Annotated in this window: 57 protein-coding genes and 4 tRNA genes (2 of these 61 cut by a window edge); 29 read left to right on the top strand and 32 right to left on the bottom strand. The window is 52.1% G+C overall.

The features are described 5' to 3' along the window. From GW591_RS09945 to rutA, 13 genes are all read right to left on the bottom strand, one after another. Positions 1–560 carry the 5' portion of an alkylhydroperoxidase domain protein gene (locus tag GW591_RS09945; protein WP_166860520.1) on the bottom strand. 550 nt of this gene lie to the left of the window's left edge, so 560 of the gene's 1,110 nt are visible here — the first part of the coding sequence; its start codon is at positions 558–560; the stop codon falls past the left edge of the window. Beyond that, entirely contained in the window at positions 557–1,618 is a 1,062-nt protein-coding gene (locus GW591_RS09940) for a putative FMN-dependent luciferase-like monooxygenase (RefSeq protein ID WP_112198066.1), read from the bottom strand. Before GW591_RS09940 ends, GW591_RS09945 begins: the two co-directional genes overlap by 4 nt. A 27-nt stretch (positions 1,619–1,645) precedes the next feature. After that, positions 1,646–3,265, bottom strand: coding sequence for a dipeptide ABC transporter ATP-binding protein (locus tag GW591_RS09935; RefSeq protein WP_166860518.1), 1,620 nt, complete (start codon positions 3,263–3,265; stop codon positions 1,646–1,648). Continuing rightward, positions 3,262–4,125, bottom strand: a complete 864-nt coding sequence (locus GW591_RS09930; protein WP_013576316.1) for an ABC transporter permease — start codon at positions 4,123–4,125, stop codon at positions 3,262–3,264. Before GW591_RS09930 ends, GW591_RS09935 begins: the two co-directional genes overlap by 4 nt. Beyond that, a complete protein-coding gene (locus GW591_RS09925) occupies positions 4,122–5,081 on the bottom strand; it encodes an ABC transporter permease (protein ID WP_131638074.1) in 960 nt (319 codons plus the stop codon). The genes GW591_RS09930 and GW591_RS09925 overlap by 4 nt, the downstream gene beginning before the upstream one ends. 17 nt (positions 5,082–5,098) lie before the next feature. After that, on the bottom strand, positions 5,099–6,739 hold the full coding sequence (locus GW591_RS09920; RefSeq protein WP_013576314.1) for a TIGR04028 family ABC transporter substrate-binding protein: 1,641 nt from the start codon (positions 6,737–6,739) through the stop codon (positions 5,099–5,101). Positions 6,740–6,993: 254 nt separating this feature from the next. Next, positions 6,994–8,340 (bottom strand): pyrimidine utilization transport protein G, encoded by a 1,347-nt coding sequence (rutG, locus tag GW591_RS09915; protein WP_166860516.1) that lies wholly within the window; start codon positions 8,338–8,340, stop codon positions 6,994–6,996. A gap of 32 nt (positions 8,341–8,372) precedes the next feature. Beyond that, positions 8,373–8,903: an NADH-dependent FMN reductase RutF gene (gene rutF / locus GW591_RS09910; protein ID WP_052300784.1), complete on the bottom strand. Its 531-nt coding sequence runs from the start codon at positions 8,901–8,903 to the stop codon at positions 8,373–8,375. A 69-nt stretch (positions 8,904–8,972) separates the two neighbouring features. Next, positions 8,973–9,563: a malonic semialdehyde reductase gene (locus GW591_RS09905; protein WP_166860514.1), complete on the bottom strand. Its 591-nt coding sequence runs from the start codon at positions 9,561–9,563 to the stop codon at positions 8,973–8,975. Then, positions 9,548–10,387 carry a pyrimidine utilization protein D gene (rutD, locus tag GW591_RS09900; RefSeq protein WP_013576310.1) on the bottom strand — a complete coding sequence of 280 codons (840 nt, stop codon included), beginning with the start codon at positions 10,385–10,387 and terminating at the stop codon, positions 9,548–9,550. Before rutD ends, GW591_RS09905 begins: the two co-directional genes overlap by 16 nt. A 42-nt stretch (positions 10,388–10,429) precedes the next feature. Then, on the bottom strand, positions 10,430–10,816 hold the full coding sequence (rutC, locus tag GW591_RS09895) for a pyrimidine utilization protein C (RefSeq protein WP_013576309.1): 387 nt from the start codon (positions 10,814–10,816) through the stop codon (positions 10,430–10,432). Between the two features lie 26 nt (positions 10,817–10,842). Further along, the gene (gene rutB / locus GW591_RS09890; RefSeq protein WP_015690206.1) at positions 10,843–11,595 is read right to left on the bottom strand and encodes a pyrimidine utilization protein B; all 753 of its coding nucleotides are present in this window, start codon (positions 11,593–11,595) and stop codon (positions 10,843–10,845) included. Continuing rightward, entirely contained in the window at positions 11,592–12,683 is a 1,092-nt protein-coding gene (rutA, locus tag GW591_RS09885) for a pyrimidine utilization protein A (RefSeq protein ID WP_015690205.1), read from the bottom strand. Before rutA ends, rutB begins: the two co-directional genes overlap by 4 nt. 411 nt (positions 12,684–13,094) lie before the next feature. On the opposite strand from rutA, the gene rutR reads away from it, so the two are divergent. Both rutR and GW591_RS09875 read left to right on the top strand, forming a co-directional pair. Next, positions 13,095–13,784, top strand: a complete 690-nt coding sequence (rutR, locus tag GW591_RS09880; RefSeq protein WP_013576306.1) for an HTH-type transcriptional regulator RutR — start codon at positions 13,095–13,097, stop codon at positions 13,782–13,784. Between the two features lie 9 nt (positions 13,785–13,793). Next, positions 13,794–14,783: a metal-dependent hydrolase gene (locus GW591_RS09875; protein WP_013576305.1), complete on the top strand. Its 990-nt coding sequence runs from the start codon at positions 13,794–13,796 to the stop codon at positions 14,781–14,783. Between the two features lie 131 nt (positions 14,784–14,914). On the opposite strand, the gene GW591_RS09870 is transcribed toward GW591_RS09875, so the two are convergent. Then, entirely contained in the window at positions 14,915–19,645 is a 4,731-nt protein-coding gene (locus GW591_RS09870) for a glucoamylase family protein (protein ID WP_225444893.1), read from the bottom strand. Positions 19,646–20,049: 404 nt separating this feature from the next. Further along, positions 20,050–21,450, bottom strand: coding sequence for a D-serine/D-alanine/glycine transporter (gene cycA, locus GW591_RS09865; RefSeq protein ID WP_013576303.1), 1,401 nt, complete (start codon positions 21,448–21,450; stop codon positions 20,050–20,052). Positions 21,451–21,821: 371 nt separating this feature from the next. Here cycA and GW591_RS09860 point away from each other — a divergent pair. Further along, positions 21,822–21,897 (top strand) — tRNA-Lys (locus GW591_RS09860). A gap of 255 nt (positions 21,898–22,152) precedes the next feature. Here GW591_RS09860 and GW591_RS09855 read toward each other — a convergent pair. Further along, positions 22,153–22,401, bottom strand: coding sequence for a hypothetical protein (locus tag GW591_RS09855; protein WP_166860509.1), 249 nt, complete (start codon positions 22,399–22,401; stop codon positions 22,153–22,155). Positions 22,402–22,628: 227 nt separating this feature from the next. Between GW591_RS09855 and GW591_RS09850 the strand changes: the two genes are divergently transcribed. Both GW591_RS09850 and leuA read left to right on the top strand, forming a co-directional pair. Then, complete coding sequence (locus tag GW591_RS09850) at positions 22,629–23,048, top strand: hypothetical protein (RefSeq protein ID WP_013576301.1); 420 nt, start codon at positions 22,629–22,631, stop codon at positions 23,046–23,048. Between the two features lie 161 nt (positions 23,049–23,209). After that, a complete protein-coding gene (gene leuA, locus GW591_RS09845; protein WP_013576300.1) occupies positions 23,210–24,880 on the top strand; it encodes a 2-isopropylmalate synthase in 1,671 nt (556 codons plus the stop codon). Here leuA and GW591_RS09840 read toward each other — a convergent pair. From GW591_RS09840 to GW591_RS09830, 3 genes are all read right to left on the bottom strand, one after another. Beyond that, a complete protein-coding gene (locus GW591_RS09840) occupies positions 24,867–25,625 on the bottom strand; it encodes an AraC family transcriptional regulator (protein ID WP_112151624.1) in 759 nt (252 codons plus the stop codon). The genes leuA and GW591_RS09840 overlap by 14 nt on opposite strands. Positions 25,626–25,628: 3 nt before the next feature. Further along, positions 25,629–25,802, bottom strand: coding sequence for a hypothetical protein (locus tag GW591_RS09835; RefSeq protein WP_162906065.1), 174 nt, complete (start codon positions 25,800–25,802; stop codon positions 25,629–25,631). A gap of 109 nt (positions 25,803–25,911) precedes the next feature. Continuing rightward, positions 25,912–26,136: a DUF2594 family protein gene (locus GW591_RS09830; protein WP_037037254.1), complete on the bottom strand. Its 225-nt coding sequence runs from the start codon at positions 26,134–26,136 to the stop codon at positions 25,912–25,914. 739 nt (positions 26,137–26,875) lie between these two features. Here GW591_RS09830 and uvrY point away from each other — a divergent pair. The 6 genes from uvrY (at position 26,876) to GW591_RS09800 (ending at position 30,418) form a co-directional block, all read left to right on the top strand. After that, complete coding sequence (gene uvrY, locus GW591_RS09825; RefSeq protein ID WP_013576296.1) at positions 26,876–27,532, top strand: UvrY/SirA/GacA family response regulator transcription factor; 657 nt, start codon at positions 26,876–26,878, stop codon at positions 27,530–27,532. After that, positions 27,525–29,360 carry an excinuclease ABC subunit UvrC gene (gene uvrC, locus GW591_RS09820; protein WP_013576295.1) on the top strand — a complete coding sequence of 612 codons (1,836 nt, stop codon included), beginning with the start codon at positions 27,525–27,527 and terminating at the stop codon, positions 29,358–29,360. The genes uvrY and uvrC overlap by 8 nt, the downstream gene beginning before the upstream one ends. Positions 29,361–29,416: 56 nt before the next feature. After that, entirely contained in the window at positions 29,417–29,965 is a 549-nt protein-coding gene (pgsA, locus tag GW591_RS09815) for a CDP-diacylglycerol--glycerol-3-phosphate 3-phosphatidyltransferase (protein WP_013576294.1), read from the top strand. A gap of 148 nt (positions 29,966–30,113) precedes the next feature. Then, positions 30,114–30,189 (top strand) — tRNA-Gly (locus GW591_RS09810). 58 nt (positions 30,190–30,247) lie between these two features. After that, positions 30,248–30,321: transfer RNA gene (locus tag GW591_RS09805), tRNA-Cys, on the top strand. Positions 30,322–30,332: 11 nt separating this feature from the next. After that, positions 30,333–30,418, top strand: a tRNA-Leu gene (locus GW591_RS09800). Positions 30,419–30,685: 267 nt separating this feature from the next. Here the strand turns inward: GW591_RS09800 and GW591_RS09795 are convergent. Further along, positions 30,686–30,952 (bottom strand): hypothetical protein, encoded by a 267-nt coding sequence (locus tag GW591_RS09795; protein WP_013576293.1) that lies wholly within the window; start codon positions 30,950–30,952, stop codon positions 30,686–30,688. 223 nt (positions 30,953–31,175) lie between these two features. On the opposite strand from GW591_RS09795, the gene GW591_RS09790 reads away from it, so the two are divergent. Further along, positions 31,176–31,835 carry a metallophosphoesterase gene (locus GW591_RS09790; RefSeq protein WP_119261821.1) on the top strand — a complete coding sequence of 220 codons (660 nt, stop codon included), beginning with the start codon at positions 31,176–31,178 and terminating at the stop codon, positions 31,833–31,835. A gap of 84 nt (positions 31,836–31,919) precedes the next feature. Then, positions 31,920–32,684 carry a DNA-binding transcriptional repressor DeoR gene (deoR, locus tag GW591_RS09785; protein ID WP_112198566.1) on the top strand — a complete coding sequence of 255 codons (765 nt, stop codon included), beginning with the start codon at positions 31,920–31,922 and terminating at the stop codon, positions 32,682–32,684. 4 nt (positions 32,685–32,688) lie between these two features. Here deoR and GW591_RS09780 read toward each other — a convergent pair whose 3' ends face one another. Further along, the gene (locus GW591_RS09780; RefSeq protein ID WP_112198567.1) at positions 32,689–33,165 is read right to left on the bottom strand and encodes a GyrI-like domain-containing protein; all 477 of its coding nucleotides are present in this window, start codon (positions 33,163–33,165) and stop codon (positions 32,689–32,691) included. Positions 33,166–33,342: 177 nt separating this feature from the next. Here GW591_RS09780 and GW591_RS09775 point away from each other — a divergent pair, with 177 nt between their 5' ends. The 3 genes from GW591_RS09775 to GW591_RS09765 all read left to right on the top strand — a co-directional run bounded on the left by GW591_RS09775 (position 33,343) and on the right by GW591_RS09765 (position 34,564). After that, positions 33,343–33,852 (top strand): YlaC family protein, encoded by a 510-nt coding sequence (locus tag GW591_RS09775; protein ID WP_013576289.1) that lies wholly within the window; start codon positions 33,343–33,345, stop codon positions 33,850–33,852. 124 nt (positions 33,853–33,976) lie between these two features. After that, the gene (locus GW591_RS09770) at positions 33,977–34,252 is read left to right on the top strand and encodes a hypothetical protein (RefSeq protein WP_119261819.1); all 276 of its coding nucleotides are present in this window, start codon (positions 33,977–33,979) and stop codon (positions 34,250–34,252) included. 48 nt (positions 34,253–34,300) lie between these two features. Then, on the top strand, positions 34,301–34,564 hold the full coding sequence (locus tag GW591_RS09765) for a hypothetical protein (RefSeq protein WP_015690199.1): 264 nt from the start codon (positions 34,301–34,303) through the stop codon (positions 34,562–34,564). 76 nt (positions 34,565–34,640) lie between these two features. On the opposite strand, the gene GW591_RS09760 is transcribed toward GW591_RS09765, so the two are convergent. Then, positions 34,641–34,853: a YccJ family protein gene (locus tag GW591_RS09760; RefSeq protein ID WP_013576286.1), complete on the bottom strand. Its 213-nt coding sequence runs from the start codon at positions 34,851–34,853 to the stop codon at positions 34,641–34,643. A 185-nt stretch (positions 34,854–35,038) separates the two neighbouring features. On the opposite strand from GW591_RS09760, the gene GW591_RS24195 reads away from it, so the two are divergent. From GW591_RS24195 to GW591_RS09750, 3 genes are all read left to right on the top strand, one after another. Then, on the top strand, positions 35,039–35,170 hold the full coding sequence (locus tag GW591_RS24195; RefSeq protein WP_013576285.1) for a hypothetical protein: 132 nt from the start codon (positions 35,039–35,041) through the stop codon (positions 35,168–35,170). A 252-nt stretch (positions 35,171–35,422) separates the two neighbouring features. After that, positions 35,423–35,785 (top strand): DUF2502 domain-containing protein, encoded by a 363-nt coding sequence (locus GW591_RS09755; RefSeq protein ID WP_013576284.1) that lies wholly within the window; start codon positions 35,423–35,425, stop codon positions 35,783–35,785. A gap of 375 nt (positions 35,786–36,160) precedes the next feature. Further along, the gene (locus GW591_RS09750) at positions 36,161–36,445 is read left to right on the top strand and encodes a hypothetical protein (RefSeq protein WP_015690197.1); all 285 of its coding nucleotides are present in this window, start codon (positions 36,161–36,163) and stop codon (positions 36,443–36,445) included. 77 nt (positions 36,446–36,522) lie between these two features. Here the strand turns inward: GW591_RS09750 and GW591_RS09745 are convergent, their stop codons facing one another. After that, the gene (locus GW591_RS09745) at positions 36,523–36,969 is read right to left on the bottom strand and encodes a universal stress protein (RefSeq protein ID WP_013576282.1); all 447 of its coding nucleotides are present in this window, start codon (positions 36,967–36,969) and stop codon (positions 36,523–36,525) included. A 17-nt stretch (positions 36,970–36,986) separates the two neighbouring features. Further along, complete coding sequence (locus tag GW591_RS09740) at positions 36,987–37,781, bottom strand: IclR family transcriptional regulator (protein WP_013576281.1); 795 nt, start codon at positions 37,779–37,781, stop codon at positions 36,987–36,989. A 248-nt stretch (positions 37,782–38,029) separates the two neighbouring features. Between GW591_RS09740 and GW591_RS09735 the strand changes: the two genes are divergently transcribed. Both GW591_RS09735 and GW591_RS09730 read left to right on the top strand, forming a co-directional pair. Continuing rightward, positions 38,030–39,631: an MFS transporter gene (locus GW591_RS09735; RefSeq protein WP_166860506.1), complete on the top strand. Its 1,602-nt coding sequence runs from the start codon at positions 38,030–38,032 to the stop codon at positions 39,629–39,631. A gap of 58 nt (positions 39,632–39,689) precedes the next feature. Then, positions 39,690–40,724, top strand: a complete 1,035-nt coding sequence (locus tag GW591_RS09730) for an HlyD family secretion protein (RefSeq protein ID WP_037037276.1) — start codon at positions 39,690–39,692, stop codon at positions 40,722–40,724. An 83-nt stretch (positions 40,725–40,807) separates the two neighbouring features. Here GW591_RS09730 and mdoC read toward each other — a convergent pair whose 3' ends face one another. Further along, entirely contained in the window at positions 40,808–41,992 is a 1,185-nt protein-coding gene (gene mdoC, locus GW591_RS09725) for a glucans biosynthesis protein MdoC (RefSeq protein ID WP_013576278.1), read from the bottom strand. A 332-nt stretch (positions 41,993–42,324) separates the two neighbouring features. On the opposite strand from mdoC, the gene GW591_RS09720 reads away from it, so the two are divergent. The 3 genes from GW591_RS09720 (at position 42,325) to GW591_RS09710 (ending at position 46,888) form a co-directional block, all read left to right on the top strand. Beyond that, complete coding sequence (locus tag GW591_RS09720; RefSeq protein ID WP_013576277.1) at positions 42,325–43,860, top strand: glucan biosynthesis protein G; 1,536 nt, start codon at positions 42,325–42,327, stop codon at positions 43,858–43,860. Beyond that, positions 43,853–46,435, top strand: coding sequence for a glucans biosynthesis glucosyltransferase MdoH (mdoH, locus tag GW591_RS09715; RefSeq protein ID WP_013576276.1), 2,583 nt, complete (start codon positions 43,853–43,855; stop codon positions 46,433–46,435). The genes GW591_RS09720 and mdoH overlap by 8 nt, the downstream gene beginning before the upstream one ends. A gap of 207 nt (positions 46,436–46,642) precedes the next feature. Beyond that, the gene (locus tag GW591_RS09710; RefSeq protein ID WP_013576275.1) at positions 46,643–46,888 is read left to right on the top strand and encodes a YceK/YidQ family lipoprotein; all 246 of its coding nucleotides are present in this window, start codon (positions 46,643–46,645) and stop codon (positions 46,886–46,888) included. A gap of 6 nt (positions 46,889–46,894) precedes the next feature. Here GW591_RS09710 and GW591_RS09705 read toward each other — a convergent pair whose 3' ends face one another. Further along, on the bottom strand, positions 46,895–47,302 hold the full coding sequence (locus tag GW591_RS09705) for a MysB family protein (protein WP_013576274.1): 408 nt from the start codon (positions 47,300–47,302) through the stop codon (positions 46,895–46,897). A gap of 214 nt (positions 47,303–47,516) precedes the next feature. Between GW591_RS09705 and GW591_RS09700 the strand changes: the two genes are divergently transcribed. Together GW591_RS09700 and GW591_RS09695 are read left to right on the top strand one after the other, a co-directional pair. Next, positions 47,517–47,915, top strand: coding sequence for a VOC family protein (locus GW591_RS09700; RefSeq protein WP_112151615.1), 399 nt, complete (start codon positions 47,517–47,519; stop codon positions 47,913–47,915). A gap of 130 nt (positions 47,916–48,045) precedes the next feature. Next, positions 48,046–48,402 (top strand): hypothetical protein, encoded by a 357-nt coding sequence (locus tag GW591_RS09695; protein WP_153374691.1) that lies wholly within the window; start codon positions 48,046–48,048, stop codon positions 48,400–48,402. Positions 48,403–48,427: 25 nt separating this feature from the next. Here GW591_RS09695 and mdtG read toward each other — a convergent pair whose 3' ends face one another. The 4 genes from mdtG to GW591_RS09675 form a co-directional block, all read right to left on the bottom strand. Next, positions 48,428–49,666, bottom strand: a complete 1,239-nt coding sequence (mdtG, locus tag GW591_RS09690) for a multidrug efflux MFS transporter MdtG (protein WP_013576271.1) — start codon at positions 49,664–49,666, stop codon at positions 48,428–48,430. A 264-nt stretch (positions 49,667–49,930) separates the two neighbouring features. After that, the gene (locus tag GW591_RS09685; RefSeq protein WP_013576270.1) at positions 49,931–50,365 is read right to left on the bottom strand and encodes a DoxX family protein; all 435 of its coding nucleotides are present in this window, start codon (positions 50,363–50,365) and stop codon (positions 49,931–49,933) included. 211 nt (positions 50,366–50,576) lie between these two features. Then, on the bottom strand, positions 50,577–51,512 hold the full coding sequence (locus GW591_RS09680; RefSeq protein ID WP_013576269.1) for a Kdo(2)-lipid IV(A) acyltransferase: 936 nt from the start codon (positions 51,510–51,512) through the stop codon (positions 50,577–50,579). A 376-nt stretch (positions 51,513–51,888) separates the two neighbouring features. Further along, positions 51,889–52,986 (bottom strand): NADH:flavin oxidoreductase/NADH oxidase, encoded by a 1,098-nt coding sequence (locus tag GW591_RS09675; protein WP_119261818.1) that lies wholly within the window; start codon positions 52,984–52,986, stop codon positions 51,889–51,891. 228 nt (positions 52,987–53,214) lie between these two features. On the opposite strand from GW591_RS09675, the gene trhO reads away from it, so the two are divergent. Continuing rightward, positions 53,215–54,270 (top strand): oxygen-dependent tRNA uridine(34) hydroxylase TrhO, encoded by a 1,056-nt coding sequence (gene trhO, locus GW591_RS09670; protein WP_013576267.1) that lies wholly within the window; start codon positions 53,215–53,217, stop codon positions 54,268–54,270. A gap of 67 nt (positions 54,271–54,337) precedes the next feature. Here the strand turns inward: trhO and GW591_RS09665 are convergent, their stop codons facing one another. Continuing rightward, on the bottom strand, positions 54,338–54,913 hold the full coding sequence (locus tag GW591_RS09665) for a YceI family protein (RefSeq protein ID WP_015690191.1): 576 nt from the start codon (positions 54,911–54,913) through the stop codon (positions 54,338–54,340). 64 nt (positions 54,914–54,977) lie between these two features. Further along, on the bottom strand, positions 54,978–55,523 hold the full coding sequence (locus tag GW591_RS09660; protein WP_013576265.1) for a cytochrome b: 546 nt from the start codon (positions 55,521–55,523) through the stop codon (positions 54,978–54,980). Positions 55,524–56,077: 554 nt separating this feature from the next. On the opposite strand from GW591_RS09660, the gene GW591_RS09655 reads away from it, so the two are divergent. Then, positions 56,078–57,220: an efflux RND transporter periplasmic adaptor subunit gene (locus GW591_RS09655; protein ID WP_166860504.1), complete on the top strand. Its 1,143-nt coding sequence runs from the start codon at positions 56,078–56,080 to the stop codon at positions 57,218–57,220. Between the two features lie 9 nt (positions 57,221–57,229). Next, positions 57,230–57,306, top strand: partial view of an efflux RND transporter permease subunit gene (locus tag GW591_RS09650; RefSeq protein ID WP_166860502.1) — the beginning only. 3,019 nt of this gene lie beyond the right edge of the window; only the first 77 of its 3,096 coding nucleotides appear in the window; the start codon lies at positions 57,230–57,232; its stop codon lies off the right edge, out of view.

Below are 57,306 nucleotides of genomic sequence, written 5' to 3'. Positions count from 1 at the left end.
TCCTGGGTAAAGGCCTGCGGTGCATCGCGGCCGCTGTGGGTATTGGGTTCGGTGCGCCAGAACGCGGCACCGACCGGCTTATTGCTGCCGTTCTCCACCGGCTTGCCACCGATCAGACGGTAGCTGCGCAGCACGCGGCTCTGGAAACTGACGAAGGCGATCAGTTGCGACAGCGTCACAATGGCATCCACCGACCAGCCGGCTTTTTTCAGTGCCTGCAAATGCGCCGGAGTCGCGCTGGCAGGTTTGAAGCTCAGGCGTTCGCCGTGGGTCAGTGCCGCGTCGAGGCGCGCGGTTTCGTCGATATCCGGCAAATCCTGCAAACGCTCGGAATAGTGGTTAGTCAGTTGCGAATCGCCGTGCCAGCGCGCGACGTTTTGCGCCAGCCTCAGGCGCTCAGCCAGTGAGAAATCCACGCCATCCTGTTCGGTAAACAGCGCGTCATAGCTGCCCTGTGCGTGACGGGTGGTGGCGTCGCGGGTATCACGAGCCTGTTTCAATGCGGAATCCGGGGCAATATCGGCCAGTTTTTCCAGCAGGTCGGTCGAAAAGGTAGTCATAGGGCTTCCCTTGAGAATGAGGAATCGGCAGAAGAGGTGGAAACACTGCGTTGCGGCGTGCGGCGAACCCAGCCGAGCGCGGGCGCAACGTGACGGGCAATCAGTTCGATGGAGCGTAAAATATACGGATGCGGCGGATCGATGGAATGCACCTGAAACGCCAGATCGGTGACGCGGGCCAGCGCGGTATCGGCCTGCAACGTTGCGGTCACCTGCGCTGGCGTGCCGAGATGCACGTCGAAGGCGCGGATATAATCATCCAGCGTGTCGCCTTGCACAGTCTGTCCGCTGGCGCGGTGATTTTCGGCCTGACGGCGTAAGCCTTTTTGCGCCAGCTCACGCGCTTCATCGCCATTTTCGGTGACGAATGCGGTACGCGAACCCATGATGCGCGGCGGTACGCCTTCCGGCAGTGCATCCAGATAGGCATCGATAATCGGGTTTTGCAGCTCATCGAGACGCAAATCCGGCGCGTCCGCCGGACGTGGCTGGGTGCGCGAGAGCATCAGTCCGTCGCCGGATTTACCGGCACGTGCGCCGCCGTCCACCGAGAAAGTCGCCTGCCAGACGCGGTTCGCCAGTTGCGGCGCCGCCGGATATAAGCGGTTATCGGTGCCCGCCAGCGGTTCGCCACGCCAGGCGGTGAGCAGGGTTTGCAGATTATTGCCAAATGCCGTACCGCGTTCGTGACTTTCCAGCCCGAACGGCGGGAAGGATGACGGTGTGCCGCCGGAGCCTAAACCAACCTCAAGCCGTCCGCCGGAGAGTAAATCCAGCACGGCGGTGTCTTCGGCAACGCGCAATGCGTTTTCCATCGGCAGCGTGATTACGCCGGTGCCGAGACGGATAAAGCGGGTATGCGCCGCCACCTGTGCAAGAAAAACCAGTGGCGCAGGCAGGCCGCCCTCGGCTTCATGAAAATGGTGCTGCGCGACCCACGCGGAATCAAAACCTAACTGTTCGGCATGAATGATTTGCTCGGTCGCCAGCCGGTAACGTTCCTGCGCACTGGTGTTGTCCAGCAGGCGGGTGAAAAATCCAAGACGTTTACTGCTCATAATGTCCCTCTTGTTTCATGGTCTGGTTTATGCGGCGCGGTGGCGACCGGGAATAGCATCGATTAGCTGGCGGGTGTAATCGCTGGAAGGCAGGGCGAAAACGTCTTCCACCTTGCCGGAATCCACCTGCTGCCCGCGGTTTAACACCGAGACGCTGTGTGAGATTTGCCGGACGGTGGCCAGATCGTGCGAAATAAACAAATAGGTCAGGCCGAGTGAGTCCTGTAACTGCTGAAGTAACGTCAGGATTTGCGCCTGCACGGTGACGTCGAGCGCCGACGTGGCTTCATCAAGGATCAGCACTTTCGGCTCTAAAATCAGCGCGCGCGCAATCGCCACACGCTGGCGCTGACCGCCGGACAGTTCGCGAGGTTTACGGCTGAGTAATTCTTCCGGCAGCGCCACGCGGCGGGCGATATCCAGCACCCGTTCACGGCGCACGGCAGCCGGGATTTTTTCGAAATTCAGCAGCGGTTCTTCGATCACGCGAAACAGCGTTTGCGACGGATCCAGCGAGGCGAACGGGTTCTGATATACCAGTTGGATTTTCTTGCGTAACTGCCGCAAGGCTTCACCTTTTAGCCGTGTGATGTCTTCACCGTCGATCAGTACGCGTCCGCTGTCCGGTTTCTGAAAACCGAGCAGAATGCGCGCCAGCGTGGTTTTGCCGGAGCCGGATTCGCCGACCAGCGAATGGGTGGTGCCGCGCGGAATGCTGAATGACACGTGATCCACCGCGCGGAACGCCGCCTGATGTTTGCCACCCAGCGTGAAATCATGGGTGATGTTTTCGACCACCAGCACCGGATCTTCCGCTGCGCGAAGTTGTGCACGGTGACGGCCGGAAAGGGCCGGGGCATCGGCGAAAAGCTGGCGGGTGTAATCACTTTTCGGTGCATCCAGCACCTCGCGTGTGATGCCCTGTTCCTGCACTTTGCCGTGACGGAACACCAGCAACCGGTCAGCGCGTTCGGCAGCAATCGCCAGGTCATGCGTCACCAGCAACACGGCGGTGCCGGATTCGCGGCGCAGTTCGTCGATCAAATCCAGAATGCGTTTTTGCACTGTGACGTCCAGCGCGCTGGTCGGCTCATCGGCGATGATCAGCGCCGGTTGCAGCGCAATGGCAATGGCGATTAAAACGCGCTGTTTCATGCCGCCGGAAAGCTCGTGCGGATACTGTTTCGCCCGTTGCTCAGGATGCGAAAGACCGACGCGTGACAGCAGTTCCACCACGCGGGCGTCGCGCTGCACACGCGGCAGGCGCTGATGGATATCGAGAATTTCCGCCACCTGCGAACCGATGGTTTTCACCGGATCCAGCGAACTGGTCGGATCCTGCGGAATGAGGCTGATGCGCGCACCGCGCAGGGCATCAAGACGGCGCTGCGACCACTGGCTGATGTCGGAACCGTTCAGACGGATTTCGCCCTGTTCGATATGGCCGTTCTCTGCCAGCAGGCCAATAATCGCCTGTGCGGTGGTGGTTTTCCCTGAGCCGGATTCGCCGACCAGCGCCAGCACCTCCCCGGCGTTAATGGAAAACGATACGTTATACACCACCGGTTTGCCGTCGTAGGCAATCGATACGTTTTCCAGTTCGAGAACCGGCGGAGCGTCATGCGTAAAAGTGGCCTGTGCGTTCATCGCGTTCTCCTGCGTAATGACTGGCTGATGCGGTTGGCGGAAAGCACCACTAAAACCACCACCACGCCGGGGAAGGTGGTCAGCCACCAGGCGGTGGAAATGTAATTGCGGCCTTCGGCAATCAGTAAACCCCATTCCGGTGTCGGCGGTGGCGTGCCATAACCGAGAAAACTCAGGGTGGAAATCGCCAGAATCGCGCTGCCAAACTGCAACGCCGAGAAGGCGATCACTGAGGTCAGCGAGTTGGGCAAAATGTGTCGCCACAAAACAGCGAAGAAGGATCCGCCGCTGCCGTACGCGGCTTCGACGTAATCGCTGTGACGTACCAGCACCACTTCGGCACGTGCCAGGCGGGCGAAGTTGGCAACCGACGTCACACCGACGGCAATCGCCGCATGAACCGTGCCGAAGCCGAGCAGAATAATCACGCTCAGTGACAACAGCAGGCCGGGAATTGACAGCAATACGTCATTGATGCGCATGACAATGGCATCCACCAGACCGCCGCTGGCACCCGCCGCCAGCCCTAGCGCGGTGCCGAACACCAGCCCGAGCGCCACCGCGACCAGTGCACCGGAAAGGGAATGCGATGCGCCATACACAATGCGTGCGTACACATCGCGGCCGAGCTGATCCGTGCCCAGCCAGTGTCCGGCCTGCGGCGCCAGACGCTGCGCCCCGGCAATCCCTTCGGTACCGCTGTAATCCGTAAATAAGCCGGGGGCAATCGCCCACAAAATGACGGTCGCCATCACCAGCCAGGCGAGAATTAAGCCCGGCTGCAGGCGGGCGGGTTTCCAGCGGCGGCGCTGTGTCACCGGCAACGACAGAATGCTTTTGCCAAGCGGTAAACTGCTCATGCGGTGGCTCCTCCTGAATGTTTAGAGGCAGAGGTTTTAAGGCGCGGGTCGAGCAGCGGATACAGCAAATCGACCAGTAAATTGATGCCAACAAAGGCGGCGGCGGAAATCACCACAATCGCCTGCAATACCGCGACATCCTGATTATTCACTGCCTGCTGGGTCAGTTGCCCGAGGCCGTTAAGACCGAAGACGGTTTCGGTGATCAGCGCTCCGGCAATCAGTTCGCCAAACAGCAAACCGGCAATGGTCAGCGCCGGAAGCAGGGCGTTGCGCGCCACATGACGCCACAACACGCCGCTGCGGCTGGCACCTTTGGCGCGGGCGACGGCGACAAACGGCTGGGTTTGCACCTGATCAATACTGCGGATGAGGATCTGCGCCAGCGGCGCGGAAATCGGTACCGCCAGGGTGATAACCGGCAGAATCAGCCCGACCCATTCACCCGGATTAATCACCGGGATCCAGCGCAGATGGAACGAGAAAAACTGAATCAGCGCGATGCCCAGCCAGAAGGTCGGGATGGAAATAAACAGCGACGGCACCGCCTGAAAAGCATTTTTCAGCCAGCCGAAATGCAACAGGCTGGAAAGAAATGCCAGCGCAAAAGCCACCACGGCGGCCAGAGCAAAACCCATCAGCGCCAGACGCAGTGTCGGCGGAAAGTTGCTGCTGAGTAATTCGGTGACCGGTACGCCAGCCTGAATCGAGTAACCCAGATCCCCGCGCAGGAAATTGCCCAGCGTATGCAGATATTGTTGCCAGACCGGCACATCCGCGCCGTAAGCGGCACGCATATCGGCGATTTGTGCCGGGCTTAATCCCATGTCCGGGTTCTGGAATTTAATCAGAATCGCGTCGCCGGGCAGCACCTGCAACAGGATGAAGGAGACGGTAAACGCCGCCCACAACACCAGCAAAGCCTGCCCGAATCGACCGCTCACGTATCGGCTCATGATTTACTCCCCGTCAGTTAATGCTTTTCCAGCCATGCGCCGTAGAAGCTCGGACGCCCGACCGCTTCAAAGCTTACGCCTTTGAAATACGGCGCACCGGCAAACACCTGCGGCTCTTCGAAAATCGGAATGACATACGCCTGATCGAGCAGGTAGTTCTGCACGTCACCGGTCAGTTCAAGCCGTTTTTTCGGATCGACTTCGGCAGAAATCGCGGTCAGCAGATCGTTAAGTTTGTCGTCACGGAAGCTTTTCACCTTGCTGCTCAGGCCGCCTTTTTGCAGCAGCGCATCGCGGTTGGTCGGGTAGAAGGAGCTTTTGATGACGTCCGGATCGGCGCGTCCGACTTCCACCACGTTAGCCGGGGTTTTCTCCGGATCGAGGTTATCCGCTACGCGGCTGCCCGCGTCGCCCGCCAGAATATTCAGCTTCGCGCCGACCTGGCTCCATTGCTGGGAAACCAGTTGCAACACCTCTTTGTTCTGCGGCTGTGGCAGCGATTCATAAATAGTCAGTGACAGCGTTTTGCCGTCTTTCTGGCGGATGCCGTCCGGGCCTGGTTTCCAGCCCGCCTCATCGAGCAGCTTTTTGGACAGCGTCGGGTCGTAGGTCAGTTTGTGGCTCAGATCGACATAACCGGCCGCCGTTTTGGCAATCACCGAAGTGGCCTGCGGATAGTTTGGTGAGAACAGCGTATCGACCACCTGTTTGCTGTTGGTGGCGTGCAGCAGCGCCTGACGCACTTTCAGATCCGACACCAGCGCGTTGTCCGGCCGGAACGAAATGCTGTCGTTAACGCCTTTGGTCGGCGCGGCATAAAGCGGGAAGTTCTGGTCTTTGGCCTGTTTCTCGTCATACGCCTGAACCTGACGGATGAAATCAGCCTGACCCGCCAGCAGTGCGCCGATACGCACGCTGTCTTCACCGGTCACGATCACTTTGATGCCGTCGAGGTTAGCGCGACCCTGCTGTTTAAGGTTTTTCGGCCCCCAGTTGTAATCCTTGCGGGCAGTCAGATCGACTTCACGCCCCAGCGTTTCTTTGCTGACCACAAACGGGCCGGAACCGATGATGTGCGTGGCGTCGCCCAGCGCATCAAAATTACGATCCAGCGTGCTCAGCGACACCAGACCGGAGCCAATGGTTGCCGTGCCCTGCAGGAATCCCGGCGAGGATTTTTTGAAATAGAACTTCACGGTCAGCGGATCAACCACTTCGCTGTGGTCATAATTGTTGATGACTTCGGAGACCGGCAGGTGATGCTCTTTGTTGCCCAGACCGTAAGTATCAAAGTTTTTGGCGACCGCGTTGGCATCGAGCGGCGTGCCGTCGGAGAAGGTCACGCCCGGACGCAGTTTAAAGGTGTATTCGGTTTTATCTGCGTTGAATGACCAGGATTCAGCAATCCAGGGTTCAATCTCCAGCGTCTTCGGATTCTGGTAAGTCAGTTTGTCGGTGATCTGATTGAGTATGCCGCCGTTCGGGTAGAAGCCACCTGCGGGCGGATACAGGTTGGTGTGCGCCTGCTGTTCAAGATAAATCAGCGTGCCGCCCTGAACCGGTGTGCCGTCGGCGGCGATGGCAGAAAACGTGCTGGTGAGAAGTGCCCCTAAAGCCAGTGCGCGGGTCACCGCGTTAATCCGGCGAATGTTCTTCATCGTTAAACCCTTTTTCTTATTGGTCATGGTGACAGGTGATGACTTTGGCGTGCTTAGAACCAAAGTGCTGAGCCCATAACAAACCAATTTAAGAGGGAGGTGAACGAAGGAATTTTGCAATCGTTAGCTGGAAACGGCATTAGGGAAAATGTGCGGGAGGCAGAAAGAAAAAAACCAGCGGCTAATCCGGACGGGTGGACCGGCTAACCGCTGGCGATCATCAAAAATGATGAGCTAAGGAGAAACTGAGGTCGTCAGTGATCTTTTAATGCAGCTTCTGTGCCAGCTTTTATTTCAGGCTGAATTTTTGCCTGTTTGCTGCGACTCAGGAAGGCATTGAGCAAAATGGCACCAAACGTGGCTGTGCCGATGCCGCCCATGCTGAAGCCGCCCAGGCTCAGGGTAAAGTTGCCTGCGCCCAGTACCAGCGTGACTGCCACCATGATCAAATTTCCGTTAAGTCCCAGATCCACCTGGTTTTGTACCCAGATGCGGGCACCTGCCACAGCAATCAGTCCGAACACCACAATCGATGCGCCGCCGAGTACCGGCCCCGGAATGGTGTGGATCAGTGCACCAAACTTGGGCGAGAAGCCCAACACAATGGCAACAATCGCCGCAGCAACAAAAATCAGCGTGGAGTAAATCTTGGTGACCGCCATCACGCCGATGTTTTCGGCATAAGTCGTCACACCGGTGCCGCCCGCCGAGGCGGAAAGTAAGGTTGCCAGACCGTCACCGACAAACGCGCGGCCCATGTACGGGTCGAGATTTTTGCCGGTCATACCGGCCACGGCTTTAATGTGGCCCAGGTTTTCCGCCACCAGAATCACCGCCACTGGCGCAATCATCAGCATGGCGTGAGAACTGAACACCGGCGTGGTGATGGCCGGGATGCCAAACCACGGCGCCTGTGCCACAGCGCTGAAATCTACCGGTGTGCCCAGCCCGAGGCCGTTGGTAATGACCATGTAAATCAGGTACGCCGCCACCAGACCGAGCAACAATAACAGGCGCTGCACCAGGCCGCGGGTGAACACCGCCACCGAGCCGATACACAGCACGGTCATTACCGCCATCCAGCTGTCAAATGAAGAGGCCGACACGCTGTTAATGGCAATCGGCGCGAGGTTCAGACCAATTGCCATCACCACCGCACCGGTGACGACCGGCGGCATCAGGCGTTCAATCCAGCGCGTACCGGCTGCCATCACCACAAAACCGATCAATGTATAAATCACGCCGCAGGCAATAATGCCCCCCAGCGCCACGCCGATATTCGGGTTCGCGCCATGGCCGCTGTAGCCGGTCACAGCGATCACCAGCCCGACAAACGCGGCGCTGGAACCGAGATAACTGGGTACGCGTCCGCCGACCACCAGGAAGAACAGCAGGGTGCCGATGCCCGACATCAAAATCGCCATGTTGGCATCAAAACCCATCAGCAATGGCATTAACACGGTGGCACCAAACATCGCCACCGTATGTTGCAGCCCCATGATTACTGTCGATCCGAACGGCAGCCGTTCATCCGGCGCGATCACTGCGCCATCCAGATTGCCTTCTCTTTTACGCCATTGTGGAAACCAGGTATTTGCCATGCACGACCCTTACTAAGTTGAGGATTGAGTTATCAGGCTATCTGACGCATCAGCGGGTGATAGCGCCGGTCGAAATACACCAGTCCGTGGCTGTCGTCGTTGCGTCGTAACGCAACGGCTTCACAAAACAAAATGTCGTGGGTGCCGACGCTGGTGATTTGCGTGACTTTGCAGTCAAACGACACCAGCGCGTCGGTGAGGATCGGCGAGCCGGTGGCGAGGCGTTCCCACTCAGCGGCTTCAAAGCGTTGCTCCGTCGGCGTTTTTCCACCGAATAAATTGGACAGTGACTCATGGCAATCAGCCAGCGTGTTAACGCACAGCACCTGATTCTCTTTGAAGACCGGATACACCGACGCTGAGCGGTTCAGGCAGACCAGCAATGTCGGCGGCGAATCGGTGACGCTGCATACGGCGGAGGCGGTGAAACCTGCACGTCCGCCGGGGCCGTCGGTGGTGATGATGTTGACGGCTGAGCCGAGGCGCGCCATCGCATCGCGGTACTCTTGTTTTTCAACGGCGGCTTGTTTCTCAACGGCAGCGTGTTTTTCAACGACTGGCATATCGGGAACAGGCAGTGTGGCGTTCAGGGTTGATGGCATGGTCGTGTCCTCAAATTTTTTCATTGATGCTTACAGCACGCGGCAGGCGCGGTCGAAATCAAGGCGTGGTGCACGCGGATACACTTTGCTGTGATCGCCGTAACCGATGTTGATCAGGAAATTAGATTTCCAGCCTTCCTGCGCCAGAAATGTTTCATCGACTCTGGCGTTGTCAAAACCGGACATCGGCCCGGTATCCAGCCCGAGGGAGCGGCAGGCCATGATCAGGTACGCGGCCTGCAAGCTGCTGTTGCGAAATGCCGTGTCGTGCGCCAGTTGCGGGCTGGAGGTGAACCACGAACGGGCATCGCCGGAGGGATACAGTTCCGGCAGCAGTTCGTAAAATTCCGGATCCCAGGCAATGATCGCCGTCACCGGCGCAGTCATGGTTTTTTTCAGATTGCCGCCCGAAAGCGCCGGAGCCAGTTTTTCTTTCGCCTCCGGACTCTGAATAAACACGATGCGCAGCGGGCTGCAGTTGGCCGAGGTCGGCCCCATGCGCGCCAGTTGGTAAATCGTTTTCAGTTGTTCGCTGGTGACCGGTTTATCCAGCCAGCCGTTGTGCGTGCGGGCTTCGGTGAATAAGGTTGCCAGCGCGCTGGCGGTTAATGCTTCGGCCATGATGTCTCCGTGGGCAGGTGACCGGACGGCGTAGCGGACGCTTGCGATGAGTGCCGCAGCAGCCAGTCCAGTAAAATCGGGTTAAAGGTTTCCGGGTCGGTTACGCTCATGGCGTGGCCGCCGTACAGCATTTGCGTGTGTTCGCCGTTAGGCAGACGGGAAGCGAGATCGACCGAACGCGACCACGGCACCAGCAAATCGTCTTTACAACTGAAAGCCAGCGTCGGGGTGATCACTTGTCCAAGCGACGCCGTCAGGTCTGAATTCATCAGCGCCTGCAAACGGTGCAGCAGGTTTTCCATCCCCTGAAAATGCGCCACCTGATGCTGGCGCTCTTCCTGCAATAACGCGTCATGTTCAGAAAGCCAGTCACCCGGATACAGAAACAGCGGCTGCGCCTGCACGTAGGCATCGACCCCGCTGTTGAGCAGTAAATTCTGCCGCACTTCAAAGCAGCGCCGCGTCTGGCTGTCGAGCTTCGTCCAGCCGTTAATCACCACCAGACTTTGCAACAACGCCGGATAACGCAGGGCAAGATGCAGGCCGATAATGCCGCCGAGCGCGTGACCGACCAGATGACAGCGGCTGATATCCAGCCCGTTGAGCATACCCGCCAGTTCATCGGCCATGTCTTCCATCCGGTAACCGGCGGGCACCGTGCCCTGACTGACGCCGGTACCGTGCTGGTCATAGACCACCACGCGGAAATGCTCCGCGAGCATGGTCAGTTGCGGCTGCCAGAAACCACCGGAACCGCCGAGGCCGGAGGAAAGCACGACGGTTTCTGCATCAGCATTTTTCTTACCCAGTACCTTGTAATACATGCTGTTACCTCAGGGAGTTCAGGACAGGTTCCATCGCACGCATCATTTGCCGATATGGGCAATCGAGGCGATTTCAATCAGCGCATCCGGTTTCACCAGCCCGCACTGAATGCAGAACCGTGCCGGTTTTTCGCCCGGGAAGTATTCGGCGTAAACCTGATTTACCGCACCGTAGTTCGCCCAGTCGGTGATGAAAATTGAGTTCATGGTGACGTCGTCCATCGTGCCGCCCGCGGTTTCGATCACCTTTTTGATGATCTCCAGTACGTGGCGGGTTTGCGCCGCGGCATCGCCGACATGCACGACGTTGTTGTCTTTATCAAACGGCAACGTGCCGGAAACATACACCACGCCATCGGCGAGGGTGCCCGGAACAAAAGGTGCCAGCGGAACGCCGCTGCCAGCCGGAATAATGGCGCTTTTAGGCATGGTTAATTGTCCTTTTCAGAAAGCGGTCAGGCCGCGTTTTGTTCAGTTTTGTAACCCACGGCGTCGCAGAAATTACGTACGCTGGAGACCCAGCCAAAGAAGGTTTCGATATTATAAATCGCCGCTTTTTGCGCGAATTCCGGCCCGGCCTGATGGGTGGCGTCTTCCAGTACCACACCGAAATATTCGAGGAAGAAGCCGTCACGCAGCGTAGATTCCACGCAGACGTTAGTGGCGATGCCGGTGAACACCAGATGGTGAATACCGTAGCTGCGCAGCAGGCTGTCGAGCTGAGTATTGAAGAAGCCGCTGTAGCGTGGTTTGGGCAGAACAATGTCGCCCGGCTGCGGCTGCAGTTCATCCACCAGGTCATAATCCCAGTCACCTTTCGCCAGCAGTTTGCCCATCAGTTCCGGGCGTTTACGCATGGTTTTCAGCGCATTGGATTTATGAAAGTTAGGCGAACCGGCACCGCCAGCTTCGACGTACTGATTGTCCCAGCCGTTCTGGAAGAAAATCACTTTGATTCCGGCGGCGCGGGCAGCGGCAATCGCCACTTTGATATTGGCAATCACCGGCGCGGTGGCGGAGACATCAAACCCCGCCAGATCCAGATAACCGCCCTGTGAGGCGTAGGCGTTTTGCATATCCACCACAATCAGCGCCGTTTGCTGCGGCGTAAACGCAATGGCTTCAGGACGTGCTGTGAGGATCGTTTCCTCGCCGGTGTTGTGGGGCTCGCGGCGGACCACAGTTTGATTCTCAACAACGTTCATCATGCGACCTCTTTCTGCTCAGTGCCGATGTGCTGGCGGGTTTTCATGAGTGGCTGGATATAACGGCCAAAGTTTTCGATGCCTTCGACAAAATCGTCAAAGGTCAGCAGTACGCCGCCTGCGCCGGGCACGGTGTCGATTTCGTCAAGCATTCTGGCAACGCTGGCGTAAGAACCGACCAGTGTGCCCATGTTGATATTGACCGCCGAAGTCGGGTCAGCCATCTGGCGGACGTTGGTATCAGCGCCGGATTTTGTGTCTTTGCTGCTCTGGTCGGTGAGCCACGCGAGCGCCTCGGCGTCAGCACCGGATTTATACAAATCCCATTTGGCGCGGGCAGCGGCGTCGGTTTCGTCGGCAATCACCATAAACAGGACATAAGAAGAAACGTCGCGCCCTTCGGCTTCGGCCGCCGTTTTCATGCGTGCGGCGGTCGGTGCAAAGGCGGTCGGTGTGTTAACGCCTTTGCCGAAGCAGAAGTTGAAATCGGCATGTTTGGCGGAGAACGCCATACCCGCATCGCTTTGTCCGGCGCAGATCACTTTCATTTCGCTCTGCGGGCGCGGACTGACACGGCAGTCGTCCATTTTGAAGAATTCGCCGTCGAGTGTGCAGTGACCGGTGCCCCACAGGTCGCGCAGCACGCTGACGTATTCGGTCAGGTAATCATAGCGGCGGCTGAAATAGTCATCGCCCGGCCACATGCCCATTTGCTCGTATTCCGGTTTCTGCCAGCCGGTGACGACGTTCACGCCGAAACGTCCGTTGGAAATGGAATCAATGGTGGCGGCCATGCGCGCCACAATCGCCGGAGGCATCACCAGCGTGGCGGCGGTGGCATAAAGCTGGATGCGGGAGGTCACGGCGGCCAGACCGGCCATCAGCGTGAACGACTCCATATTGTGTTCCCAGAATTCGGTTTTGCCACCGAAGCCGCGCAGTTTGATCATCGACAGCGCGAAATCAAAATGATAATGCTCCGCTTTCTGCACGATGGTTTTGTTCAGTTCGAAGGTCGGTTTGTACTGCGGCGCAGTTTCTGAAATTAACCAGCCGTTGTTGCCGATAGGAATGAATACACCGATTTTCATAGCTCACCTCGGTTGAAAATAAAAATTACCAAAACAAGGGCTTGCGAAAATCTCTGCGCGGCTTGAGTGCGTCCTGCGGGTTCCGAATTGCACCGTGCTGAAATCTCCTGACGGGAAAGCTATTGCAAACGTGATGCCACTTTTAGAATGCGCAGTGTTATCAATGAGTTAAAAATGTGTTTCGTTTTCAGGTGGAGCAAATGGTCTGTTTCAGACCATCTGGTCAAAAATAACTGCACATCTATCAGGCAGGATTGAACAAAAATGGTGCAAATTTGTTAAGCGGATAACTCTTTGTGGTTAATGTTTATTGTCTTTGGTGTTACTTTCATCATCGACAGGCTTAGCGATAGTCGCTTGTACCTCCATTTGTTATGATTTCCGTCTTGCTGTTTGTCTCAGGGAGACATTGTGAAGCCATTGGTTGAACCTCCGTTGCCTCACGCCGGAGAGAAAAAATCCCGCCAGACGGCGGCGAAAGCGCCGACGCGACGCTCGCGGGCCGTCGCCGCCAAACGCAGCAATATCATGGCGGCGGCGCTGGAGTTCTTTTCGTTGTACGGCATGCATGGCACCAGTCTGGATCAGGTTGCCGAGCGCGCCGACGTGTCCAAAACCAATCTGCTGTATTACTTCCCGTCGAAAGAAGATTTGTATATCGCGGTGCTCAAAGGGTTGCTGGATATCTGGCTGGCGCCGCTGAAAGCGTTGCAGTCGGATCAACATCCGCTGGAAGCTATCCGGGAATATATCCGCCTGAAGCTGTGCGTTTCGCGCGATCACCCGCAGGCATCAAAGCTGTTTTGTCTGGAGATGGTGCAGGGCGCGCCGCTGCTGAAACAGGAACTGGGCGGTAGCCTGAAAACGCTGGTGGAAGATAAATCGGATGTGATACGCGGCTGGATTAAAGCAGAACTGATCGCACCTGTTGATCCGATGCAACTGATATTTATGCTGTGGGCGACCACGCAGCATTACGCCGATTTCGGCGTGCAGGTCGAAGCCATCACCGGCAAAACGCTCAGTGATCCTGAGTTCTTTGAACAAACGGTGAGTAACGTGCAGCGCATTATTACCGAAGGCATTCAGCTTCGGGTCTGAGAGGGCAGAATGGATTCGGTTTCACAATTAGTTCTTGGCGCTGCGGTCGGCATTGCGGTGATGGGCAAACGGGTGCCGGTGTGGAAATCTGCACTGGCTGGCGCGGTATGCGGAACCTTGCCCGATCTGGATGTGTTTTACGATCACGGTGACGCCATCAGCAATATGACCCTGCATCGCACCGAAAGCCATGCGCTGTTTTATCTGACGCTGGTTTCGCCGCTGATTGCCTGGCTGATGGCAAAATTGCTCAGCGGCGGGCAGCATTTCAAACGCTGGTGGGGCGCGGTCTGGCTGGCACTGATCACTCATCCGTTGCTGGATCTGATGACGGTGTACGGCACGCAGCTTGGATTGCCATTCACAAACTATCCGTTTGCGGTCGGCAGCATTTTCATCGTCGATCCGCTTTATACCTTACCGCTGATCATCGGCGTCGGGCTGGCGCTGTACCGCGAGCAACAGCGTGGGATCATGTGGAATAACGTGCTGCTGGGCGTGAGTTGTTTATATCTGGCCTGTACCGCCTTCGAGCAACATCAGGTGACGCGGCATGTGGGCGAGGAATTACAACGCCAGAACATCGAAAGCACACAGATTCTGGTCACGCCGACCCCGCTCAATTCGCTGGTGTGGCGTGTGGTGGTGATGAGTAAAGACAGTTACGGCGAAGGGTTTACCTCGCTGCTGCATCCGGATTCGCCGATCCGTTTCCGCTTCTATCCGCGCGGCGAAGCGTTGTATGAAGCACACAAAGATAATGCCTTTCTGGCGCGTGTCGCCTGGTTCAGCCACGGCTTTTTCAGCGTAAAAGAGCAGGGCGGCCATATTCTGGTCAGCGATTTACGTATGGGGCAGGAACCGGATTACACCTTTGTGTTCGATCTCGGCGAGATGAAAGCCGGTGCACCACCAGAACTGCCGGTGAAAGTGGCATCAGCCAGACCGTCGGCGGTGAAAATGTGGGATCAGTTCAGACAGGCGCTGGAAGTGGAGTAATCTGCAATAAAGCAAAAGGAGCCCGTGGGCTCCCCCGGACTGAGGTGTTAGCATCAAAGTGTTGTCATAACGGTGGGAAGTGTTTGCCTGCATTGACTCTCGCAGACAAACACCGGAGATCCGACCGTTAATTAACTCTCACGTGGCGGAATGTCATCATCGACAAAACCGATAAGAGATAAGGCCTGCTGAATTTCAGGGCAGGTCATAAAATAGCGCCATAACAATCCACTACGATGGTTTTCAATCATGCCAATGATTGGCCCCTGGTCGATGGCCAGATATCCATCGGAATACCAGTTTTTGGAAAGATTAACACCATCAATAAACCCGCATTTCTCTGTCCACAGCGCATTTCCCAGGTCGTCATAAAAATGGCGCAGCGCTGCCATCGACGCTTCAGGTAAATAAGGTAAGTCACATAGTGCAGCGGTAAGGGTAATCGTGCCGTCATCAGACGTTGGATCATGACTTGCATAACCTGCAGGCCCGTAACCCGATGTCAGTCCCCAGTAATTTTCTGCATAGCCGTTAAATCCGCCAGGATTATCGATACTGTAAGCCTGCTGGATCTGGCTTTGCGCTTCACCCTGCTGGAAATAATTCACGTTATTAGCACTGTCCCGCAGGTTACGCGGGTCAAAACCGAGGAACGAGTAATGCATAAAGAACATCGGGCCGCCCATCGTCGGGCCGATCGGCAACGTGATGTCGTAATAGACTTTGTTTTTGTTGTTATAACTTCCCTGTGACCAGCCACTTTTCCAGAGTGCCGGGTCGATGGCATGCGTCGGAGAAGCGATAGCCAAAAGATAGGTTATCATCGCCTCATTCCAGCCGGTGATTTTCATCCCCATGGTGAACTGCAAATCTTTATCGATATGCCAGTACAGGCTGTTGCTGTTATTGGTGAAGTAGTTCCAGTCAATGTCATGCCAGAGGGCGTTGATTTTGTCCGTCAGCGCAGTGTCGTTAAAATACTGACGCGCTGTTAACAAGCCCTGCACCATATACGACGTTTCCACCAGATCGGCACCGTTATCATCGGAACCAAACGGAATGGTCGCGCCCGTGCTGCCGTTAATCCAGTGCGGCCAGGCCCCTTTGTAGCGCGTGGTCGGCCCGCCAAGGAAATCGACCATTTTGTTAATGCGGTCGTAGCCATCCTCACGACTGACGAAACCGCGCTCAATCGCCACTAAAATCCCCATGATGCCAAAACCGCTCCCCCCAATCGCAATGGGTTCATCAGGCCCGGCATCGCTGTTGCGATATAACCGCTCAAAAGCCAGACCGCTGGTCGGGTGTGCGTAGTCCCAGAAATAGCGCAGCGTGGTTTGCTGTACTTTATCAAGCAACTGCTCGTCATCGAGGGATGGATAAACTGCCGCGTTGACGGCCGCAAGTTGTTGAGAAACAATCGGGTCCAGTTCTCCGAAACGGTTGATGCGAATATCCATACAGGCCACGCCATCACGGGCAGCTACGTCTTTCACCCATTGGGCGAGCGCGTCGGTGTCGTAATGTTTACCGGTATCGCTTGAACCCATCGCGCCCCAGCCCGCATTCACCGTCTGGTTACCGAGTGCTATCCAGCGGAACCACTGATGATAGCCGTCGTTGCTGTCCCAGCGTGTGTCCGGCAGGTCAGTCATCACATAGTTGCCTTCGGCATTTTTCGAGCCGTAGGATTCACCCGCTGAGTAATCCGTGTAAGTCAGGGTATGAACACCAATCCCGGTGACAATTCGGTCCGGATTCCCCGCCCGCGAGCCGTCCACCACGTCATTGATATTGTAGGGCTGGCTCATGTCGGTGTAGTTATTCCACATGCCATCGAACCACCAGCCTGCTAACAAATCACCGTAGCGTTCACCAAACTCTCTTACCACCGCGTAATTCATGCGCGTGGTTTCTGACGTGATAACGTTGTCAAACGGGGAGCATTCGTACAGATGCGGGACCAGCATGTCACCCCAGCGATCCGGCGAGTGCTGATTCGCGTCATCATCGTAATAGACCAGGCTGGCTTTAGCAGGCGCGTAACCCATCATGTACAACATCAGTTTGATATCGTATTTCGCCAGTTCCTGAGCCATTTCCAGCGGCAAATCACGAATGGCGCTGCGCACGCCAGGTTCAATATCCAGAATGGCGTCATGAGTTTTATTCGGGCCAAGGTTATATCCGGCATGTTGATCCATCGTCAGCAGAACAAATCCCGCCCCCGTTTCGCTGACGGCTTTGGCATAAGCCTGCACGTCAAAAGTACTGAGGAAATCGTCCCAGCTTTCGCCCGGCTGCCATTTCTCATCTTGCGGAATATCCGATGAGAGATTGAGATAGTTAGGCAGGAAATGGTGCGATACGCCGTAGTGCGCATTGCGGAACCAGTCGGTTCGCGGGTTGCCACTTCGCGCAACGACAGGCCCGACAATCACAGATTGTGACTCACCAAAGCACAGGCGTTCATTGCGCGGTGTAACCGTGACACGAATATATTTCCCGTTGTGCTCAGGCAACAGCATCATTGTGCGGGTATGCAACCCGTTGATGGTACTGAATGGGCCAGTCGTACTGCCCGCCACTTCCCACAGGTATTCACTGCCATTTTCTGCAAAACCGCCGGGGTCAGTAAAAAGATAATCCGGGCGTAAAATTTCGCGCGTCAGTAACGAACCGTTTAATACCAGTGACGAGAGGGAAGGCGCGGCTATCGTGGTCGGTTCCAGCGAGAAATCCGCATCGACAGGCAACTCCCGATAACGCACGGTGAAGATGATATTTTGTTCAACCGCCGCAAGTTCGAGTGGCGTGAAAGAGAGTGTTGCCGTATTGCTTGCCGCATCCCACACAAAACCAGTTATTGGCAAACCCACGCGCATTTCACTGTTCACTTTGAGGTGTGTCCGGAAATCACTCAGCACAGGCTCGACAGATTGCGGGTGAACAAACGCAGCTTTCAGCGTGCCGTTACTCGCCTGAAGGTTGAAGTTCGTGTCGGCCAGTTGACGATAATGCCCGCTCAACGTTTGCGGGCTTATCTGTGAATCAAAGAATTTAACTTCATCAATGATACCGTCGAAAGCATCCGTCACCGCGCCGTTGGTATCCAGCCGTCCGCCCACTTTCACCGAAGTGGTGACGTTCGTTTGCACCACGTTACTGCCGCCTGTCATCGCCATATTGCCGTTAACGGCCAGGGCATATTCATCACCCTGGCGCAAAATGGCGACGTGGGTCCAGGCATTCAGCGGAATAAAAGACTTGGTTTTTAAAGTAAATGAGGTGCTGTTGGTATCATTCGACATCGTGCAAACCAGCTGATTGTCCTGGGTGTAAAGCTGCCAGCGCTGGTTGTTGTTATTACGCGTATCCTGGCTGACGATCATGCTCATCGCTGTTGAACGCGGGTATATCCAGGCTTCCACGGTAAAGGCGGAATATTGCAAACAATCAAGCACGCCTAAATCAATATAACCCGGCTGCCCGCTGGCAAAATCGATACCATTGTTGAGCTTTGCCGTCACCAGCGAGGGGGCTTGTCCCTGGCTTATTGCACTACGTTGGTTATTAATGGTCTCTAAGAAAGCCCCGTCAGTTTCATCATCAAAGGTGTAGTAATACTTCATGCCCTGGTTGTAAGTAAACGTGGCCTGAATATCGGCAAAATCTTTCGTCAGGATCTCATTTTTAAATCCGTGGAAAGTCAGGGTATAGGGAATTCCAGTTTGTAAGTCAGGCACATTAAGTGTCAGTGTGGTTTTTAAATCATCCAGCGCGACACTTTGAATAACGCCACTATTATCCAGCACAGAGTTAGTGAGAGTTAACGCACTCGTTGAATCCAGAGCCTGGTTAAACGTCACCAGAATATTGTTATTACTGTCGGTAGTGGTTTCAACAATTTCAAGATCACCGGCATTGTAGACTTTTAATGCATCCAGATGTGCATAAGACCCCGAACGTTTAATTCCCTGAATCGTGTGTGAACCAAACGGTAAATCCACCTTTTGATACAGAATATGGCTGTCCAGATGGGTGGAAGACCAGGTGCTTATTCTGCCCTGAGACACACCATCAATATAAATTTCAACATCACCCTGATCGCTACTGCTTTCGGCAATATAAGAAATACCGGTACCAATAAAGTTTAGTGTAAAGGTCGCAGAGTTATTACTCTGGGTATACGAGGTGGTGTGATAAAAGATACTTTGTGTACGGTTCGTGCTGTGCGTCCACTTACCGGCATATACAATGTCGGCGACCGGGTCGTCATAAACCTGTTCCGCAGGAAGTGCAGTGTAGTTTAGCGTAAAGGTCTGATTTTGAACGGTGGTGGTCAGAATCTGGTTGCTGATTTGGCTCAACGTGAGTGTGTAATCCGTTTGCGTGGTCAGCCCGGTAATGGTGAGGTCAGCAGTTTTTCGGTCATTGCTTAAAGTGACGGAGATAACGCTTGCTCCGTTGTTCAACTGATAATTTCCCGGTTCAGTTCCGCTTTGGCTATCCAGCGATTGATTGAACTGAAGCCGTGCTGTCCCTTCACTGCCTGCGCCCAAAAATTGCTCTACTTCAGCGGTAAGCGCGGCATCGTTATACACTTTAAGCTGATCAAGCAGCATCCAGGATCCGTTTTTTTTCACCCCTTTAAAAGTATGTTCTCCGGGCGATATGTCGGTAATATAATAAATAAGATCGCTGTACTGGCGCGTTGAAGTTTTGGTTGTTGCCGTACCGTGTAACACGCCATCAAGATAAAAATCTATTTCGCCCTGATCGGTATTTCCTTCGCTGTAATACCCAATGCCGGAACCGGTAAATGTGTATTCAAAATACTTACCGTTATCATACAACGCCATACTTGCACCATCATCGCTGTATGCTCGTCCGGTATATCGGGTCCAGTTTCCGGTATAAATAATAGAGGGGTCATTATCCTGAATGATAATTTCTGGTTGTACATCTTGCTTTGCAGAACACATAATATAGACCTCACGCTAATCGACATTAAATTCAATTTAATGCTAACTAAGGTATGAGGCGGGCGTGTATCATAAATAATCACGCAGAGGAAATTATATTTTTTAGTGAATGTTTATGATTTAAATATTTAAATGAAAGTACCGCAAAGGATTTGCAGCGCCTTTATAATAAAAAAGAGATTAATAATTAATGAGAGATAATTACTGAGGAGGGTTTTTATGCTCCTCAGTAATTCAGGACACTGTGATTACCAAATACCTTTGGCAGTATATTCGTGCAATCAGGACTGGCGTCTGCGTCTGCGCAACCCGTAGCCAATCGCCAGAATCACAAACCACAGCGGCGTGACGAGTAACGCCTGACGGGTATCATCCTGCAAGGTCAGCAGTACCAGAACAAAAGCAAAGAATGCCATACAGACCCAGCACATCAGTTTGCCGAGCGGCATTTTGTAGATTGAAGCTTCGTGCAGTTGCGGGCGTTGACGGCGGTAGACCAGATAAGAGCAGAGGATGATGGTCCAGACGAACATAAACAGAATCGCCGAAACGGTCGTGACCAGCGTGAAGACCGTCACCACATTCGGGATCAGGTAAATCAGCACCACACCGCCGAGCAGGCAGATGCAGGAAAATGTCAGGCCGTTCGACGGTACAGCGCGGGAAGAGAGCTTGCCGAACGCTTTCGGCGCATTGCCTTCCTGTGCCAGACCGAACAACATGCGACTGGTGGAGAATACGCCACTGTTGGCGGAAGAGGCCGCCGAAGTCAGCACTACAAAGTTGATAATGCTCGCCGCAGCCGGAAGACCGGCAAGTACGAACAGTTCAACGAACGGGCTTTTATCCGCCACCACATGGCTCCAGGGTGTCACCGACATAATCATGATCAGTGAGAACACATAGAACATGATGATGCGCAGCGGAATGGCGTTGATGGCGCGCGGCAGGGATTTCTGCGGATCTTTAGTTTCAGCGGCGGTGGTGCCCACCAGTTCGATACCGACAAACGCGAACACCGCTATCTGGAAACCGGCAAAGAAACCGCTCACGCCTTTCGGGAAGAACCCGCCGTCATTCCACAGATTGCTGAAGGACGCGACGGTGCCGGTCGGCGTCTGGAAGTGCGTCAGCACCATCACCAGCCCGGCGATAATCAGCCCGACGATGGCGACGATTTTGATCATCGCGAACCAGAATTCCATCTCACCGAACATTTTCACAGTAGCGAGATTGAGGCTCAGCAGCACCAGCACGCAGAGCAGGGATGCGACCCATTGCGACAGTCCGGGGAACCAGAACTGTGCGTAAGCGGTGATAGCGACGACGTCGGCGATGCCGGTGACCACCCAGCAGAACCAGTAGGTCCAGCCGGTGAAATACCCGGCCCACGGGCCCAGCAGGTCGGCGGCAAAGTCACTGAAAGATTTGTATTCGAGGTTGGACAGTAACAGTTCGCCCATCGCGCGCATGACGAAAAACAGCATAAAGCCGATGATCATGTAGACGAAGATGATGGACGGACCGGCGAGGCTGATGGTTTTGCCTGAGCCCATAAACAGGCCGGTACCGATCGCGCCGCCAATGGCAATGAGCTGGATATGACGGTTGGAAAGATTTCGCCGCAAACCTTCAGCGTTCTCTTCCCCAGGCTGGACGAGGATTTTTGACTCTTCTTGCATGTTGTATTGATTCCTGTTTTTTGCTTTTTGCGTATGAACTCCGCCATATCGCATTCATTTACGTCAATTTTTTGAGCTCTGAGTGGCCCTTTGGTCACCACGACCGGAACGACAGCGTGCGTGAACGTTGTAATAGTAATGTTAAGTGCGCATTTATTATAACTGGCATGAAAAATGCCAACGGAAAAAATGTATCGTAATTTTTACATCGCGGATAACTGAGTGTTAATTAATCAAGTCTCTTCAGAGACGGTGGGAATAATAGCGTTTTTAAGAGTGATGAGCTTCACAAATATTAATGAAAATAACGGCAAAAAAGTGAGGGTAAGCGTTTGACATCATCCTTGCAGAGGAGAATAATCCGTCCCGTTGGGTCGTTAGCTCAGTCGGTAGAGCAGTTGACTCTTAATCAATTGGTCGGCGGTTCGAACCCGCCACGACCCACCAACAAATGATTAATCAATGCATTAAGCTCCTTCTGCTTTTATTTCCCTTCTTCTTTAATCCGTCAGTTCCTCTGTTTTATGCACTGCTAATAAAGTCATCGCCTGTCGGGAAATAAACCTCAACGGTTTGTCGTTTATTTACGCAATCTGGCAGGAATATTTTTATGGCATATAAAGATGAGCAGAAGGAAGAAATACAGGGAATAGCTGTCAGGCCCCGGTTTGAGGCCAAAACAGTGTTAAGTGCAGGAATGCATCAATACATAATGGTGGTATTGGGTGTATTGCCATTTTTGAGTTGTTTTTGTACACGCATGCACAGGCTGAAGATCAGCAGATGAACGTGCGTGATAAATGTGCTTTCTTCGGTGAACCGGTCACTGCGCAAGACGACCGTCTCCGAACGATTCTGTTTGGCAACCAGTAACTCAATCCCTTTGTCGCGGAATTCGTCTTCGTAGGCTTTAACGATCCCTGCGGGGGCGATTAATGTGTAGCTGTACATAGTGATTCCTGAAACTGAGTTGAACGACTGATCGGATAAATCCTAACAAGAATATCAAATACCAGTGGAGGACTATTAGCAATTCGGGTGATGTTTTTTTGTACTAACGTCACAGATTTAGATGACTTTTTTACGCTTGCGGACACTCCGTACCCGCTCCCACCGGTTTTTTGTTGCCCGCTGCGCGCACACTGCTATCATTCGTGCATAAACTCAGGGAGATAACGATGAAAAAAACACTGGTGGCCTTGGCTGCTTTATTTTTAGCCGGGTGTGCGGCCAATCCTTATGAACCGACGCTGCAGGTCAAGTCATCTTTCGCTAACGCCAGCTCGGCAGCGCCGGCAGGGCAGACCCACATCCGTTTACACCGTTTAGATCAGTGGTCAGTCGTGCCGTTTGAGAAAACCTGTCCGCTGATAGTGTTTTTAGACGGACAAACCGTGGCTTCCCTACATTTTAATCAGTACGTGGATTTGAATGTGCCGAACGGGATGCGCACTATTGATGTTCGCATTGCCTGCGCGCTGACCAAGACATCAGGTTCGATTACCGTTGATGCGAATGGTAAAAGTATCAGTCTGGAAACGGATCGCAGCTTCTTCGGAACCTACAATATCCGGCCGGAAGGCAGCGGCAATAAATAACAAAATGAATAAACCCGCAGAATGCGGGTTTTTTTATGATCATTTTCTTTTTGTCCGTTTTGCGAGGGTGACTGTCAGTTAGTCAGGCGCAGGAAGTTATCGTTTGCGTACTATGGATTTAACGGAACATAACCGCTGCCCAATGATAAAAGGAGAATCGTATGTTAAACGACCCGTCGCAAAAATATCGCCCCTTCCCGCAGGTGAATTTACCCGATCGCCAGTGGCCAGGAAATGTGCTCTGTAAAGCGCCGCAATGGTGTTCAAGTGATTTGCGTGACGGCAATCAGGCGCTTGCAGAACCCATGGATAATGCCCGTAAGCGTCAGTTTTTTGATTTGCTGGTGAAGTGTGGTTTTAAGCAGATTGAGGTGGCGTTTCCCTCGGCTTCACAAACCGATTTTGATTTTGTCCGCAGCCTGATTGAAGAGAAGCTCATCCCGGATGATGTGGTGATTCAGGTGCTGACGCCTTCGCGGCCGGATCTGATTGCCCGCACCTTCGAGGCACTCAAAGATGTGCCGCGTGCCATTGTGCATTTATATAACGCCACTGCGCCTGTGTTCCGTGAAGTGGTATTTAATCAGGATCAGGCCGCAACGCGCGAGCTGGCGGTTCGCGGCGCTCAGCAAATTCGTCAGTTGTGCGGGCAATATTCGCAAACTGAATGGACATTTGAGTATTCACCGGAAACCTTCTGCTTCACTGAACTGGAGTTTGCGCTGGAAGTGTGTGAAGCCGTGGCGGATGTCTGGAAACCGGGCAATGAAAGGCCGATGATCATTAATTTACCGGCAACAGTAGAAGTCAGCACACCGAATGTTTATGCCGACCAGATTGAATGGTTCTGCCGTCATTTCAGCCACCGCGAACAGGTTTCCATCAGCGTTCATCCGCACAATGACCGCGGAACCGGTGTGGCCTGTGCTGAGCTGGCGATGCTGGCCGGTGCCGACCGTGTGGAAGGATGTCTTTTTGGTAACGGTGAACGCACCGGCAACGTGGATATTGTGACGCTGGCGCTGAACCTTTACACGCAGGGCATCTCGCCGCAGCTGGATTTCAGCAATTTGCAGACGATTGTCGAGGCGGTGGAGGAATGTAACCAGTTACCGGTGCATCCGCGCCATCCGTATGCCGGTGAACTGGTGTTTACGGCATTTTCGGGCTCGCATCAGGACGCCATCAAAAAAGGGTTTGCTGCACAGAAAACATCAGAGAGCACGGTCTGGCGCGTGCCGTATCTGCCGTTAGATCCTGCGGATGTCGGTTGCAGTTATGAAGCGGTGATCCGCGTGAACAGCCAGTCCGGGAAAAGCGGGGCGGCCTGGTTGCTGGAACAGAATCACGGGCTGAAATTGCCGCGCGGTTTGCAAATTGATTTCAGTAAAGCGGTGCAGCGTGAAACCGATACGCATGGCAAGGAAATGAGCACCAGCGATATCTGGCGACTGTTCCGGCAGCGTTACGGGTTAACCGATCTGCCCGTGGTGAAATTGCTCAGTTATGACATCCGCAGCGATGAGCAAAACGTCTGCCATTTCAGTGCGCGGATCCGCTATCGTAATGAAGAACAACATATTACGGGTAGCGGTAACGGTTTGCTGTCCGGTGCAGCGGATGCATTGCGTCGCAGTTACGATGTGCTCCTGGAAATCGGCGATTATCATGAACATACGCTGGGACATCAGAGCCACAGTCGCGCGGTGGCGTATCTGAGCTGTCGGGGGAGGTTGGGCGAAACGTGTTATGGCGTGGGGATTGACAGCGATGTGTCCAGTGCTTCATTGCAGGCACTGTTCAATGCAGCCAGCGCCATTATGACTGATTAAAATATTCGCTGGGTGAGACGCCAAGCGACCGGCGAAACATCGCACTGAAGGCACTCGGGCTGTCGTAGCCGAGTGCCAGCGCCACATCAATAACTGAAACGCCAACGGCAAGCTGGTTCAGTGCTTCGAGCAATTTTGCCTGGCGAACCCAGTCACTGAAACGTAATCCCGTTTCACGCTGGAAACGGCGTGAGAGCGTTCGGCTGCTGATATTCAGACGTTGCGCGACATCTTCCAGTTCCCACGTTGAACAAAGATCTGCACGAATTTGCTGGCAAAGCCCGCTCAGCTCCGGCTCGTTGGGTTCCGGCAGATAAAGAGGCAGTGTCGGCAACAGACGCAGTTCATCAAGCAATAATTCCATGATGCGTTCATCGCGCCCGCCGGGCAGATAATCGGCCGGAATAGTCAGCGAGGCCAAAATCAGTTCACGCAGCAGCGGAGAAATCTGCACTACCTGACATTGCGCAGGTAAGTCAGCACGGGCGAGGGGATCGACAAACAGCGTGCGGGCCTTTACACCGCCGATAAAACGCAGACTGTGTTCAACCTCTGCAGGCAGCCAGACCCCGCGCCCGGGCGGCACCATCCAGGTGCCGAGCGACGTATGCACTTCTACAATACCGGATAGCGTATGAATCAGTTGTGAGCAGTTGTGACTGTGGGCTGGCTCGCTGTCACCATGTTGATAATCAATAGCCAGAGGCGCAAGCACCTGATGCGGGGCAAGGAAGTTGTGATGCATTGATCAATGATTTTTCTGTTTTTTGGCGTCTTCTACGGCTTGTTTGGCTTCTTCTGCCGCTTTTTCAATTTCTTCTTCCGTCAGTTGTTCAGAAACTTCAAACAGTTCTCCCAGCCCGTCACTGACATGGACTTCGTCGGCTTTGCTTTTGTTTTCTTTATTCTTTTCGTCGCTCATGCTTATGTCCTCATTGAATGAATGCAGGGCATGATTATAGCAGACATTGCGGGGAATAACCGGGCGGAGAGAGGCAGAGCCTGTCAGGGTGACAGACTCTGAAATAGCATTACTGACGGTAAGCAAACTTGATTTGCTGCAGGGAATTTTTGAACACGGCAGCCTGCTGTTCGTCTTCCATCTGCGCGACAAAACGCTCCATGTTCAGCATCACTTTACCTGCATCAGCCTGGCCAATCGCTTTGAGGATCAGGGTCAGGGTGGCTTTCAGGCAGGCAACTTCTGTTGCCAGTGTTTCAACGTTTGCTTCAGTCGTAAAATCGCAATTACTCATTATTTGTATCCCCTCAGGCAAGCTGTCAGGCAGCGCACCGAATTCTGAACAGGTGAAAAGTGGCCGCATTTTAGCATAGTTGGCACGTTTTAGGGCAAGGCCAGAATGGCCGCTTAAAACGGGAGGTTAAGCGTCTGCATATAGTGTTTCCGGACAATGAGTAAAGAATACTAAACGTAATGGGGGATTGAGAATTTTTCATCTTTATGTGCAGACTTATTCATATAAGCCATCATCAATTCGTGCGATCGCAAATAATAATTGGATATATCATAGATATATGAAGTGACAGTGCTGACGCTTAAATAGCCAGCATGGCGTAAAGAGAGTTTCAGATATGAGTAAGGGCCTGGAGTTATTTACTTACCGCTTAAAAGAGACCGCAGATTTTTCTGCTTGATCTTTGATTAGACACGTATTTTTAATAATTTATTAATACAGTTGGTGGTACTTCTCATTTACATTCAGCAAAGTAGTTTTTTGCAGACATTCCTTGGTCAGGAACGTCTGATAGAGTAAAATACGCGGGCTATAATAAATAACTGTGTCTTTCTGCTTTAAAAATACTACCGATGAGCGGTAGTGGGGCGAGTTAGTTGATATTGGCCTCTTATTTGCCACCTTCTCTTCATTTATAAGCTGTCTGAGAGCAAATTTTTAATGTTCGATACGTAGGTTTACGTAAGACAAGCGTGAAGTCCCTGACGGTGTGTTGCCCTTATTTTTTGGAGAATTCTCTTTGATAAGCGTTCTTCTTGTTGATGACCACGAACTGGTGCGCGCAGGGATCCGACGCATTCTTGAAGATATCAAAGGCATCAAAGTTGTTGGTGAGGCGCAATGCGGTGAAGATGCCGTCAAATGGTGTCGGACCAATGACGTTGATATTGTCCTGATGGATATGAACATGCCAGGTATTGGCGGGCTTGAAGCGACCAAGAAAATTGTCCGCTTTTCGCCAGATATCAAGATCATCATGTTAACGATCTATACTGAAAACCCGCTACCGGCCAAAGTGATGCAGGCGGGGGCTTCCGGTTACCTGAGCAAAGGCGCAGCTCCACAGGAAGTGGTCAATGCTATCCGTCTGGTTGATTCGGGTCAGCGTTATATTGCCTCCGACATTGCTCAGCAAATGGCACTGAGCCAGATTGAACCACAATCTGAAACGCCTTTTGATTCCTTATCCGAGCGTGAACTGCAGATCATGCTGATGATCACTAAGGGACAAAAGGTCAATGAAATTTCTGAACAGCTGAACTTGAGCCCGAAGACAGTTAACAGTTATCGTTATCGGATGTTTAGTAAATTAAATATCAGCGGTGATGTTGAGTTAACACATCTGGCAATCCGGCACGGTTTGTTCAATACGGAGACTTTATCAGGCAGTGAGTGATGAGCGTTTCGACCCAAAAGCCTTTTTGAAAACGGTCACCAGCCAGCCTGGCGTCTACAGAATGTATGACGCCAGCGGCACCGTAATCTACGTAGGTAAAGCCAAAGACCTCAAAAAACGTCTTTCGAGTTATTTTCGCGTCCAGGTTTCCAGCCGCAAAACCGAAACGCTGGTCAAAAACATCGCGCAAATCGATGTGACGGTGACCCACACGGAAACCGAAGCGCTGCTCCTCGAACATAATTACATCAAACTTTATCAGCCGCGTTATAACGTATTGTTACGCGATGATAAGTCGTATCCGCTGATCTTCCTCAGCGCGGATAATCATCCAAGACTTTCAGTTCACCGCGGTGCTAAGCACGCCAAAGGCGAGTATTTCGGGCCTTTTCCTAATTCCTATGCCGTGCGCGAAACACTGGCGCTGCTGCAAAAACTTTTCCCGATCCGCCAGTGTGAAAACAGCGTATACAGCAACCGTTCGCGCCCTTGTCTGCAATATCAGATTGGTCGCTGTCTGGGGCCGTGTGTCAAAGGGCTGGTGAGTGAGGAAGATTATAAAGATCAGGTGGAATACGTTCGCCTTTTCCTGTCCGGTAAAGACCAGCAGGTCGTCACACAGCTCGTAAACCGCATGGAAGAAGCCAGTAAAGCGCTGCGCTTCGAAGATGCCGGGCGGATAAGAGATCAAATTCAGGCTGTACGCCGCGTGACAGAGCGTCAGTTCGTGTCGGGTAACAGCGAAGATCTGGATGTGATCGGCGTGGGCTTCGAGTCAGGTATGGCATGTCTGCACGTTCTGTTTATCCGTCAGGGCAAAGTGTTGGGCAGCCGCAGTTATTTCCCGAAAGTACCAGGCGGCACCGATCTGGGCGAAGTGGTGCAGACCTTCGTTGGACAATTCTATTTGCAGGGCAGTCAGCAACGGACACTGCCCGGCGAAATTCTGCTGGATTTCAGTCTGGCGGAAAAAGATCTGCTGGCCGATTCGCTCAGCGAACTGGCCGGGCGCAAAGTGCAAATCCAGAGTAAGCCGCGGGGCGACCGTGCCCGTTATCTGAAACTGGCGCGCACCAATGCCTCTGCTGCACTGACGACCAAACTGGCTCAGCAGTCGACAATCCATCAGCGGCTGTCTGAACTGGCAAAAACACTGAATCTTGCGGAAATTAACCGTATGGAATGCTTCGACATCAGCCATACTATGGGCGAGCAGACAGTCGCTTCCTGCGTGGTTTTTGACGGCAATGGCCCGGTGCGTTCTGAATACCGACGCTACAACATTACCGGCATTACGCCCGGCGATGATTACGCGGCGATGGCGCAGGTATTGCAGCGTCGCTATGGTAAGACGCTCGATGACAATAAAATTCCTGACGTTATCTTTATTGATGGCGGCAAAGGGCAACTCGGCATGGCGCTGGATGTGTTTCATTCGCTGAATGTGGAGTGGGACAAATCCAAACCTTTACTGATTGGTATCGCGAAAGGTGCGGATCGTAAGGCCGGGCTCGAAACGCTGTTCTTTGTGCCGGAAGGTGAGGGGATTGCGTTACCCGCTGATTCGCCAGCGTTGCATGTCATCCAGCATATTCGTGATGACTCGCATAACCATGCGATTACCGGCCACCGGCAGAGACGTGCGAAAGTCCGTACGACCAGTGCGCTGGAAGAAATTGAAGGCGTCGGGCCGAAGCGGCGTCAGGTTTTACTGAAATACATGGGAGGCATTCAGCCATTACTGAATGCCAGCGTAGAGGAAATTGCACAGGTACCGGGTATTTCTATCGCATTGGCAGAAAAGATTCATAATGCGTTGAAACACTAAGGGCAATGTAGCAACATACTCATAATATCCACACCGGACAAACAGTTACCTTCGCTATGCAATTTAATATACCTACGTGCCTCACCCTGTTCCGCGTTGTACTGATACCGTTCTTCGTGCTGGCCTTTTATCTGCCTTATCCATGGGCATCAATGGTCTGTGCGTTGATTTTCGTTTTTGCTGCCGTGACCGACTGGTTTGATGGCTATCTGGCACGCCGCTGGAAGCAAACGACGCGTTTCGGTGCATTCCTTGATCCGGTAGCCGATAAAGTGATGGTGGCGATCGCGCTGGTGCTGGTGGCTGAATATTTTCACTCCTGGTGGATTACGTTACCGGCTGCGACCATGATTGCCCGCGAGATCATTATTTCCGCGCTACGTGAGTGGATGGCTGAGATTGGAAAACGCAGCAGTGTGGCGGTTTCATGGATCGGGAAAGTGAAAACCACGGCGCAGATGCTGTCGCTGGTCGCGCTGTTGTGGCGTCCTGATGCTATTGTGGTCTGGGTTGGCGTGGTTGCACTTTATATTGCTGCAGTGCTGACTTTCTGGTCAATGTTCCAATATCTCAACGCTGCGCGCCATGATTTGCTGGAACCCTGATCAAACTGCCGTAAAAAACGTCAAACGAACGCATGAAGCAGATAATTTTATTGACTCAATCCGTCAGGTCAGTAGAATGCAACGCATCGGAAGGCAGCCAGTCTTGTGCCAGAAGATTAGTTAAAAAAATCAGTACGTTCTGATTAAAGCGGGAATAGCTCAGTTGGTAGAGCACGACCTTGCCAAGGTCGGGGTCGCGAGTTCGAGTCTCGTTTCCCGCTCCAAATTTTCTTAAACTGGTTCGTGAATTGGTTTAAGTGCAAGACAAGTAGTAAGATTTAAGGCGCGTTAACAAAGCGGTTATGTAGCGGATTGCAAATCCGCCTAGTCCGGTTCGACTCCGGAACGCGCCTCCAATTTTCCCGGAGCCCGGGTGGTGGAATCGGTAGACACAAGGGATTTAAAATCCCTCGGCTTATGGCTGTACGAGTTCAAGTCTCGTCCCGGGTACCATGGGAAAATTAGCTGAATAATCAAAAGCAATAAAGTAGTAATGTCGTTATAGCCACCTTCGGGTGGTTTTTTTATGCCTGAAATTCGCGTAATCCAGATGCAATAAAAAAGGCCACCTGCAACAGGGGCCTTAAGTGTTTCTTCAATAACATCCTTCGCGCACGCGACCTCAGCCAGAATGAGGTGCTCTGAACACAATGTCGGTTGTTGAGTAAAAGGGATGAAGAAAATCAGGAATTAAAACAGCCCCGAGGGGCGTTTTTAGGGTCAGAATTCACCCGATGAATCAGTGTTGCTCAATGCCCTGATTGATAGCGGCAAATGGTAGTTAGGCTGGCTGGTGAAAAACGCCTGCAGGGCAACGCGTTTCTTCCTGTCGATTGAAATCTCTTCCATGGTTTTGCGGAAGATACTGTAGCGGCCACACGAAGTGCAGGTCACAGTAACAATTTTCGCCGACATATTAACCGACGTCTTATTCCTGCTTTGACATAACGGACACTCGTCTTGAGCGCTTAAAACTGTGGAACTCATAAAACCTCCGGTTTTACTTAGAGCGGGCAGTAGTCTAGCACAAAAAGGCGTCAGTTACTTAACGATAATTTAATTATCAGTGGATTTCAGCGTCAACTCAGTGTAGAGAGCGCATAAGCCGCTGATGAGAGAGTAAAGTCTTCTCCCGATTTTCTCCGCTTTCCTCATTATCATCTTGCATTACACTTAAGGTATTCATCCTGATTATGGATTTTGGCGAAGTATGACTCCTGCTCTGTACCAGCGTATTGATTGTTCAATATACAGACACATTTATATTGTTGGCGATTTGCATGGTTGCCTGAGTTTGCTTGGGGAAAAGCTGGCGAAAGTGTCTTTCGATCCCCACCGCGATCTGCTGTTATCTGTGGGGGATCTTGCCGATCGCGGGCCTAACAGTGTCGGTTGTTTGCAACTGCTCAATGAATCCTGGTTTGCTTGTGTACGCGGAAATCACGAGCAGATGGCGATTGATGCCATAAACGAAGAGAATATCCCGCGCTGGTTACGTAATGGCGGCGACTGGTTTTATGCTCTTGAACACGACAAACAAGAAGAGGCGAAAGCGCTGATTTTACAGGCTGACACGCTGCCACATATTCTCGAACTGACGAACCGTGAGGGCAGGCGTATCGTGGTGGCCCATGCTGATTACCTTTCCAATGAATATGTGTTCGATAAGCTAATGGATGGTGATGAGGTTATCTGGGATCGTGAACGTGTGAATTCTGCGCTGGCGGGTCGCTTTCAACCGATAGCTGGCGCTGATGAATTTTATTTCGGTCACACGCCGGTTGAACATGCAATGCAGTTTGCCAATCAGTTTTATATTGATACGGGCGCTGTATTTGGCGGTTATCTGACGCTTATTCAGCTGCAGTAATGTCAGGCGTTACCGGGGTTTGCGGTGACTGACGGGCAACGGTATAGTGAGCGGCTGCGAACCGGGAAGGCACGGGATAACATCATGGAAAATAAGCGTGAAGACAGGATTCAGCGTCTGTTGCTGGCATTAAAAAAGACCGACAAAATTCACCTTAAAGAAGCGTCTTTACTGCTCAATGTTTCGGAAATGACTGTCCGCCGTGATCTCAGCGCAGCACCCGCACCGGTAATTTTACTCGGCGGTTATATTGTGATTGATCCGAAGAATAATCCGGCGACGCACTACTTTATCAGTGAACAGAAAACCCGCCATGTTGCAGAGAAACAACGTCTCGCTGCCCGCGCAGCCAGTCTTATTCAGGATAACGATACGGTATTTTTTGACTGTGGCACGACAATGCCTTATGTGATTGAAAGCATTGCCGATAACCGGGTATTTACGGCCATTTGTTACTCGCTCAATACGTTTCTGGCGCTGCAGGATAAACCTCACTGTGAAGTCATCTTGTGCGGCGGTGCGTTTAAATCCAGTAACAGTATTTTTACGCCTATCGGGCGCAGCAGTGAACTCGACTTTATCCGCCCGGCGAAAGCCTTTATTTCCGCTGCGGGCGTCAGTATTGAACACGGTGTGACCTGCTTTAATTTTGATGAATTACTGATGAAACATCAGGCCATAGAACGCTCAGCGCAGAGCATTCTCGTCGCTGACAGCAGCAAATTTGATCAGGTCAGGCCCGCAGCCATCGCGCCGCTTGCGCGTTTTAATGTGGTGGTCAGCGACGCTGAACCACCACAGGCTTATGTCGATTTCTGCGAGCTCTCCGACATTCCGCTGCTGGTTTAACACTTCAGCGGATTGCCGGGATTTTTTCGACCGACTGATAAAAAACCACTTCCCATATGCCATTTTTGGAGCCGTCGCTGAGATAGTGCTCAAAGCACGCTTTTCCGTCCGGGCGATAGCTCGTACTGGCCAGCAGCTGGCTGTAGAATTCCCGCCAGGCCTTTTCAAAATTGCCGTCTGTGATCGTGGTGTGATACGCCGCATACGTGCCTCCCGGCAGCGTTTGCAACGCCAGTCCTTCTGCATCATCGAGAATAAAATTATCGGCTACACACACCGACGGATCAGCACGTAAAGCTTCTGCCGGTGTGGTGTCAGGATTATCATGAAACCACGTCAGCCATTCGTTTTGCGGCTGATGATGCCGTACAGCCCATTTCATCAGTTGCTGAAAACCACTGTGGATTGACTCCTGATAGGGGCCAACCACCCGGTAGCTCACCAGCTTTTTGGCCGGTCTCTCTACAATTAATAATGCCACGATGATCTCCTTTTATCTGACATGCATTGAACGGGTTCCATGTTGAGTAAGGTGCAAATACCAAACTATAACAGTTTACCGATTAACGGCGGTGAACTGCTCTACGCGCTATAACAGTTGTCGTGATAAAATTATGTAATCAGATTGCATTATAGTCGTGACGCAATGAGGTATGAGATGGACGTAATCAAAAACGTATTAAACAGTGAAATTGATCGCATCAATCGTCAGGAAGGGCGCGATGGTAAAGCGCGGATCAATGCTGAGTTCTTTATAAACCATCCCTGGTTATGTCTGGCTATGCTGGTCGGGTATATCGCCGTGGGCATCGTCATGTACGTTTCACCTTATATGGGGCTCGGCTGGTTTATCGGATTTACGGCTTTCCTGATCTTTATGTCCGCGATGCTGTTGCTGGAAATTAAGCCAGTTTATCGCTACGAAGATATCGGGGTGCTTGATTTACGCGTTTGTTATAACGGCGAATGGTATTTCAGCCGCGAGCTTTCTGCTGATGCCGTGAAGCAAATACTCAGCGCCCCTGATGTCAGCGAGCACATCAAAAACCGCATTGAATCCATTGTCCGACATAAAGGTTTTGTGGATTTCTATGATGTTTACGATCTGGCCCGGCTGGAACGCCATTTGCCAGATAGCACCGGAACAGCACAGTTAGCTCACTCTTAACCCCTCTAAACATGGCATCAGGCCATGACGTTACCCTGCATGCTCTGATAAAATAGCGGCTGGGCATCATTTTCGTGAATGTGTTTAAACGAGAAAATGATGTTGAGCCGTGACAGGAGCTATAGTGGAACGAATCAAACTTACCATTCACCATCTGCACAAAATCATTTCGGGCGAAAAGCAGGACACGCAAGCTACTGCACGTATTTATGCTGGCGATGAACTGTTAGTCACCGAAACGATGACCGGGCAGGCTGCACATTTTGATCGTTTCATCAAAGTCGTACACGATAACGGCAAACCGTTGAGAGTAGAATGGGACTCCGACGGCAGTGCGCAAATGTCGGTAACGCGCGCCGAAGTGTGCCCTTGCTGTGGCGGCGACGCCTTACACCATTGATTTAACCCGGCAATGACCGCAAGCAGAGTAAAAGCCAGGCAGAGGTAAATGATGAAATTTATCAGCAACGAATTTGAATACCGTCAGTGGATAATGGATGAAATATTCCAGGCGAGTGCGGTAGGCGAAACCTCTGAGTTTGCCGATCAGGAAGTGGATGACTTTATCTTTGACGCCCGTCCGGTGGCTTATCCGTGCGTGGCTGTGATGATCCAGACACCAGGCGAACCGGGGGTGTGTGAGCCGCGTTTTTTCTACAAAGAGCAAATCTTTGAGTGGGCGCATAAAATGGGATTTGGCTTCGACAGCTAACTGCCAGGCCGGTTTAATGCAGATTCAGCCCTAAGTCTGACTCAGGGCTGAGCGTCAGCCGTTCACGCTGTGGCTATCAGACATTTTGCCGATCAATTTTCTCTTCGCCCCAGAACAAATGGTCTTCTTTGGTCTTGGCGAACGCGATAGGCAATACTTCGTCGTTACCTTCTTCCCAGATTTTCTGTGCCAGCGTCTCGTCGTTATTCGCCAGTTCGAAAATGGCCTCGGCGATTTCGTGAGAGGTTTCACGGGTATTTGCCCACGCTTTGATGTTTGACGTCGTCATCCGGTTCTCCTCGTGTTTATTTCATATTCATAAAGGTGTCTCTGTTACACCGTTGCATTCACCATAACTATGGTTTCCCGATGCACTTTATGCAAATGCGGCGGCAGCAGGGCACAAAAAAACCGGCGCCTGGCAGGGGCTGTCGTTTATACTGAACGCGATTTTGAACATTTAAGGTGATGATAATGAGCGACGATATTTTTGATTTTGACATTGATGCTGCACTGGAAACTGCCGAAGTGAAAGCAGCTGAAAAAGCAGCAGAAGTGCCTGAAGCCGTTCAGGACGAAAGTGACTGCGAAGGCTGCAAAATCTGATTTTGCACAACAAAGCAGCAAAAAGAAAACCGCTTCGGCGGTTTTTTTGTATCTGTCATTTATAACGGCTTTGCAATGTTGAACTGAATTTCCTTTGCAGCCATAGCGTTGCGCCTGGTTGGACGAGGTGGTGGATTGACGCAAATGTAAGGGTTACGTTAAGGGTTTTTTTTTTGGGATAAATTCCTATAGAACAGGAAGATAGCTGGGGGTACTTTGACACCACCTGATAAGCAGGTCGTGAGGTTCACAATGAAAAAACTAATTTTAGTTCTCGCCGTTTTGCTAACTTTGCCAGCTGTCGCACAGGCGAACGTCGAGCTTGGCGTTAATATGCCAGGGTTGTCACTGCATATCGGAGACCGTGACGACCGCGGATACTATTGGGATGGTGGTGACTGGCGTCCACCGGGTTGGTGGGACCAGCATTATCGTGATGAAGGCCGCGGGCACTGGGTTTATTACGAACCGGCCCCGCCGCCGCCACGCTACTGGCATCATGAGCACTGGCATGAAGGCCCGCCACCCGGCTACTGGCGCGATGGCCCTCCTGGGCACTGGCGTGATGGCCCTCCGGGACACTGGCGCGAAGGTCCGCCTCCGGGCCGCTGGTAACGAAAGTTTGATGAGTTGAAGGGCAGACGTTAAAGATTTTGGGAACAGGGTTGGCAGTGGCGATGCAAAAGCATCCCCAATGTCAGTTCTGTTCCTTCCACATTCTCTCCCCCCGCTATTAATAATTCTCTCCTAATTAATTACTTTATGAATGCAAATAATGTGATTCATTTATTTGAATTATATAAAGATGTTTTTTCATTCTATTGAGCGCAGGTGAGTTTGGAAAAAACTTTTTTAAGAGTAATTGCAGCTTGCTAACGGTCATTAATATGTTAATTTCTTGTTATGAAATCGGCAATGGATGGCTCGAATACGACACATATCTGATGAAACAGGCCGTCATACAGGGGAAAGCCCTGTCAGATATGTAACATGTCATTTAGCGAGATTATTCCTATGCAATTGATTAAAAATGATTTTGAATACCGCGCCTGGATGCTGGATGCCTATTTCTATCAGGATAAAATAGAAGGCGATAAGTTGATGACTGATGAGGAAATGGATGATTTCCTTTTTGAATATCGTCCGCTGGAATATCCGTGTTTAGGCAGTGTGACGCCATCAAAGGAATGTTCACTGGAACTGGACATCACTTTCTTTTATCGGGATCACATCTCAGATTGGGCAAAATCCATGGGACTGATAAACATTAAATAATCCGCTTCGTTATTGCTGTTCTTTATCCGTCTGAAAAAGCGCCTGAGGGCGCTTTTTGTCGTCTGGCATCAGAAATATTAATTACCGCGAACTTCAACCATAACCGGGCAGGGGGCGGCCGCGATCACTTCCGCACTGACTGAGCCTTTCATCATCCGTCCAAACGCTGAAAGCTGACGGTGGCCGATGACAATCACCGAGGCATTGATTCTTTCAGCTTCAGCCACCAGCGCTTCTCCGGCCGGACCGACGATCAGATTGCCTTTCGCATTGATCCCTGCTTGCGACAAAATTTCCAGCGCATGCCCGACCACGGCGCGTGCGGTGTTTTGCTCTTCTTCTGCTGGCGGGTAGCTGACAATTTCACCGGGAACATCGCCGTTATTTTCCAGTGCGTAAGACTCGTCAATGCAGCAGGTGACGAAAACCGTTGAAGCTCGTCCCTTTGCCAGCTGGCGGGCGAGATCAATCACGAGAAGGGATTGCTTTGAGCCGTCTACGGCTAACAAAATGACATCAAACACGGCAATTCCTTTCTTTATTATTTTCCACCGGATACCTGGGTTTCATCCAATTTACCAATTTCGCCAATCAGGGCATGTTTGCATTCCAGCAACGCTTCACGGATTTGCGACTCTTTGGCCGCCCGCCGGGCAGTAGGGAAAAGTACCGATACCGAGTAACGGCCTAAAATTGTATCTATTGCGATAGCCAGCGTGGTAACGCCGTTTACCGTTTCTCCCTCTTCCATCGCAATTCCGCTTTCCCGCACACTGGCGATTTTTTCCAGCAGTGAGTCAAGGGTACGCACGGTATTTTCCGTGGCGGGCTCCAGCACATCCCCGACAATAATGCGGATCTCTTCATCGGTTTTTAGCGACAGCAGGGCACGGCCGCTCGATGTGCTGTAAATGGGCAGATTCAGGCCGACGCGCGGCACCACGCGCAGTTCCCGCTCGGCCACAATGCTGTGAATATTGGCGATCTGCCGACCACTTGCCCGCCCGAGCGACACCGTTTCCTGTGTGTTGTCGCAAAGCTGACGCAGAAATGGGGAGGCGATGGCGATGACATCGGTATGGACCGTTGAAACGAGTTTCAGAAGCGTCGGGCCAAGCCGTACGCCTCCGCTACCTTCTGAGCGAACCAGCCCTTCTTCGGCCAGTGCGGCGACGATGCGCTGCACAGTCGAACGTGGTAAATCCACTTCATTGGCAATGGCACCGAGACTCATTCCCTGCGGATGTTTTCCCAGCGAATTGAGTATGGTGGCCGCCCGCGAGATCACCTGAATCCCACCGCTGCGTTCTTCGTCTGCCGGATTGTCCTGAGCCATGATTTCTCCTTTATCTCCGTGCGTGATCCTGTCCATAAACCTGAGTGGTCAATGTAATGGCTCAACGGGTGAAAAACAATTTTTAATCACATTGCAATACAGTGCACCGTATTATAGTATTTCTGTGTGTATCACAATGTGGTGCAATGCATCGAAATATTTGTGATGCAGGTCGCTTATTTTGCACTTCTGCGACACAAAACCTGCCTTCTTCCTATCGCCGCCATGATAAAGCGGTGGAGTTAACGATGAATCAGACAATCACAATGGCGCCTGTTGCTGCACTGCCCGTGCCGCCCCCTTTTACGTTAAGGCTGGTTATCGGGTTACTGGGGGTTTTAATCGCCTCATTGTGTTCTGGCCTTAACGACCGTGTTACTGACATTGCGCTTGCCGATGTTCGTGGCGCACTCAGCATCAGCACAGATGAGGGCTCATGGCTGATTGGTGCCTATCAGGCGGCGGAAGTCTCCGCAATGATGCTGGCACCGTGGTTTGCCATGACCTTTTCACTGCGTCGTTTCACCGTGTTCGTCACGCTGGGTTTTGTTCTTATTGCCGCTGTTTTGCCGTACACCCCAAATCTGCCGGTATTCATTGCACTGCGCGCAGTTCAGGGCGTGTTCGGTGGTGCTTTGCCGCCGTTACTGATGACGTCCGCCCTGCGTTTTATGCCGCCGCAATACAAGTTATACGGGCTGAGTGCTTATGCGCTGACGGCGACTTTCGGGCCAAATATGGCGACTTCACTGGCGGCCATCTGGACCGATTATGTCGGCTGGGAGTGGGTGTTCTGGCAGGTGATCCCACCGTGTCTGCTGGCGGTAGCGATGATTGCCCACGGGCTGCCGCAGGATCCGCCGCGTTTTGAGCGTTTCCGGCAAATGGATGTCGTTGGCATGCTGACTGGCACGGGCGGAGTAACGCTGCTGGTGCTGGCCTTGCAGCAGGGAGAACGCCTCGACTGGTTCAGTTCGCCGCTGATTACGCTGATGTTTTTCACGGCGCTTGGCTTGCTGACGGTTTTCCTGGTCAACGAATGGTATCACCCGTTGCCATTGTTCAAATTACAAATGCTGAGAAGACATAATCTGACGCACGGCTTAATCACGTTGTTCGCTCTGATGTTTCTCTTCTTATCGGGCTCCGCGTTACCCGCCAGTTATATGGAGCAGGTTGGCGGATTTCGTGCCATACAGGTCGGACCGCTGGCGCTGACTATCGGTTTACCGCAGCTATTACTCGCCCCGTTGATCGCTTTTGTGCTGACCATGCGCTGGATAGACAGCCGCTGGGTGCTTGTCTGCGGATTAGGGTTGGTGGGCTTTTCCTGTTACTGGGGAACACATCTTACCGGTGCCTGGGCGCGCGATAATTTCTATCTGATCCAGATTATGCAGGCTTTCGGACAACCGATGGCGGTCCTGCCGATCCTGATGAGTGCAACCAGTGTTGTACAGCCACTGGAAGGGCCTTTTGCCTCCGCGATGTTTAACACCACCCGCGGTTTGGGCAGCGTGATGGGCGGTTCTTTGCTGGCTGTTTTTGTCAGCCAACGCGAACAATTCCATTCCAATGTTTTGCTCAATCACGCCGGTAGCGTGAGCTATCTGCTCTCACAGCCATATGGTGGCGACAGCAGCTTTCTGGCCCCGCTGAACAGCGGCGGCGCAGCGATTTCGACAGAAATACTCACCCGGTTTTCTCAAGGGGTGAGACAGCAGGCGCTGGTGCTGGGAATATCGGACGCTTACATGGTGATCATCGGGCTGGCACTCTCCCTGATATTGCTGGTCGCCATTTTGCCTAAACGCACATATCCGCCTCAGTCTCTGGTTAAACGTCCCTGAGTATCGCATCACTATTAACCGTAGTATTCCACTCTGAAAAGTACGAGAGAACAACATCATGATAAAAACCTCACCTGTCCGCCTGAGCTGGCTGTGTGCCGCTGTGGTAGTGATATTTCTGGTTGTCATCGCCTTGTGGATACTCGGCAAGAGCACTCTACCCGTTACTGACGATGCCTTTGTTTCTGCAGATTCCACGCTGGTCGCGCCGCGGATTTCCGGCACGATTGCGGATGTTTACGTGCAGGATAACCAGATGGTGAAAGCCGGCGATGTACTTGCCCGAATCGACGATCGTGATTACCGCAATGCGGTACTGACGGCAGAAGCAAATCTGGAAACCGCTAATGCGCAGATGCTCAGCCTGACCGCGCAACTGGCGAAACAACAACAGACTATCTTGCAGGCCCGGGCACTGGTTAATGCTGATGCGGCCAGTATTGCTTATGCGCGTCAGAGTGCTGACCGTTATAAACGCCTGCTGCAAAATGGCTCCGGCACGGCCGATGCACGTGATGAGTCTGATGCCAATTTACGTTCAAAACTGGCTGCGCAGCAGAGTGATATGGCCGCAGCACTTGGCGCTGAAAAGCAGGTTGATGTGCTGAAAGCGGAACAGGCAGAAGCGAAAGCTGCAATCGATTCAGCCGCAACGGCGCTGGCACAGGCGAAGCTGAATCTTTCTTATACCGAAATTACGGCGCCGGTGGATGGCGTGGTCGGGCAGCGCTCGTTGCGTATCGGCGGATATGTGGCTGCAGGAGCACGCGTTCTGGCCGTGGTGCCGCTGAAAAACGCTTACATTGTGGCGAACTACCTTGAGACACAACTGGGTGATGTGCAGCCGCATCAGCCGGTTGAGATTAAGGTGGATGCGTTGCCGGGTGTGACCCTCAAAGGGAAGGTGGACAGCATTTCGCCTGCCACCGGCGTGACGTTTTCGCCTATTTCGCCGGACAATGCGACCGGCAATTACACTAAAGTTGTACAGCGTCTGGCGGTTAAAATTGTGCTCGACAGTAATCAGCCCGATGCGAAGCGTCTGAAAGTCGGGATGTCTGTGATCCCGACAATTGATATCACATCGCGCTGAATAACAAATTTTGAAACAAAAAGGCGACTCCGGAGGTCGCCTTTTTCATGTCGCTGACTTTGTATGGGGTCAATGTCCGCGTATCAGGAAGCCTGATTTTGCGGCGGATTCGCGTCGGTTGAATTCTTTTTAGCCGGATGCTGGGGTTTGCCAGAGAACAGGAACCGCAGGATCGGGATGCGCTTATGCACTTCATACAGCAAAAAGGCGATACCGAATACAAACACCAGCCCCAGCCAGAATCCCAGCCAGTCGCTGTGAATTTTCGGTGTAATGAACGCACCGTAAATCAGCGTTAAAGGATGGTGGATCAGATAGATAAACAAGGATGAGTTCACCAGATAGGTGATCCATGGCGCCTGAAAATTCAGTAAATAATGGCTGAATGAAAACACCACATTGACCATCAGGAACCCGAGCAGGGTAGTGATGATGGCATCGATTTCCATTGAGTACAGCTGTGGCGTATTGACATGTTGATTGAACATGTAAGCGGCGAACAGGAAAATGCTGACTACCCCGGCAGTCGCGGACGGTTTCAGAAACAGTTCTTTCAGCCAGGAGAATTTATAAGCAAGTGCACCCAGGATGAAAAACGGCAGATAAAACAACGTTTGCATGACGATGAAATTAAACGCGCCGTTGGAAAGTAAATTTGGTGCAAAAAGATACAGGCTTCTGTTAAATGCCGCGTAAATTAAACCGATAAAAAGAAATATAATTGAGATTTTTCCTAAGCTATTTGTACGGCTTTTTATTATTTGAATACGACTATTCTTAATTTCTTTAATAAATTTGAAGAGGTAAAAGCAAATGCTGGTGAGAATAACCAGGGTTAACAGGAACCATAAATGCGAGACCAGTTCCCATACAGTCACATTAATTCTCTGATAAAAATCCATATTATTCCAGTCAGAAAACTTGCTGGTGAATTTCATCAGGAAATAGAGCTGCGGAATCGTGATCAGCGGGAAGGCCGCCGCCAGCGGGATGGCAACCCGCTCCAGACGCACCTTCAGCCACTGCTGCGGGTCATAGCGCTCATACAGCATATAAGAAAAATAGCCCGAGATAACAAAGAACACCTGCATACGGAAGGCGTGAATAACATCATTAAATATTGTCAGGCCGTCAGAGGGTATTGCACTGTTTACCGCCCAGATATGACTGGAGTAAATCAATGATATATGGAAAGGAATACCCAGCAGCATCAAATATGCGCGGATGGAGTCTAAGAAAAACTCACGTTGTGGTTTTGGCTGTGTCATTACGTATCCGTTGTAAGTAGCTCATCCTAATTTTAGAGCGTAATTTGTCTTTAAGGCTAATTTTGCACGTAAGCAAAAATGACCATCGTTGACATTAGTTTAGTTTCTAACCTTAAAACATGCTTTGTTATAGGACAAGTTTCCATAGCCGGAGTTTCATCGAATTGATATCCTTGTACCCTGTTGCGCTTAAACGGTTCATCAATGGATGAACCATCGACTGCTCAAGTTGTCGGAAACCTGACACTTCCCTTAAAATAGTTACAGTAAATGAATGAAGCGCGCGTAAAGGAGACAAGGTGTCGGATAAAAATTTTTCCATAGGGTCACGTATGATCAAAGTCCGTTTGCTAAGTGCCGCAGTGTTGATGACCATGTTCACCTCATCTGCCTGGGCTTTTTCTATAGATGATGTTGCCAAACAAGCGAAGGCGTTAGCCGATAAAGGTTACGAAGCGCCGAAAAGCAATCTTCCGTCTCAGTTCCGCGATCTCAAATTCGCAGACTACCAACAAATTCAATTCAATCATGACAAAGCGTACTGGAAAAACCTGAATACGCCTTTCAAGCTTGAGTTTTACCATCAGGGTATGTACTTCGACACTCCGGTGAAAATCAACGAAGTAACGGCTGATTCAGTCAAAGAAATCAAATACAGCCCGGACTACTTCAACTTTGGCAACGTCAAGCATGACGCTGACTCAGTGAAAAACCTCGGTTTTGCCGGCTTCAAAGTGCTTTATCCCATCAATAAAGCCGACAAAGATGATGAGATTATGAGTGTGCTGGGTGCCAGCTACTTCCGTGTCATCGGTAAAGGCCAGGTTTATGGCTTGTCTGCCCGTGGTCTGGCGATCGACACCGCGCTGGCTTCCGGCGAAGAGTTCCCACGTTTTCGTGAGTTCTGGATCGAACGTCCTAACCCGGATGAAAAGCATTTAGTCATTTACGCCTTGCTGGATTCCCCGCGTGCGACCGGTGCTTATCGTCTGGACGTTTATCCGGGTAAAGAAGCCACTGTCGATGTGCAGTCTCAGGTTTATCTGCGCGATAAAGTCGGCAAACTGGGTGTGGCTCCGTTAACCAGCATGTTCCTGTTTGGCGCAAACCAGCCTTCGCCGGTGCTGAACTACCGTCCGGCGCTGCATGATTCCAACGGACTGTCTATTCACGCCGGTAACGGTGAATGGATCTGGCGTCCGCTGAACAATCCGAAACACCTTGCCGTCAGCCAGTTCTCGATGGAGAACCCGAAAGGCTTCGGGCTGCTGCAACGTGGTCGCAGTTTCTCTAACTTCGAAGACCTGGACGATCGTTATGACCTGCGTCCAAGCGGTTGGGTTGAGACCAAAGGTGACTGGGGTAAAGGGAAAGTTGAACTGGTGGAAATCCCGACGGCGGATGAAACCAACGATAATATCGTCGCCTTCTGGACCCCTGATCAGTTACCCGATGCAGGCAAACCGCTCAGCCTGAACTATCGTTTACATTTCACCCGTGAAGAAGAGAAATTGCATTCTCCTGATCTGGCGTGGGTTGAACGCACCATGCGCTCTACCGGGGATGTGAAACAGTCGAATCTGATCCGTGAGCCAGATGGCAGCGTTGCTTTCCTCGTCGACTTCGTCGGTCCAAACCTGAAAGCGCTGAAGAGCGACACGCCAGTCGTGTCTCAGGTCAGCGTGGGCGACAACGGTGATCTGGTTGAAAACTCCGTACGCTATAATCCTGTAACGAAGGGCTGGCGTCTGACGCTGCGCCTGAAAGTGAAGGATCCTAAGAAGGCGATCGAAATGCGCGCTTCTCTGGCCAATGGCGACAAAACTCTGAGTGAAACCTGGAGCTATCAGCTGCCTGCAAATGAATAAGTCAATGCACTCTACTCAAGATTATGTAGAAGCTTTGCCGCTTACTGATGAACAGAAAGCGGCGCTCTCTCAGCAGCTTCCCGCTGAGCCGGGGCAGGCTTTTGCTACCGTACATCACCGTTTAGGCGGTGATGCCTCGACCACAGCTGATGCGGCCGATCCTGATGCGCCATTGGTGTCAGTGAAAGCCCGCGTCGGCGCAAGCTGGCCTGATGCCCTTGAAAAGGGCTCGTTAGACGAAGTCGATAACGAAGGGCGTACGATTGCCAGCGCCATGCCACCGGTTAAACGTTCTAGCATGTTCCCTGATGTCTGGCGCACCAACCCGGTCGGGCGTTTCTGGGACAATATGATGGGGCGCAGCGCGGTTTCGCGTCACACCACATCAGATATGCCCGAGTCAGAAAAGCGCTGGCGTCACGCCGGTTCCGTGCGTCGCTATATCCTGCTGGTTCTGATGCTGGTGCAGACGGCGATCGCGACCTGGTACATGAAAACCATTCTGCCGTATCAGGGCTGGGCGCTCATCGACCCAAGCGATATGCTCAATCAGGACTGGCAACAGTCGGTTCTGCAACTGCTGCCTTACGTCTTACAGACCGGGATCCTGGTGCTGTTCGCCATTCTGTTCTGTTGGGTGTCGGCCGGTTTCTGGACGGCATTGATGGGCTTTTTACAATTGCTCATCGGTCGGGACAAATACAGCATTACCGCCTCGACGAAAGGTAATGAGCCGCTGAATCCGAACAACCGTACCGCGTTGATCATGCCGATTTGTAACGAAGACGTGGAGCGCGTTTTCGCGGGTCTGCGTGCAACGTATGAATCTGTTAAAGCGACGGGTGATTTGGATCAGTTTGATATCTACGTGCTGAGCGACAGTTACGATCCGGATATCTGCGTAGCGGAACAAAAAGCCTGGATGGAAGTGTGCCGCGACGTTGAAGGTCACGGACGTATTTTCTATCGCCGTCGTCGTCGTCGTGTGAAACGTAAAAGCGGTAACATTGATGACTGGTGCCGTCGCTGGGGCGGGGAATATGCCTATATGGTTATTCTCGATGCTGACAGCGTCATGAGTGGCGAATGTCTGACCGGCCTGGCCCGTCTGATGGATGCCAACCCGAACGCCGGTATTATCCAGTCTGCGCCAAAAGCGTCAGGCATGGATACGCTGTATGCACGTTGCCAGCAGTTTGCGACCCGTGTTTACGGTCCGTTGTTTACCGCCGGTCTGCATTTCTGGCAGTTGGGCGAATCCCACTACTGGGGCCATAACGCCATTATCCGTGTGAAACCGTTCATTGAGCATTGTGCGCTTGCACCATTGCCCGGTGAAGGCTCCTTCGCCGGTTCCATCATGTCTCATGACTTTGTGGAAGCGGCATTGATGCGTCGTGCGGGCTGGGGCGTGTGGATTGCTTATGATCTGCCGGGCAGTTATGAAGAGTTGCCACCGAACCTGCTCGACGAGCTGAAACGCGACCGTCGCTGGTGCCACGGTAACCTGATGAACTTCCGCCTGTTCCTGGTGAAAGGGATGCATCCGGTTCACCGTGCGGTGTTCCTGACCGGCGTGATGTCTTATCTGTCCGCGCCGTTATGGTTTACGTTCCTGGCTTTGTCTACCGCATTGCAGGTCGTGCACACACTGATGGAACCGCAGTATTTCCTGCAACCCCGTCAGCTGTTCCCTGTGTGGCCACAGTGGCGTCCTGAACTGGCGATAGCCTTGTTCTCGACCACCATGGTGTTGCTGTTCCTGCCAAAACTGCTGAGTATCGTGCTGATTTGGGCGAAGGGGGCGAAACAGTTTGGTGGTGCATTCCGACTGCTGATTTCCATGTTCCTCGAAATGCTGTTCTCAGTATTACTGGCGCCGGTACGTATGTTGTTCCACACCGTCTTCGTGGTCAGCGCATTCCTGGGTTGGGAAGTGGTCTGGAACTCACCGCAGCGTGATGACGACGATACTCCGTGGGGCGAAGCCTTTAAACGTCATGGTTCTCAGTTGTTGCTGGGTGCGGTCTGGGCTGCCGGTATGGCGTGGCTGGACTTGCGTTTCCTGTGGTGGCTTGCGCCAATCGTCTTCTCCCTGATCCTGTCGCCAATCGTCTCTGTACTGTCGAGCCGTGCAACGCTGGGGATTAAGAGTAAGAAGGCCAAGCTGTTCCTGATCCCGGAAGAATACGATCCTCCGCGTGAACTGGTGGCTACCGAGGAATACCTGGCGCTGAACCGTTCGCGTAAGCTGCAAAATGGCTTTATGCATGCGGTCTTCGATCCGGGCTTCAACGCACTGGCAACGGCGATGGCAACATCCCGTCACCTGTTGCGTGAAACGGTAGAAAACGGCCGTCGTGCCCATCTGGAGCATGCGTTGAAAACCGGTCCTAAGGATCTGGGCAAGGCGGATCGTCTGATTCTGCTGAGCGATCCTGTGCTGATGGCGCGTTTACACTCTGCGGTGTGGACGCAACCTGATCAGCAGACCTGGAGTGCTTACTACCAGCAATTACCTCGCAATGCGCAGGCATTCCCTGTCACTCAGACGCTGGAAGTTAAACCCGCCTGAAAATGACATGGAGTGAATAAAAAACGGGCAGTATGTGAAAACATACTGCCCGTTTTCTTTGTGATGAAAGACGGGTTACTCTTTAGCAGGTCATGCAGGAATTTTACCTCGCCTTAACATAAGGCAGGCGCTGTGCATGATAAGCTGACAGCGCTGTTCAGCGCTTCTGAATGTGCCTCTTTTGAATTGAATCGACAGGTTGGGTGAGTGATTAATCGGGTTATTTTTCGCGGATGCGTGCTGGCGTTAGTGGCGACGGTACTGACCGGATGCGGCAGTATTATCAGCCGGACTGTGCCGGGACAGGGGCATGGCAACCAGTATTATCCCGGTGTGCAGTGGGATTTGCGGGACAGTCCGTGGCGTTATGTCACCGTCATCGATGTTCCGCTGTCGATGATTGTCGACACTTTCATGCTGCCGGTTGACGCCCGCCACGGGCCTTACGAATAAAATAACTTAATCAATATCACGACCCGGATACTCGTCTTCATCGTCCCATTCTTCAGCTGCCGCTTTACCTTCTTCAGTATCCAGCGGCGGTTCATGCTGGTATTCACCTTCATCCCATTCATACAACGTGGCTTCTTCCTGCCATTCTTCTTCGAGTTCTATCTGATCATAATCCTCGTCAAAGATAGCCTGCGCCGCCGCACCGCTACGGAACGTCAGCGCATCGATGGAATCACCTTCGCCGCTGAGGAATTCCGCCTGCCACATCACATCGCCATCCTGCATGATGTATTTCTGCAGATTAAACTGGTCCGGAACTGGCTCTTCGTCGTCATGGATCCTATCCTGCGCGGCTTCAAGGAATTCTTCGCGGGCGGCATCAATAGCTTCTTCAAGCGTTGCATACATGCTCATTGTTGTCTCCTGAGTTGAAACTGTTAATGGTTGTGCAGCAAATAGCGTTATTAATGAACAAGTAACGGCCATCTGACAGGGGAAAACCTGATTAAATGATTGTTGTCTATAACTGACAGGATGCAAGTTTTCAGACTAAATCAGTCGGATTTATTTCTGCTATTCTCAATTTCTCGCTGGCGACTTTGCGGCGGTTTAAAAAACGGGAGTGCACATGGTTTCACGACAATCAGTATTACGGGTGGCGCGCCCGACGGACAATCTTGAGCAGGTAGCCCGCATGTATTCGCAGGGGCTGGGTTTCGACATCATCGGCAGTTTTAGTGACCACCAGGGGTTTGATGGCGTGCTGGTCGGGCATCCGCATCATCATTATCATCTCGAGTTTACCCATCATCTCGGTTCCTCCGTGGGGCGTGCGCCCACCGAAGATAATCTCCTGGTGTTCTATATTCCTGATAATCAGCAGTGGCTGACGCAGTGCGAACGGATGCTGCAGGCCGGTTTTATCGTCGTGCCTTCGTTTAATCCCTACTGGGATGAATGCGGTAAAACCTTCGAGGATATTGACGGTTATCGGGTGGTGCTGGCTTTGCGGGACTGGACGGCATAGGCGCGAATGTCAGCGGAATTTCAGCTTTGCAAAGGCTGTGAGGGGAGAGGGTAAAAGTTTAGCAAACCGGCTACACGGGCAGCGTTTGAGGCATAAAGTGATTCAGACTTCTCAAGATAAGGTGAATGTTATGAAGACTCTTTCCCGCGTTTTGCTCATGCCGCTGTGTGGCCTTGGCGTATTATTCAGCGTGGCCAGTACCGCGGCTGAAAATACACATCCCCAATCACCGATAGAACAGCCGCACGGGTTGCCACCCTTCCACGGCGAGGGCATGCTGCCACCGCCGCCAATGATGGTCGGCTTTTGCCATCCGGGGCAACTGTTCTGTGCCAGCGTAGCCAGTGATAACCCGACTGAAACTATTCAGAAACTGACGTCGGTACTTCCGGCTACAACGGCAGGCAAGCATTACGAAGTGCGTCTGGCCGTCGTCGAGGTGCCGGATTACATGTCAGTGCCGCCGCTGGCAGAAAAATCTCAATAAGCCTCGCTGCTTCGTCGGCTGGAATTTAGTCAATCATGGCCTGATGAGGCCGGCGTTGCAGACACCAGTACGAATATCCCGCGTTGAATAACACCACCATCGCCGTAACAAAAAATACCGTCCGGAAGCCGTAACTGGCTGAGACCGCCGCACCCAGTAACGGACCGGTGACATTGCCGACATCACGGAACGACTGGTTGTAGCTGAATACCCGTCCTGCTACCTGATTAGTGCAGTTATAGATGAGCAGGGTCTGAACGGCCGGCAGCAATGCGCCATCGCAGGCACCCAGCAGAAAACGCAAAATACCCAGTTGCAGGGGTGTTTGTACCAGGGCCATCGGGATCAGCAACAACACAGATAACGCCATCATCGCCACCAGGATCCGCTCGGGGCCAATCCGGTCGCCGAGTTTGCCTAAACGCGGTGCACTCATCAGCGCGGCCACGCCAGGTACCGAAGCAATCATGCCGCTGATAAACGCCAGGTTTTGTGTATTACCGGCCAGCTCCCGTACGTAAAGCGTCAGGATCGGCGCAATCGAACCCGTCGCCACCTGAATAATCATGGTGGTGACAAACAAACACAGCACCAGTTTAGGATTTTTCAGCGAGGCAAAGACCTGCTTACGGTTCAGCATGTCTTTTTTGCTCACCGGGACAAACTGCTCACGGATAAAATAAAGCGTCATGATGAAACACAAAAACAGCACCGACGCGGTGATAAAGAACACCGGACGCAAACCATAGCTGTCCGCCAGCAACCCTCCGACCAGTGGCCCGAGCAGCGCACCGCTGACACCGCCAGTTGATAACGTACCCAGCGCCCAGCCGCTTTTATTGCGTGGGATTTGTGTGGCAATCAGCGCGTTAGCATTGGGAACAAATCCGCCCAGCAAGCCAAGTAACGCGCGAAGAATCAGGAACTGCCAGATATTCTGCGCGAAGCCCATTAATACCATGACGATGGACATGCCGAGTGCGGATCGCAGCAGCATGATTTTGCGGCCTTTACGGTCCGCGAGTCCGCCCCAGAAGGGGGAGGCGATGGCGGAAAACAAGAAGGTGATACTGAAAACCAGACCCGACCACATATTCAGGGATTCATGACCGGTTACGCCGAGGGTTTCCACGTAAAGGGGCAGGAAGGGCATGATCAGACTGAATGCGGCACCGGTCAGGAAGCAACCGATCCAGGCGACAAACAGATTACGTTTCCAGTTAATGGGATCTGGGGCGATTTCAGGTTCAGAGGCCGAAGTCATAAAATACCGAAGAAAGAGGTCAGATTCGCTCTGGAATGACACAAAGAAACAAGGCAGAGCATAAGTAACAATCAATTGGCTTAATAATTATGCGCCTAATTATCATTCACTTCAATGATGTTAACGAACTGTAACAAGCGAAGTGAAATACAGGTTCAAAAAGTCTGGAGGAGTGAGGGAGAGCAGATGAAAGCCAAAAAACGGTCAGCAAGGAGGCTGACCGCGACAGACAAAGAATTAAAAACGCAATACTAAAACCGGATTTTAGCGCAGGGCTTCGTTCTTCATGACAGAGTAACGGCCGCTGCCCAGGAACATGATGACCAGACCACCAAAGAAGTACAGAGCTTCACCTTCCAGCCCCCATGCACCGACTTCAGTAACGGTGAAAAATTTGCCACCCACGACCAGGAAAACTGCCACTAAAATGTTGAATGCCAGCACCAGAGCGGCAGGGCGGGTCAAGATGCCCAGAATAATCAGAACCGGCGCAATCACTTCACCGATGTACGCACCGTAAGCAATAAAGCCCGGCAGGCCATCAGCCTGTAACATCTGTGCAATCCAGCCCACGCCATTTTCCATTTTTGCTACACCATGGAATAAAACTAAAATACCAAAAGTCAGACGCAACAAAAGTTTACCAAAGTTCTGATGATCAACAGCACGGGTAAAAGCGGAGTTCAGTTTTGCCAACATAATGTGTTCCTTGCAAAGGTAACATGCCTTTAAGAGGCGGGAGGCACGCGGCTCCAAAATCAGCGGAGTAATCACATGCAGAAATTATGGAGAGAGTATTGGCCTAAATCGGGTGGGATCAAATCTGATAAGTTTGAAGAAGTCTGTGAAAAAAACTGATGAAGCAAATCAAAAAAACCGGACCTGCGGCTGCCGGACCGGTTCCGGGTGATTAATCGCTAAGGGCTTTATAGAGCGAAGGCTCACCTTGCGGGCGTGTTTTAAAGCGACGGTGCAGCCACATATATTGCTCCGGCGCCTGACAGATCTCGTTTTCCACCACTTTATTCATATACGTGGCGGCAACCACTTCATCATCCAGCGGGAAGTCAGCGACCTGAGGGTGAATAATCATCTCATAACCTTCCCCTTTCGGCAGACGGCGCGGAGTGAAGGGAATAATTGCCGGTTTGCCCATGCGTGCCAGCAGATATGTCCCGGTGGTGGTGGCGGCTTTATCGACCGCGAAGAACGGTACAAATACGCTGGCGCGCGGGCCGTAGTCATGATCAGGCGCGTACCAGATGATGTCGCCTTGCTTGAGGCTGCGGATCATCCCTTTGAGATCTTTGCGATCCAGCATCCCTTTATTCGAGCGCATTCGGCCTTTGGTCTGGATCCAATCCATCAGCTTGTTATCGTGAGGACGGTAAACCCCCACGCCAGGATTATGGATACCAAAGATACGTGCACCCAGTTCCAGCGTCAGGAAATGTACACCGATCAGCAGAACGCCTTGCTTGTTATCACGCGCATGCTGGATATGTTCCAGACCGCTGACTTTAAACCAGCGCTCGATGCGCCAGTCTGGCCAGAACCACGCCATGCCGGTTTCAAACAACCCCATGCCGACGGATTCGAAATTTTTCACAATCATATCTTCGCGCTGTTCCGGACGCATATCCGGGAAACACAATTCGATATTGCGTCTGGCGATTTTATAGCGACGTTTCAGGAAGCGCATTGAGAAGCGACCTAGCCCGGTACCGATGCGATAAATAACCGGATAAGGCAGTAACACCAGTGCATAAAGCAGTCCCAGACCCATCCAGGTGATCCAGTAACGAGGGTGCAGTAACGAACGATTAAAGGTTGGTACCTGAGTCATAGAATCTCTGCGTCAGTGAGTCGAAGTAGAAAGTTTATAAGCTCTGTCTAATGCAGCAGCCTGCCACAGAAACACGCACACATATTCATCCGGAATATGTGTTGTCCGTTATCTTCTGCAGCAAAGTGACATATTGTGGCATTTTTTTGATGTGAGGTGAAAATTCACGGCACTAATACCTCATTTATTTATAGGTTGAGTGAATGAAAAACAAAACGAATTCTCATTAATGTCCCGGCATATTCATTCACCATCAATTCAAATATCAATAGAGAATGTCTTTTTGTCAATGAAACGGGCGGCTGTCGGGCCGCCCGTGATCACGTTTGCAAAATCCCCTTTCTGGCGACTTTCGCGTTAATCTTAAATCTGGTTATTATTCCGGCAGGAAAAGGCCTTTGACGCTATGCGGTTCGCTGCGCCAGTACTGTTTCGGCGCGGCCACTTTTTCCCCCAGTTTTGCCGCTGCATGCCAGGGCCAGCGCGGGTTATACAAAATACCGCGTGCCAGAGCAATCATGTCTGCCTGTCCGGTGCCGATAATGGCTTCCGCCTGTTCCGGTTCAGTGATCAGACCCACAGCGATCACCGGCATTTTCACATAACGCTTAATGCCATCAGCAAATGGCACCTGATAGTTCGGGCCGACGGTGATTTTCTGATGCGGACTCAGACCGCCGCTGGAGACGTGAATGTAGCTGCAACCCAGTTCATCAAGCGCTTTGGCGAGTTCAATGGATTGCTCCAGATCCCAGCCTCCCTCCACCCAGTCGGTGGCGGAAATACGCACACCAATCGGTTTTTCTGCCGGGAATGCCGCACGGATTTCCCCGAAGATCTCCAGCAGCAGGCGCATACGGTTTTCCAGTGAGCCGCCGTACTGGTCGGTGCGCTGGTTTGAAAGTGGCGACAGGAACTGGTGCAGCAGATAACCGTGAGCGCCGTGCAGTTCCAGCAGATCAAAGTCCAGACGGTCGGCGCGACGAACTGTATCGACATAGGCTTTTTTCAGCTCAGCGATTCGCTCCAGCGACATTGCCTGCGGGGCCTCAGTGCCTTCGGTGAAGGCGACGGCGGAAGGCGCAATCGTCTGCCAGCCACCCGCTGACTGGGCGATTTGTGCTCCGCCTTGCCACGGCGCAGCACACGACGCTTTACGTCCCGCATGTCCGAGTTGCAGGCCAAGTGGCATATCGCTGTTTTCACGTAAGCCGGTCACTAAATCCTTCATGGCCGCTTCGGTTGCATCGTCCCACAAGCCCAGATCCTGAGCCGAGATACGCCCCACGGCCTCGACAGCGGTCGCTTCCAGGATCAGCAAACCCGCACCTGAAAAGGATAACTGCCCGAGATGCGCGTGATGCCAGGACGTGGCTTTCCCTTCGTCGGATGAATACTGGCACATTGGCGCGATCACGATGCGGTTAGCGAGTGTCAGCTTCCCTAAGGAAATCGGTTCAAAAAGCTTACTCATGTTTCATGCCCCTTAAAATTCAGCGTGGTGATGGACTACAAGAATAGATAACAACTAAGAATAGGTTATCGCATTTCAAAAATGGGCAATGTACAGCAGGTGTTTTTCTCCTGACGAATTTGCAACGGGAGATGTCCTCATTGTTGCTTTAATGTATAATCTTGCCGCTTCAAAAGTAGCTATTCGGTATCAATAGTTAAATTCCCCTGAAAGACAGGAACGTACACCATGCCAGTGTTACATAACCGTATTTCTAATGAGGAACTGCGTGCGCGCATGTTGGCTGAAACTGAGCCCCGCACTACGGTTTCTTTTTATAAGTATTTCCAGCTCGAAGATCCAAAAGCCTTTCGTGACGCCCTGTACGTCAGCCTGACACGCCTTAACGTATTTGGCCGTATTTACGTGGCAAAAGAAGGGATTAACGCACAAATCAGCGTGCCGCAAAGCCAGTTTGAAGCGTTCAAAACCGTGCTGTTTTCCAGCCATCCGGCGCTGGATCAGATCCGCCTGAATGTCGCGCTGGAAGATGATGGTAAATCCTTCTGGGTGTTGCGTCTCAAAGTGCGTGACCGCATTGTCGCGGACGGGATTGATGATGATTCTTTCGACCCGTCAAATGTGGGTGAGTACCTGAAAGCCGAACAGGTCAACGCCATGATTGACGATCCGGACACATTGTTTGTCGATATGCGCAACCACTACGAATACGAAGTGGGGCATTTTGATAATGCGATTGAAGTCCCGTCTGACACTTTCCGCGATCAGCTCCCTATGGCCGTTGATATGCTTAAAGAAGATAAAGACAAGAAAATCGTGATGTATTGCACTGGCGGCATTCGCTGTGAGAAAGCCAGCGCGTACATGTTGCATAACGGTTTTAAAAACGTCTATCACGTGGAAGGCGGTATTATCGAATATGCACGCCGTGCCAAAGAGCAGGGGTTACCGGTAAAATTTAAAGGCAAAAACTTTGTCTTTGATGAGCGTATGGGCGAGCGTATTTCCGATGACGTGATTGCACACTGTCACCAGTGCGGTGTGGCCTGCGATAACCATACCAACTGCAAAAACGACGGCTGCCATCTGCTGTTTATTCAGTGCCCGACGTGTGCGGCGAAATTTGACGGCTGTTGCAGCGAAATCTGTATGACAGAGCTGAAGCTGCCAGTAGAAGAACAACGTGCATTGCGCGCGGGTCGTGAGAATGGCATAAAAATATTCAATAAGTCCAAAGGCTTATTGCAAACCACCATGCATATTCCGGCACCTGAAAACGACTGACCGGCGTGTATAAAAAAGCCCTGAATGGCGGCAGCGATTCAGGGCTTTATACGTTGAGGGAAGGGGATTACTTCTCCTGCACACCCTCGACCGAAATAATCAGCTCGACATTCTGCGATGCCGGACCGAGATCGGTAGTAATTCCATAATCCTTCAGCGCGATGGACCCTGCCGCTTCAAAACCTGCACGATAACCGCCCCATGGATCCTTGCCCTGACCGAGCAACTTAGCCTGTAACGTTAAAGGTTTGGTGACGCCGTTCAGCGTGAAATCGCCAGTCACTGCCAGATTTTCACCTTCTTTCTTCACTGATGTTGATTTGAATGTGGCCTGCGGATGTTTGCCAACATTCAGGAATTCAGCGCTGCGCAAATGTTTGTCACGTTCGGCGTGATTGGTGAATACGCTGGTGGTGTTAATCGTGACATTCACTTTATCCGCAGCGGGATCTTTCTCATCAAAAGTGAATCCGCCATCGAAATCATTAAAGCTGCCGTACAGCCAGCTGTACCCTAAATGCTTGATACGGAATTCAATAAAAGCGTGCTGACCTTCTTTGTCGATCTTGTAGCTGGCTGCCGTTGCCGAACCCGCCGCCAGTAACAGCGACGCCAGGGTTAAACCCAGAGTGGTCTTTTTCAACATGGTTATTCTCCGTTTATCCATAATATGAACAACATAAGTAAAGAGCTGACCGTGAGCCGGATCAGCGCCCCAGCATGCGGGTCAGGGTGCTGTCACGATCGATGAAATGATGTTTAAGCGCGGCAAGGGCGTGAAAACCTGAGATGATCACAATGCCCCACGCCATCCACAGATGCAGCGTGCCCGCGATATCGGCCTGTTGTTCCAGTCCAGACAGTGTGGCAGGGATCTCAAACCAGCCGAAGACACTGACAGGCTGACCTTCAGCCGTCGAAATCAGATAACCGCTGATCAGAATGCCGAACAGGCCGATGAACAGCAGAACATGAGCCAGCCAGGCGCCAATACGCGTTTTCACGCTGTAGCTTGCCAGCGGCTTAGGTGGCGGAGAAATAAACCGCCAAGCAAGACGAAATACCATCGCAGCAAAAATCAGGATGCCGATACTTTTATGTATTTCCGGTGCACGGTGATACCAGGTGTCGTAATAGCCCAATCCGACCATCCATAATCCCAGTGCAAATAAACCATAAACGGCCACAGCGATGAGCCAGTGAATTAACACTGAAATATGGCCAAAGCGTGCAGGTGTATTTTTCCACAGCATAAGATGATGTTCTCAGTGAAGAGGGTGTTTGTGGAAAATAAACATTTGGAAACATATTGGCAAACTATTATTTTCAAATTAACCGATTAATTTAACTTGTTCATTATTTTTGATGGTATCAGGAAGGTTTCCTTCAGTGCTTTTGCTTTTGTTATCTTACGGCGGTTTTGATTATATCGATTTCAGTGATGACAGGGGTCTGTAAGGTTTTGTCATCGAAGGTAAAGTTAATCCTGATACTAAAAATTTGAGTAAAAATAATGATTTCAGGAGTGATTAATCCTTGTTGATGCTTTTCATTAGCCGGTCATTTTATGTGAACATGAAGTTTTGTTATTCAGGCTATCAATCTAAATGTTTCTTAAATAAAACGTAAATATGTTAAAGGTTGATTCTCGAGGTGATCGAGATCAGTTTGTGATATCAGACAATATTTATAATTCTCAATAATCCTGATTAGGAATTTTTTTATAGATTAATATTTGATGTTTGCCGGTGTGGGCGCTTTAGCTGAATTAAAAGAGCACCATCCGACATCACATGGAGAGTGACATATGTTTCCTGCAATGAGCCGTTTTATGGCAGTGCCAGTGCTGCTGACAACATTATTATTCCCCCTGACCCGCGTGGCGGCGCAGCCTTTGCCGACAGTGACCACTGAGACCATCACCACTCAACCTGATGGCGTCAGCCGGACCTATCTCGGGCGTCTTGAAGCTGTTCAGGCCGTCAATGTGACCAGCCGGACTGAAGGATTTATCGCCCGCCGGGCCTTTGAGGAGGGGCAGTTTGTGAATGCCGGCGACGTCTTGTATGAAATCGATCCCGCCTTGCATCAGGCGGCTGTCGCTCAGGCCAAAGCCCAGCTCGACAGCGCCAATGCTACCGCACGCCATGCACAAACCCATCTGAACCGCATACAGCGTCTCGGTGATGCGCGTACCGTCAGCCAGTCTGATGTCGATACCGCGCTGGCTGCCCGTGATACCGCCCGTGCGGCTGTCGCGCAGGCGCAGGCGGCGTTAAAAACGCAGGAACTGCAACTAAGCTATACCCGCATTACGGCGCCCATTGCAGGGCGCATCGGCGTGAGCCATTTTCATACCGGCAGTCTGGTGAATCCGGCCAGCGGTGCACTCACGGAAATCGTGCAACTCGATCCGGTACGTGTGGTGATTTCAGTGAATGAACGTGATGTTCTCAGTGCCAGCCACAGCAGTGGCACGCTGGAAGACGCTTTCTCTGCCGATAACATGACGCTTTCTCTGCGCTTATCGGACGGTTCACCTTATATGAAAGCGCCCGTGCTGGAATCCCTCGGCAATCGTATTGATGCGCAAACAGGGACCTTGCCGGTCAGGCTGACCGTGGCAAATCCAGACCATCGTTTGCTGCCGGGGGGCACCGTGAACATGGCCGCAGAGCCGCGTTCCGGACATTCTCTGCCGGTACTGCCTGCGCAGGCTTTGCAGCAAAATGCGGCAGGGCACTTTGTCTTGCTGGTGAATGCCGGACAGCGCGTGGAAGCACGCCCGGTGCGTCTTGGTGCACAAACGGGACACGGCTATTTCGTCATTGAGGGTTTGCAGGGCGGAGAAAAAGTTGTGACAGAAGGCCTGCAATGGATCCGGCCAGGTATGGAAGTGAATGCACGGGCTGCTACGGATGCCCCGGATATGGCCGCGAAGAAACGTTAAGGAATAACGATGCTCCAGCAATTTATTAAAAGACCCCGCTTTGCGGTTGTCATCGCACTGGTGACGGCGCTGATCGGTGCCGTCGC

The organism is Rahnella aceris (assembly GCF_011684115.1).
Classification (GTDB): domain Bacteria; phylum Pseudomonadota; class Gammaproteobacteria; order Enterobacterales; family Enterobacteriaceae; genus Rahnella; species Rahnella aceris.
This window is presented reverse-complemented; position numbering and strand designations above follow the sequence as displayed.

Bases quoted from the DNA above. Each gene is read 5' to 3' on its own strand.
- deoR (WP_112198566.1), top strand. From the start codon at position 31,920: ATGGAAAATAAGCGTGAAGACAGGATTCAGCGTCTGTTGCTGGCATTA.
- GW591_RS09740 (WP_013576281.1), bottom strand. From the start codon at position 37,781: ATGGCTCAGGACAATCCGGCAGACGAAGAACGCAGCGGTGGGATTCAG.
- GW591_RS09720 (WP_013576277.1), top strand. From the start codon at position 42,325: ATGATCAAAGTCCGTTTGCTAAGTGCCGCAGTGTTGATGACCATGTTC.
- trhO (WP_013576267.1), top strand. From the start codon at position 53,215: ATGCCAGTGTTACATAACCGTATTTCTAATGAGGAACTGCGTGCGCGC.
- GW591_RS09685 (WP_013576270.1), bottom strand. From the start codon at position 50,365: ATGTTGGCAAAACTGAACTCCGCTTTTACCCGTGCTGTTGATCATCAG.
- mdoC (WP_013576278.1), bottom strand. From the start codon at position 41,992: ATGACACAGCCAAAACCACAACGTGAGTTTTTCTTAGACTCCATCCGC.
- GW591_RS09850 (WP_013576301.1), top strand. From the start codon at position 22,629: ATGAAAAAAACACTGGTGGCCTTGGCTGCTTTATTTTTAGCCGGGTGT.
- GW591_RS09760 (WP_013576286.1), bottom strand. From the start codon at position 34,853: ATGACGACGTCAAACATCAAAGCGTGGGCAAATACCCGTGAAACCTCT.
- GW591_RS09830 (WP_037037254.1), bottom strand. From the start codon at position 26,136: ATGAGTAATTGCGATTTTACGACTGAAGCAAACGTTGAAACACTGGCA.
- GW591_RS09905 (WP_166860514.1), bottom strand. From the start codon at position 9,563: ATGGCCGAAGCATTAACCGCCAGCGCGCTGGCAACCTTATTCACCGAA.
- rutD (WP_013576310.1), bottom strand. From the start codon at position 10,387: ATGTATTACAAGGTACTGGGTAAGAAAAATGCTGATGCAGAAACCGTC.
- GW591_RS09655 (WP_166860504.1), top strand. From the start codon at position 56,078: ATGTTTCCTGCAATGAGCCGTTTTATGGCAGTGCCAGTGCTGCTGACA.
- GW591_RS09870 (WP_225444893.1), bottom strand. From the start codon at position 19,645: ATGGCGTTGTATGATAACGGTAAGTATTTTGAATACACATTTACCGGT.
- GW591_RS09730 (WP_037037276.1), top strand. From the start codon at position 39,690: ATGATAAAAACCTCACCTGTCCGCCTGAGCTGGCTGTGTGCCGCTGTG.
- GW591_RS09835 (WP_162906065.1), bottom strand. From the start codon at position 25,802: ATGAGCGACGAAAAGAATAAAGAAAACAAAAGCAAAGCCGACGAAGTC.
- GW591_RS09940 (WP_112198066.1), bottom strand. From the start codon at position 1,618: ATGAGCAGTAAACGTCTTGGATTTTTCACCCGCCTGCTGGACAACACC.
- GW591_RS09925 (WP_131638074.1), bottom strand. From the start codon at position 5,081: ATGAGCCGATACGTGAGCGGTCGATTCGGGCAGGCTTTGCTGGTGTTG.
- GW591_RS09775 (WP_013576289.1), top strand. From the start codon at position 33,343: ATGGACGTAATCAAAAACGTATTAAACAGTGAAATTGATCGCATCAAT.
- pgsA (WP_013576294.1), top strand. From the start codon at position 29,417: ATGCAATTTAATATACCTACGTGCCTCACCCTGTTCCGCGTTGTACTG.
- GW591_RS09935 (WP_166860518.1), bottom strand. From the start codon at position 3,265: ATGAACGCACAGGCCACTTTTACGCATGACGCTCCGCCGGTTCTCGAA.
- GW591_RS09755 (WP_013576284.1), top strand. From the start codon at position 35,423: ATGAAAAAACTAATTTTAGTTCTCGCCGTTTTGCTAACTTTGCCAGCT.
- GW591_RS09790 (WP_119261821.1), top strand. From the start codon at position 31,176: ATGACTCCTGCTCTGTACCAGCGTATTGATTGTTCAATATACAGACAC.
- GW591_RS09705 (WP_013576274.1), bottom strand. From the start codon at position 47,302: ATGAGCATGTATGCAACGCTTGAAGAAGCTATTGATGCCGCCCGCGAA.
- GW591_RS09875 (WP_013576305.1), top strand. From the start codon at position 13,794: ATGGATTCGGTTTCACAATTAGTTCTTGGCGCTGCGGTCGGCATTGCG.
- GW591_RS09855 (WP_166860509.1), bottom strand. From the start codon at position 22,401: ATGTACAGCTACACATTAATCGCCCCCGCAGGGATCGTTAAAGCCTAC.
- GW591_RS09920 (WP_013576314.1), bottom strand. From the start codon at position 6,739: ATGAAGAACATTCGCCGGATTAACGCGGTGACCCGCGCACTGGCTTTA.
- cycA (WP_013576303.1), bottom strand. From the start codon at position 21,450: ATGCAAGAAGAGTCAAAAATCCTCGTCCAGCCTGGGGAAGAGAACGCT.
- rutF (WP_052300784.1), bottom strand. From the start codon at position 8,903: ATGCCAGTCGTTGAAAAACACGCTGCCGTTGAGAAACAAGCCGCCGTT.
- rutC (WP_013576309.1), bottom strand. From the start codon at position 10,816: ATGCCTAAAAGCGCCATTATTCCGGCTGGCAGCGGCGTTCCGCTGGCA.
- GW591_RS09840 (WP_112151624.1), bottom strand. From the start codon at position 25,625: ATGCATCACAACTTCCTTGCCCCGCATCAGGTGCTTGCGCCTCTGGCT.
- GW591_RS09675 (WP_119261818.1), bottom strand. From the start codon at position 52,986: ATGAGTAAGCTTTTTGAACCGATTTCCTTAGGGAAGCTGACACTCGCT.
- GW591_RS09735 (WP_166860506.1), top strand. From the start codon at position 38,030: ATGAATCAGACAATCACAATGGCGCCTGTTGCTGCACTGCCCGTGCCG.
- GW591_RS09660 (WP_013576265.1), bottom strand. From the start codon at position 55,523: ATGCTGTGGAAAAATACACCTGCACGCTTTGGCCATATTTCAGTGTTA.
- GW591_RS09765 (WP_015690199.1), top strand. From the start codon at position 34,301: ATGATGAAATTTATCAGCAACGAATTTGAATACCGTCAGTGGATAATG.
- rutB (WP_015690206.1), bottom strand. From the start codon at position 11,595: ATGATGAACGTTGTTGAGAATCAAACTGTGGTCCGCCGCGAGCCCCAC.
- GW591_RS24195 (WP_013576285.1), top strand. From the start codon at position 35,039: ATGAGCGACGATATTTTTGATTTTGACATTGATGCTGCACTGGAAACT.
- GW591_RS09930 (WP_013576316.1), bottom strand. From the start codon at position 4,125: ATGAGCAGTTTACCGCTTGGCAAAAGCATTCTGTCGTTGCCGGTGACA.
- rutA (WP_015690205.1), bottom strand. From the start codon at position 12,683: ATGAAAATCGGTGTATTCATTCCTATCGGCAACAACGGCTGGTTAATT.
- mdtG (WP_013576271.1), bottom strand. From the start codon at position 49,666: ATGACTTCGGCCTCTGAACCTGAAATCGCCCCAGATCCCATTAACTGG.
- mdoH (WP_013576276.1), top strand. From the start codon at position 43,853: ATGAATAAGTCAATGCACTCTACTCAAGATTATGTAGAAGCTTTGCCG.
- leuA (WP_013576300.1), top strand. From the start codon at position 23,210: ATGTTAAACGACCCGTCGCAAAAATATCGCCCCTTCCCGCAGGTGAAT.
- GW591_RS09750 (WP_015690197.1), top strand. From the start codon at position 36,161: ATGTCATTTAGCGAGATTATTCCTATGCAATTGATTAAAAATGATTTT.
- GW591_RS09680 (WP_013576269.1), bottom strand. From the start codon at position 51,512: ATGACTCAGGTACCAACCTTTAATCGTTCGTTACTGCACCCTCGTTAC.
- GW591_RS09695 (WP_153374691.1), top strand. From the start codon at position 48,046: ATGAAGACTCTTTCCCGCGTTTTGCTCATGCCGCTGTGTGGCCTTGGC.
- rutG (WP_166860516.1), bottom strand. From the start codon at position 8,340: ATGGCAAATACCTGGTTTCCACAATGGCGTAAAAGAGAAGGCAATCTG.
- GW591_RS09700 (WP_112151615.1), top strand. From the start codon at position 47,517: ATGGTTTCACGACAATCAGTATTACGGGTGGCGCGCCCGACGGACAAT.
- GW591_RS09795 (WP_013576293.1), bottom strand. From the start codon at position 30,952: ATGAGTTCCACAGTTTTAAGCGCTCAAGACGAGTGTCCGTTATGTCAA.